General features: G+C 63.2%; 51 protein-coding genes and 1 rRNA gene. 13 read left to right on the top strand and 39 right to left on the bottom strand.

The genetic code is table 11. The features are described 5' to 3' along the window. Window positions 1-98 precede the first annotated feature (98 nt). From pseI to H7687_RS17235, 23 genes are all read right to left on the bottom strand, one after another. Entirely contained in the window at window positions 99-1,157 is a 1,059-nt protein-coding gene (gene pseI / locus H7687_RS17345; RefSeq protein WP_183349746.1) for a pseudaminic acid synthase, read from the bottom strand. Further along, window positions 1,154-1,714: a UDP-4-amino-4,6-dideoxy-N-acetyl-beta-L-altrosamine N-acetyltransferase gene (gene pseH, locus H7687_RS17340; protein WP_183349744.1), complete on the bottom strand. Its 561-nt coding sequence runs from the start codon at window positions 1,712-1,714 to the stop codon at window positions 1,154-1,156. Before pseH ends, pseI begins: the two co-directional genes overlap by 4 nt. Window positions 1,715-1,915: 201 nt before the next feature. Further along, window positions 1,916-2,611, bottom strand: coding sequence for a pseudaminic acid cytidylyltransferase (gene pseF / locus H7687_RS17335; RefSeq protein WP_183349743.1), 696 nt, complete (start codon window positions 2,609-2,611; stop codon window positions 1,916-1,918). Further along, entirely contained in the window at window positions 2,608-3,777 is a 1,170-nt protein-coding gene (gene pseC / locus H7687_RS17330; RefSeq protein WP_183349741.1) for a UDP-4-amino-4,6-dideoxy-N-acetyl-beta-L-altrosamine transaminase, read from the bottom strand. Before pseC ends, pseF begins: the two co-directional genes overlap by 4 nt. A 10-nt stretch (window positions 3,778-3,787) precedes the next feature. Continuing rightward, window positions 3,788-4,798, bottom strand: a complete 1,011-nt coding sequence (gene pseB / locus H7687_RS17325) for a UDP-N-acetylglucosamine 4,6-dehydratase (inverting) (RefSeq protein ID WP_183349739.1) — start codon at window positions 4,796-4,798, stop codon at window positions 3,788-3,790. A gap of 202 nt (window positions 4,799-5,000) precedes the next feature. After that, window positions 5,001-6,179 (bottom strand): SGNH/GDSL hydrolase family protein, encoded by a 1,179-nt coding sequence (locus tag H7687_RS17320; protein WP_183349735.1) that lies wholly within the window; start codon window positions 6,177-6,179, stop codon window positions 5,001-5,003. Between the two features lie 13 nt (window positions 6,180-6,192). After that, on the bottom strand, window positions 6,193-7,644 hold the full coding sequence (locus tag H7687_RS22145) for an MBOAT family O-acyltransferase (RefSeq protein ID WP_183349734.1): 1,452 nt from the start codon (window positions 7,642-7,644) through the stop codon (window positions 6,193-6,195). 5 nt (window positions 7,645-7,649) lie between these two features. Next, the gene (locus tag H7687_RS17310; protein WP_183349733.1) at window positions 7,650-7,883 is read right to left on the bottom strand and encodes an acyl carrier protein; all 234 of its coding nucleotides are present in this window, start codon (window positions 7,881-7,883) and stop codon (window positions 7,650-7,652) included. A gap of 230 nt (window positions 7,884-8,113) precedes the next feature. After that, window positions 8,114-9,169 (bottom strand): lipopolysaccharide heptosyltransferase I, encoded by a 1,056-nt coding sequence (gene waaC, locus H7687_RS17305; RefSeq protein WP_183349732.1) that lies wholly within the window; start codon window positions 9,167-9,169, stop codon window positions 8,114-8,116. A gap of 71 nt (window positions 9,170-9,240) precedes the next feature. Beyond that, entirely contained in the window at window positions 9,241-10,281 is a 1,041-nt protein-coding gene (gene lpxK, locus H7687_RS17300; RefSeq protein WP_308470293.1) for a tetraacyldisaccharide 4'-kinase, read from the bottom strand. Window positions 10,282-10,306: 25 nt separating this feature from the next. After that, entirely contained in the window at window positions 10,307-11,614 is a 1,308-nt protein-coding gene (locus tag H7687_RS17295; protein ID WP_183349728.1) for a 3-deoxy-D-manno-octulosonic acid transferase, read from the bottom strand. A gap of 136 nt (window positions 11,615-11,750) precedes the next feature. Next, window positions 11,751-12,677 carry a lysophospholipid acyltransferase family protein gene (locus tag H7687_RS17290; protein WP_183349725.1) on the bottom strand — a complete coding sequence of 309 codons (927 nt, stop codon included), beginning with the start codon at window positions 12,675-12,677 and terminating at the stop codon, window positions 11,751-11,753. Window positions 12,678-12,900: 223 nt separating this feature from the next. Next, complete coding sequence (msbA, locus tag H7687_RS17285; protein WP_183349723.1) at window positions 12,901-14,643, bottom strand: lipid A export permease/ATP-binding protein MsbA; 1,743 nt, start codon at window positions 14,641-14,643, stop codon at window positions 12,901-12,903. Then, the gene (gene lpxB, locus H7687_RS17280) at window positions 14,640-15,758 is read right to left on the bottom strand and encodes a lipid-A-disaccharide synthase (RefSeq protein WP_183349872.1); all 1,119 of its coding nucleotides are present in this window, start codon (window positions 15,756-15,758) and stop codon (window positions 14,640-14,642) included. The genes msbA and lpxB overlap by 4 nt, the downstream gene beginning before the upstream one ends. Before the next feature lie 121 nt (window positions 15,759-15,879). After that, window positions 15,880-16,656: an acyl-ACP--UDP-N-acetylglucosamine O-acyltransferase gene (gene lpxA, locus H7687_RS17275; protein ID WP_183349720.1), complete on the bottom strand. Its 777-nt coding sequence runs from the start codon at window positions 16,654-16,656 to the stop codon at window positions 15,880-15,882. A 15-nt stretch (window positions 16,657-16,671) separates the two neighbouring features. Next, window positions 16,672-17,103: a 3-hydroxyacyl-ACP dehydratase FabZ gene (gene fabZ / locus H7687_RS17270; protein WP_183349718.1), complete on the bottom strand. Its 432-nt coding sequence runs from the start codon at window positions 17,101-17,103 to the stop codon at window positions 16,672-16,674. A 61-nt stretch (window positions 17,104-17,164) separates the two neighbouring features. Next, window positions 17,165-18,208 carry a UDP-3-O-(3-hydroxymyristoyl)glucosamine N-acyltransferase gene (gene lpxD / locus H7687_RS17265; protein ID WP_183349716.1) on the bottom strand — a complete coding sequence of 348 codons (1,044 nt, stop codon included), beginning with the start codon at window positions 18,206-18,208 and terminating at the stop codon, window positions 17,165-17,167. A 219-nt stretch (window positions 18,209-18,427) separates the two neighbouring features. Then, window positions 18,428-18,943, bottom strand: a complete 516-nt coding sequence (locus H7687_RS17260) for an OmpH/Skp family outer membrane protein (protein WP_183349714.1) — start codon at window positions 18,941-18,943, stop codon at window positions 18,428-18,430. 26 nt (window positions 18,944-18,969) lie between these two features. Next, window positions 18,970-21,381, bottom strand: a complete 2,412-nt coding sequence (gene bamA / locus H7687_RS17255) for an outer membrane protein assembly factor BamA (protein ID WP_371877582.1) — start codon at window positions 21,379-21,381, stop codon at window positions 18,970-18,972. A 54-nt stretch (window positions 21,382-21,435) separates the two neighbouring features. Further along, window positions 21,436-22,116 (bottom strand): ABC transporter ATP-binding protein, encoded by a 681-nt coding sequence (locus H7687_RS17250; RefSeq protein ID WP_183349712.1) that lies wholly within the window; start codon window positions 22,114-22,116, stop codon window positions 21,436-21,438. Further along, window positions 22,109-23,359: a lipoprotein-releasing ABC transporter permease subunit gene (locus H7687_RS17245; RefSeq protein WP_183349710.1), complete on the bottom strand. Its 1,251-nt coding sequence runs from the start codon at window positions 23,357-23,359 to the stop codon at window positions 22,109-22,111. Before H7687_RS17245 ends, H7687_RS17250 begins: the two co-directional genes overlap by 8 nt. Then, entirely contained in the window at window positions 23,359-24,837 is a 1,479-nt protein-coding gene (gene lysS / locus H7687_RS17240) for a lysine--tRNA ligase (protein WP_183349708.1), read from the bottom strand. The genes H7687_RS17245 and lysS overlap by 1 nt, the downstream gene beginning before the upstream one ends. A gap of 143 nt (window positions 24,838-24,980) precedes the next feature. Beyond that, a complete protein-coding gene (locus H7687_RS17235) occupies window positions 24,981-26,327 on the bottom strand; it encodes an RCC1 domain-containing protein (RefSeq protein WP_183349706.1) in 1,347 nt (448 codons plus the stop codon). Between the two features lie 170 nt (window positions 26,328-26,497). Between H7687_RS17235 and ettA the strand changes: the two genes are divergently transcribed. Then, a complete protein-coding gene (gene ettA, locus H7687_RS17230) occupies window positions 26,498-28,183 on the top strand; it encodes an energy-dependent translational throttle protein EttA (RefSeq protein ID WP_183349704.1) in 1,686 nt (561 codons plus the stop codon). A 254-nt stretch (window positions 28,184-28,437) separates the two neighbouring features. Here ettA and H7687_RS17225 read toward each other — a convergent pair whose 3' ends face one another. From H7687_RS17225 to bioF, 3 genes are all read right to left on the bottom strand, one after another. Beyond that, window positions 28,438-29,256 carry a methyltransferase domain-containing protein gene (locus tag H7687_RS17225; protein WP_183349702.1) on the bottom strand — a complete coding sequence of 273 codons (819 nt, stop codon included), beginning with the start codon at window positions 29,254-29,256 and terminating at the stop codon, window positions 28,438-28,440. A gap of 205 nt (window positions 29,257-29,461) precedes the next feature. Next, the gene (locus H7687_RS17220; RefSeq protein WP_183349700.1) at window positions 29,462-30,241 is read right to left on the bottom strand and encodes an alpha/beta fold hydrolase; all 780 of its coding nucleotides are present in this window, start codon (window positions 30,239-30,241) and stop codon (window positions 29,462-29,464) included. A gap of 144 nt (window positions 30,242-30,385) precedes the next feature. Continuing rightward, window positions 30,386-31,555, bottom strand: coding sequence for an 8-amino-7-oxononanoate synthase (bioF, locus tag H7687_RS17215; protein ID WP_183349698.1), 1,170 nt, complete (start codon window positions 31,553-31,555; stop codon window positions 30,386-30,388). Window positions 31,556-31,829: 274 nt separating this feature from the next. Here bioF and H7687_RS17210 point away from each other — a divergent pair, with 274 nt between their 5' ends. The 3 genes from H7687_RS17210 to H7687_RS17200 all read left to right on the top strand — a co-directional run bounded on the left by H7687_RS17210 (window position 31,830) and on the right by H7687_RS17200 (window position 34,082). Then, complete coding sequence (locus H7687_RS17210) at window positions 31,830-33,137, top strand: 4Fe-4S dicluster domain-containing protein (protein ID WP_183349696.1); 1,308 nt, start codon at window positions 31,830-31,832, stop codon at window positions 33,135-33,137. An 83-nt stretch (window positions 33,138-33,220) separates the two neighbouring features. Further along, a complete protein-coding gene (locus H7687_RS17205) occupies window positions 33,221-33,733 on the top strand; it encodes a M48 metallopeptidase family protein (RefSeq protein ID WP_183349694.1) in 513 nt (170 codons plus the stop codon). Window positions 33,734-33,896: 163 nt separating this feature from the next. Then, window positions 33,897-34,082: a hypothetical protein gene (locus H7687_RS17200; protein WP_183349692.1), complete on the top strand. Its 186-nt coding sequence runs from the start codon at window positions 33,897-33,899 to the stop codon at window positions 34,080-34,082. A 77-nt stretch (window positions 34,083-34,159) separates the two neighbouring features. Here the strand turns inward: H7687_RS17200 and H7687_RS17195 are convergent, their stop codons facing one another. Together H7687_RS17195 and H7687_RS17190 are read right to left on the bottom strand one after the other, a co-directional pair. Further along, entirely contained in the window at window positions 34,160-35,029 is an 870-nt protein-coding gene (locus H7687_RS17195; RefSeq protein ID WP_183349690.1) for a sterol desaturase family protein, read from the bottom strand. A 51-nt stretch (window positions 35,030-35,080) separates the two neighbouring features. Continuing rightward, a complete protein-coding gene (locus tag H7687_RS17190; RefSeq protein ID WP_183349688.1) occupies window positions 35,081-35,596 on the bottom strand; it encodes a DUF1440 domain-containing protein in 516 nt (171 codons plus the stop codon). Between the two features lie 215 nt (window positions 35,597-35,811). Between H7687_RS17190 and H7687_RS17185 the strand changes: the two genes are divergently transcribed. Both H7687_RS17185 and H7687_RS17180 read left to right on the top strand, forming a co-directional pair. Beyond that, window positions 35,812-36,261 (top strand): AtaL-like protein, encoded by a 450-nt coding sequence (locus H7687_RS17185; RefSeq protein ID WP_183349686.1) that lies wholly within the window; start codon window positions 35,812-35,814, stop codon window positions 36,259-36,261. A 4-nt stretch (window positions 36,262-36,265) separates the two neighbouring features. After that, on the top strand, window positions 36,266-36,694 hold the full coding sequence (locus H7687_RS17180) for a hypothetical protein (RefSeq protein WP_183349684.1): 429 nt from the start codon (window positions 36,266-36,268) through the stop codon (window positions 36,692-36,694). A 6-nt stretch (window positions 36,695-36,700) separates the two neighbouring features. Here the strand turns inward: H7687_RS17180 and aroC are convergent, their stop codons facing one another. From aroC to H7687_RS17155, 5 genes are all read right to left on the bottom strand, one after another. Continuing rightward, window positions 36,701-37,783, bottom strand: a complete 1,083-nt coding sequence (aroC, locus tag H7687_RS17175; RefSeq protein ID WP_183349683.1) for a chorismate synthase — start codon at window positions 37,781-37,783, stop codon at window positions 36,701-36,703. Window positions 37,784-37,798: 15 nt separating this feature from the next. Then, window positions 37,799-39,931 (bottom strand): glycogen debranching protein GlgX, encoded by a 2,133-nt coding sequence (gene glgX / locus H7687_RS17170; protein WP_183349681.1) that lies wholly within the window; start codon window positions 39,929-39,931, stop codon window positions 37,799-37,801. Window positions 39,932-40,041: 110 nt separating this feature from the next. Next, window positions 40,042-41,586 (bottom strand): apolipoprotein N-acyltransferase, encoded by a 1,545-nt coding sequence (gene lnt / locus H7687_RS17165; RefSeq protein WP_183349679.1) that lies wholly within the window; start codon window positions 41,584-41,586, stop codon window positions 40,042-40,044. Between the two features lie 430 nt (window positions 41,587-42,016). Beyond that, window positions 42,017-42,544, bottom strand: a complete 528-nt coding sequence (locus H7687_RS17160) for a glycine zipper family protein (protein ID WP_183349677.1) — start codon at window positions 42,542-42,544, stop codon at window positions 42,017-42,019. 1 nt (window position 42,545) lies between these two features. Beyond that, window positions 42,546-43,085 carry a hypothetical protein gene (locus H7687_RS17155; protein WP_183349675.1) on the bottom strand — a complete coding sequence of 180 codons (540 nt, stop codon included), beginning with the start codon at window positions 43,083-43,085 and terminating at the stop codon, window positions 42,546-42,548. A gap of 254 nt (window positions 43,086-43,339) precedes the next feature. Here H7687_RS17155 and H7687_RS17150 point away from each other — a divergent pair, with 254 nt between their 5' ends. After that, on the top strand, window positions 43,340-44,878 hold the full coding sequence (locus H7687_RS17150) for a cytochrome B6 (protein WP_183349673.1): 1,539 nt from the start codon (window positions 43,340-43,342) through the stop codon (window positions 44,876-44,878). 73 nt (window positions 44,879-44,951) lie between these two features. After that, window positions 44,952-45,098, top strand: a complete 147-nt coding sequence (locus H7687_RS17145; RefSeq protein ID WP_183349671.1) for a hypothetical protein — start codon at window positions 44,952-44,954, stop codon at window positions 45,096-45,098. A gap of 71 nt (window positions 45,099-45,169) precedes the next feature. Here H7687_RS17145 and H7687_RS17140 read toward each other — a convergent pair whose 3' ends face one another. From H7687_RS17140 to H7687_RS17130, 3 genes are all read right to left on the bottom strand, one after another. Next, the gene (locus tag H7687_RS17140) at window positions 45,170-45,697 is read right to left on the bottom strand and encodes a DUF4142 domain-containing protein (protein ID WP_183349669.1); all 528 of its coding nucleotides are present in this window, start codon (window positions 45,695-45,697) and stop codon (window positions 45,170-45,172) included. Window positions 45,698-46,077: 380 nt separating this feature from the next. Continuing rightward, window positions 46,078-46,863 carry a DNA-formamidopyrimidine glycosylase family protein gene (locus H7687_RS17135; protein ID WP_183349667.1) on the bottom strand — a complete coding sequence of 262 codons (786 nt, stop codon included), beginning with the start codon at window positions 46,861-46,863 and terminating at the stop codon, window positions 46,078-46,080. A gap of 75 nt (window positions 46,864-46,938) precedes the next feature. Beyond that, window positions 46,939-47,865 (bottom strand): DMT family transporter, encoded by a 927-nt coding sequence (locus H7687_RS17130; RefSeq protein WP_183349665.1) that lies wholly within the window; start codon window positions 47,863-47,865, stop codon window positions 46,939-46,941. Window positions 47,866-48,088: 223 nt separating this feature from the next. Here H7687_RS17130 and H7687_RS17125 point away from each other — a divergent pair, with 223 nt between their 5' ends. Genes H7687_RS17125 through H7687_RS17115 form a run of 3 tightly spaced genes read left to right on the top strand, consistent with a single transcriptional unit; the run spans window position 48,089 to window position 51,441 of the window. After that, the gene (locus tag H7687_RS17125) at window positions 48,089-48,424 is read left to right on the top strand and encodes a hypothetical protein (RefSeq protein ID WP_246404976.1); all 336 of its coding nucleotides are present in this window, start codon (window positions 48,089-48,091) and stop codon (window positions 48,422-48,424) included. Further along, the gene (locus H7687_RS17120; RefSeq protein WP_183349661.1) at window positions 48,414-49,289 is read left to right on the top strand and encodes an HDOD domain-containing protein; all 876 of its coding nucleotides are present in this window, start codon (window positions 48,414-48,416) and stop codon (window positions 49,287-49,289) included. Before H7687_RS17125 ends, H7687_RS17120 begins: the two co-directional genes overlap by 11 nt. Beyond that, window positions 49,276-51,441: an ATP-binding protein gene (locus tag H7687_RS17115; RefSeq protein ID WP_183349659.1), complete on the top strand. Its 2,166-nt coding sequence runs from the start codon at window positions 49,276-49,278 to the stop codon at window positions 51,439-51,441. Before H7687_RS17120 ends, H7687_RS17115 begins: the two co-directional genes overlap by 14 nt. A 72-nt stretch (window positions 51,442-51,513) precedes the next feature. Here H7687_RS17115 and H7687_RS17110 read toward each other — a convergent pair whose 3' ends face one another. After that, window positions 51,514-51,816: a hypothetical protein gene (locus H7687_RS17110; RefSeq protein ID WP_183349657.1), complete on the bottom strand. Its 303-nt coding sequence runs from the start codon at window positions 51,814-51,816 to the stop codon at window positions 51,514-51,516. A 300-nt stretch (window positions 51,817-52,116) separates the two neighbouring features. Between H7687_RS17110 and H7687_RS17105 the strand changes: the two genes are divergently transcribed. Then, on the top strand, window positions 52,117-53,715 hold the full coding sequence (locus H7687_RS17105; protein WP_183349655.1) for a methyl-accepting chemotaxis protein: 1,599 nt from the start codon (window positions 52,117-52,119) through the stop codon (window positions 53,713-53,715). Between the two features lie 67 nt (window positions 53,716-53,782). Here the strand turns inward: H7687_RS17105 and ung are convergent, their stop codons facing one another. Next, a complete protein-coding gene (gene ung, locus H7687_RS17100) occupies window positions 53,783-54,475 on the bottom strand; it encodes a uracil-DNA glycosylase (RefSeq protein WP_183349653.1) in 693 nt (230 codons plus the stop codon). A gap of 241 nt (window positions 54,476-54,716) precedes the next feature. Between ung and H7687_RS17095 the strand changes: the two genes are divergently transcribed. Further along, complete coding sequence (locus H7687_RS17095) at window positions 54,717-56,243, top strand: radical SAM protein (RefSeq protein WP_183349651.1); 1,527 nt, start codon at window positions 54,717-54,719, stop codon at window positions 56,241-56,243. Window positions 56,244-56,434: 191 nt separating this feature from the next. Here the strand turns inward: H7687_RS17095 and rrf are convergent. Then, window positions 56,435-56,538, bottom strand: a 5S ribosomal RNA gene (gene rrf, locus H7687_RS17090); the annotation flags it as partial.

Raw genomic sequence — 56,538 nt, 5'->3', positions numbered from 1 at the left:
GTGGAGACGCACAGGAGCCTCATTGCCATAATCTCAAAACCCTTTCTGAAAGTTGCATCGTCCGCGACGCCGTGCCGCAGAGGTAAAAATGACCGGTGCTAGAGCCCGCCCAGGAGGTCGAAGGAGAGCGGCGTTCCCCTGCGGATATCGACCGCCGCCCGCTTGCCCAGGAAGGTCTCCAGGTACTTGGTGGGGAGACCGTTGCCGGGCCGTATGGCGCGGACGTTCTTGTCGGTGAACGGCTCGCCCGCCTTGACGTCCTCGACCACGTAGAGCGAGCGCCGGAACACCAGCGACTTCTTCTCCTTCTCGGTCGGGCCGTAGCTGATGGTTCCCAGCGACTGCCAGGCGCGCTCGGTCTCGACCACCAGGCTCTTCAGCTCTTCCGGCTCCAGCGAGAAGGTGGAATCGACCCCGCCGTCGGCGCGGCGCAGGGTAAAGTGCTTCTCGATCACGGTGGCGCCGAGGGCCACCGCCGCCACCGACACACCCACACCCATGGAATGGTCGGAGAGCCCGATCTCGCAGTCGAAAAGATCACGCAGGTGCGGGATGGTGCGCGCGTTGGTGTTCTCCGGGGTGCTCGGGTAGGTGCTGGTGCACTTCAAAAGCACCAGGTCGCGGCACCCCGCCTCGCGCGCCGCGCGCACCGTCTCGTCCAGCTCGGCGAGGCTCGCCATGCCGGTGGAGATGATGACCGGCTTCCCGGTCGCCGCCACCTTGCGGATCAGCGGCAGGTCGGTGTTCTCGAAGGAGGCGATCTTGTAGCAGGGTGCGTCCAACTCTTCCAGGAAATCGACGCTGGTGGCGTCGAAGGGGGTGCTGAAGCAGATGAGGCCCAGCTCGCGGCAGCGGTCGAAGATCGGCTTATGCCACTCCCACGGGGTGTGCGCCTCCTGGTACAGGTCGTACAGGGAGCGCCCCTTCCAGAGGCTCTTGGGGTCCTCGATGAAGAACTCCCCTTCCTTGATGTCGAGCGTCATGGTGTCGGCGGTGTAGGTCTGCAGCTTCAGGGCGTGCGCGCCGGACGCGGCCGCGGCCTCGACGATCTCCAGGGCCCGCTCCAGGGACTGGTTGTGGTTGCCCGACATCTCCGCGATGATGAACGGCGCGTGGTCGGGACCGATGGACCTGCCGCCGATCTGGATAGAACTCATTGTGCTGCGTCCTCCCGGAATATCTTTGCCGCCAACGCTTCCTTGTTGGCCAGCCAGTTTTCTTTGAACGTGCCGAAAACGACCACGTCCTCGTAGCGCCCGTTCTTCAGCACGTGCTGCACCAGGCGCCCCTCCTGCGCGAAACCCAGGCGGGTGTGGTACTTGATGCTCCCCTCGTTGAAGGCGAAGGCCTCGGCGCAGAGCTTCCTGAAGCCCTGCTGCTCGAAGATGTACTCCTGGGCGAGAAAGCCCATCACCGTGCCGCAGCCGCGCGGCAGCTCCACGTCCCCCAAGTAGAAGCCCCAGTGGCAGCGGTTGGAGTGGCGGTCGATCTGGTTGAAGCTCTTCAGCCCGACCGGCCGTCCCTGGTATTCGAAGATGAGGGTGGCGGGGAATTCCGCGTCGCGGGTCCGGGCGAACCAGGCCCGGTGCTCCTCGGGAGCGATCAGGTGGTCGGTGTACATGTAGGAGCGCACGCGCTCGGAGTTGCGCCAGGAGAGGACCAGGTCGAGGTCACGCTCTTCGATGGGGCGCAGGTTGAACTCTTCAGGGCGCATCTGTCACCTCGATGGTTTCTGGCTAGCGATGATCTTCCGCCAAGATGCCCATCCCCCTCTCCCTCCGGGAGAGGGCTGGGGTGAGGGCGCTGCAATAGGCAATTGATCCCGCTTCGTGGCACTTCCCTCACCCGCCCTTCGGGCACCCTCTCCCGGAGGGAGAGGGAATTAGCGGAAGATTCTCGCTAATCAGGATGGTTTTTACTTCGCCTCTTCGCGCCAGGCCCGGAACATCAGCTCCGCCCGGTGCCAGTCTTCCAGGGTGTCGATGTCCTGCACCTGGTGGCGCGGCAAAAGGACAGGGACCGCCTTTTCCGAAAAGATCTTCTCCTCGGCGATCCAGGCCTCCGCGCTTCCCCAGTAGAACTGCCCCGCGTCGTGGAAGGCCTCCTCGAGGTCCTGGGAGCGGGTGCCGAACTGAGCGGGGTCGAACATCCCGACGCGGCCGTTACCGTCGATCCTGATGGCGCGCTGGATCGGGAAGGGGTAGCTGGTCACCGAGAAGGCGTAGGAGCAGCCGGCCTTGGTGATCAGGTCGAGGCCGCGCCTCAGGTCGGCCGGGGTCACGAAGGGGGCGGTGGCGTAGATGCAGCAGGCATACTCGGGGCGCTCCCCCTCGTTGGCCACCCACTCGACGGCGTGCCGGATCACGGGAATGGTGCCGGTGTGGTCGTCGGAAAGCTCCGCGGGGCGCAGGAAAGGGACCTCCGCCCCGAACTTTTTGGCCACCTCGGCGATCTCGGCGTCGTCGGTGGAGACCAGCACCCGGCTGAAGCAGCCGCTTTCAAGCGCCGCTTCGATGGACCAGGCGATCATCGGCTTGCCGCAGAACTCCTTGATGTTCTTGCGGGGGATGCGCTTGCTGCCGCCCCGGGCCGGGATGATGGCGATGTTCACGACAGCGCCTCTTTGAGCGCCGCGACCACCCTATCCTGCTGCTCTTCGGAGAGGCTGGAGAACATGGGGAGGCTGATCGCCTCGGCGTAGTAGCGCTCGGACTCGGGGAAGTCGCCCGGCTGGAAGCCCAGGCGCCGGTAGTAGGGCTGGGAGTGCACCGGGATGTAGTGCAGGTTGACCAGGATCCCCTGCCCGCGCAGCGATTCGAACACCTCGCGGTGACTCTTGGAGATCTGGTCCAGCTTGAGCCGGATCACGTACAGGTGCAGGCCCGAATAGCTGTCGGCGTGCTGGTACGGCGTCACCACCGGGAACTGAGCCAGCAGTTCGTCGTAGCGCGCCGCCAGGCGGTGCCGCGCCGCCACGAACTCGTCCAGGCGGGTCATCTGGGAGAGTCCCAGCGCCGCCTGCAGGTCGGTGATGCGGTAGTTGAAGCCGAGCTCTATCTGCTGGTAGTACCAGGGGCCGTCGCTCTCCCATTCCATGAAGGCGGGGTCGCGGGTGATGCCGTGGCTTCTCAGGCGGATCAGGCGCTCGTAGAGGTCCTTGCGGTTGGTGAGCACCATGCCCCCTTCCGCCGTGGTGATGATCTTCACCGGGTGGAAGCTGAACACGGTCATGTCGGAGAAGCGGCAGCCGCCGATCGCCTCGCCTTTATACTTGCCGCCGATGGCGTGGGAGGCGTCCTCGATGACGGCGAAGCCGTACTCGCGGGAGAGCGCCGCGATCTTTTCCATCTCGCAGGGCTGCCCGGAGAAGTGCACCGGGATCACCACCTTGGGCAGTTTCCCGGCCGCCTTGGCCTGGACCAGCTTCTTTTCCAGCTCCGCCGCGGAGAGGTTGTAGGTGCGCGGGTCGATGTCGACGAAGTCGACGCCGGCGCCGCAGTACAGGCCGCAGTTGGCCGAGGCGACGAAGGTGTTGGGGGTGGTCCAGAGGGTGTCCCCCTCGCCCAGTTCGGCGGCGAGGCAGGCGATGTGCAGCGCGGAGGTGGCGCTGTTCACGGCCACCGCGTACTTCGCGCCGCAATACTGCGCTACCGCCTGTTCGAAGCGCTCGATGGACGGACCTTGCGTCAGCCAGTCGGAACGCAGGACGTCAACAACCGCCTGGATGTCGGCCTCGGAGATGGACTGCCGGCCGTAGGGGATCGGTGCCTGTTTCACGCCCAGCCTCCTAGTAGGTGAAATTCGGGTCGACGTGGGCCTTGATCAGCTCGCGCAGTTCCTCGACGTTGAGCCACTCGCTGTTGGTGCCGGAGTTGTAGCAGAACCCGTCCTGGCACAGCTTGCCGTTGAAGGCGGCGGCGAACTTGTCCACGTCCCAAAGCGGGATGGAGGGGAGGATGACGAAGTACTTCTCGAACTCGACCGTCGAGATGGCGTCGGTCATGGTGATCATCTCTTCGTGCAGCTTCTCGCCCGGGCGGATGCCGACGACCTCGCGCTTGCAGTTGGGGCCGATGGCCTCGGCGATGTCGTTGATGCGGTAGCTCGGGATCTTGGGCACGAAGATCTCGCCGCCCCACATGTTCTCCAGGGCGTAGAGCACCAGCTTGACGCCGTCCTCGAGGGTGATGTTGAAGCGGGTCATGCGCTCGTCGGTGATGGGGAGGACGCCGGTCTCCCTCTTGTTCATGAAGAAGGGAATGACCGAACCGCGGCTCCCCATGACGTTGCCGTAGCGAACCACGGAGAACTTGATGTCGTGCTTGCCCTTGAAGTTGTTGCCGGCGACGAACAGCTTGTCGGAGCAGAGCTTGGTGGCACCGTAGAGGTTGATCGGTGCGGCGGCCTTGTCGGTGGAAAGGGCGACCACCTGCTTCACGCCGCGCTCGATGGCTGCCTCGATGACGTTCTGCGCACCGTGGATGTTGGTCTTGATCGCCTCGAACGGGTTGTACTCGCAGGCCGGCACCTGCTTCAGAGCTGCGGCGTGGATGACGATGTCGATCCCTTCCATGGCCTTGGAGAGGCGCTCGCGGTCACGCACGTCGCCGATGAAGTAGCGGATCTGCTTGTACTTGTCGTGGGAAAACTGCTGCGACATCTCGAACTGCTTCAGCTCGTCGCGCGAGTACACCACCACCCGCTCGATCTCCGGGTATGCGGTGAGAATGGTTTCCACGAACTTCTTGCCAAACGACCCGGTGCCACCGGTAACCAGAATGCTGCGATTTTTTAACACGTTCGTCCCTCGCTTGATTATTTCGATTGATATCTTTCAGGCCGGGCGGCAGCGCCGTCCCGCCTACTACTTTTACCGTGCCCTTGCCCCTGACGGCAGGCTCCGGGCAAAACAACGCACAACATAGCAGAAACGCCACAAAAAAGCGAGTAAGGACAACATCCCCCTCGCCGTTTGTTAAGCATTCCCTACCAAGACGGTTTCAGTACATGTCGTAGACCAGGTACCTGTTCTTCTTGTGTGCGGCCGACTCGCGCAGAGCGTTGACGTCGCAGACGCCGTTCAGCGCCGACCCCGCCTCGAGCATCCTGATCAGCATGTTGAGATACACCGACTCGCTGCCGTGAAAGCCGTCCACCGCCTCCTGATCCGTGGAACCGGCACGGCTGACACTGCTGAAGTCGTAAAACTCGTAGCCGTACTCCCGGAAAACGGGCGCCAGGGCGGGCGCCAACTGGTCCAGGTACTGGAACTTGCCGCTGCCGATCATGGCGCGGTAGGCCGTGTCGGAGAACGGGGGCAGGAAGGCCACCACCTGGATGTTCCTCTTGCGGCAGAAATCCAGAAACGGCCTCAACTGGCGCACGGCCTCCGGATTGACCCGATCGCCGTGACTGAACTTGGTGTCGCCCTTTTCAATCTTTTTTAGGGTGTTCCTGAACTGGTAGTCGTCCGCGGACTTGGCGCCAGCCAGCAGCCTATCGATCTGTCCGCCATAGTGCATGCTGCCGTCGTTCAGGAAGCCGGTCTTGTTGACGCAGGCGTTGAAACCCACCGTGGTGAGCGGCGCCGCGCCGACACCCTTGCCGCACACGGCCGCGCCCGTCGTGCCAACCTCACCAAGACGCAGCGAGCCGTCGAAAACCTTCTTGTAGATCTTGTCCGAAGCGTTGCAGACGGAGACGAAATCCATCTGCTCGTACCCGGTGAAGTTGACCTTGGCGGAGGCCCGATCCAAGGAATCCGCTTTCTTGTTGAACATCCACTGGTCCAGCCCCACGATCAGCGTCTTCGGGAGCCTGTCCTCAGGTAGCGCGGAGACAAAGGCGAGAAAGTGTGGCACGGAGGTAATGGTATAGCCGGCGTTGTAAAAGGTGGCAGGCGCGAACATCTTGTCGCGGAACTGCAGCACGCGAGACGATCCCAGCGCCACCACGTCCCGGCGGGGCAGCGTGCTCAGGGTCCTCAACTTGAGACACTTGTAGGCCGACTCGTTGAAGCGGAAACCGAAGAGCTGCGGAGTCCCGTGCACCGCGCGGGCCACGATCTCGTCGACGTTGAAGCGCAGTTCGCCCGTACCGAGCAGCACCCAGAACGGGAGGGCCAGGTACAAGGCGTAGGGCGCTGCCAGCAGCGCTAATTTTGTGAGCAGCCGTTTCATCGAAGCCTTTGCCTTAGAAGTTGAAGTAGATGAAGGTCCCCTTGGATTTCACACCCAGGAAGATCAGCGCCAGCACCAGCCCGTTGTAGCACCCCCACCGCAGCAGCGCCGAACCGTTCCAGATGCCTTGCGCCCGCTGGTGACGCGCCAGCAATCCCCCCAACGCAACCAGCGCGCCGGCAGCAACGACCAGCCGCGCGTCGCCCCTGTCGAAGCCATGCACGAGAAGCGAAGCGCCCTGGCGCCCGGCGGAGAGGAATTTGAAGGTGCAGATGTACAGGGCGTCGCTCAGGCTGTTGACCCGGAAAAAGATCCAGGCTAAACAGACCAGGTGGAAGGTAACGAGCATCTGCCAGTACTTGAGGTACGGGCTCTTCTGGATGCCGAGCTTCTGGTAGATCTTTTTCTGGTACGGCTTGTAGAAGACCGAGCAGGCCATGTAGAGCCCGTGCAGGCCGCCCCAGATGACGAAGCCCCAACTCGCGCCGTGCCATATGCCGGAGACCAGGAAGGCGGCGACCAGGGCCAGGGCGGTGCCCCAGGTCCTCCAGTCGCGCCACTGCATCTGCAGCGGCTTGAAGATGTAATCCAGGATCCAGCGCGAGAAGCTGATGTGCCAGCGGCGCCAGAAGTCGGCCACCGAGGTGGCGAGGTAGGGGCTGTTGAAGTTCTGGGTCAGGTTGATATTGAAGAGCCGCGCCGTCCCCAGCGCCATGTCGGTGTAGCCGGAGAAGTCCATGAAGATCTGGAAGGCGTAGGCGTAGGTGCCGAGCACCAGTTGCATTGCGCTCGCGGCGTGGACGTCGTTGTACACGGCGTCGGCGTAGATGCCGAGCCGGTCCGCGAGGACCATCTTCTTGAACAGGCCCCAGGCGAAGAGCAGCATGCCGTAGCGCATGTTGTCGTAGTCGAAGCGGTACGGGGCCTTCAGTTGCGGCAGCAGGTCGCCGACCCGTTCGATGGGCCCCTGCAGCAGTTTCGGAAAGAAGGAGAGGTAAAGGGCGAAGTAGCCGAAATGCGGCTCGGGCTCCTCGATTTCGAAATAGATGTCGATGAGGTAGGAAATCGCCTGGAAGACGTAGTACGAGACGCCTATGGCCACCAGCGCACGGACCGCCGGGACCTGCATCTCCAGGGAGAAGAGCTGGGTGACTGCTCTCAGGTTCTCCGAGAGGAAGGGAAGGTACTTCATCGCCACCAGCACCAGGACGTTGGCCGCCACGCCGCCCCAAAGCAGGGCGCGCTTCGTCCCCGGCGCCTGGGCCCGGTGCAGCCAGATCCCGAAGCAGTAGGTGGTCACCGCCACCAGCGCCAGCACCGCCGGCAGATAAGGGACCTTCAGGGCGGCATAGAAGCCGAAGCTTGCCGCAAGCAGCACGCCCCAGCGCGCCCGATCACCCACCAGGTAGAAGACGAGGTAGACCGCCGGCAGGAAGAGAAAATAGTCCAGCGAGTTGAAAGGCATCCAGGTTACTGCACTTTCGCCGCGATGCAGTTCAGCAGGTCGCCGATGTTCTTGAAGGTGAGCACTTCTTTGTGGGTGAAGCGGATACCGAAGGTGGTTTCCACCGCCACGATGAGATTCACGTGGGACAGGGAATCCCAGCCGTCGATGTCATCGGCGGTCATCTGGGGGGCGATGCGGATGTCTTCATCGTCAAATACCTGGCAAAAAACCTCGTTCAGCCTCTCCTGCAGTTCCATTTCAAATCTCCATTTCAATATCTGATTAGCCAGAATCTTTTGCTAATTCCCTCTCCCTCCGGGAGAAGGTGCCCGAAGGGCGGGTGAGGGAGGTGCCACGAAGCAGGATCATTGCCTATTGCAGCGCCCTCACCCCGCCCTCTCCCGGAGGGAGAGGGCGGATGGGCATCTTGGCGGAAGATAGTCTCTAATCGGTTTTCATACATATGGCGGCTCGGGCCGCCGTTGGTCTAGTGGTTACCGGAGGGCGCCAGGAGACGCTGCACGGCGGAAAGCATCGCCTCCACCTTGATGCTGTCGCGGCACTTGGTGTCCTTGTCGCAGTGCGCCCGAAGACACCCGGCGCAGTGCATGGGCGACTGCAGGGCAACGTGGGCCTCGCCGCGCGGTGCGCTCCTCTTGGCGAGCGTACCGCGGTAGAACGAAACCGTCGGCGTGCCGAGAGTCGCGGCCATCTGCACCAGCCCGGCGTCCCCCCCGACCACCAGATCGACCTTCTTCAAGAGTGCGGCCATCCCCTTCAGGGACAGGCGGTCCAGCACCCGGCATCCCGGCCCGATGGCGGCGGCGATGGAGAAGGCCGCCTGGCGCTCCGCCTCGCTCTCCCAAGGGAGCAGGATGGTGGCGTCGTGGAACCGGTCCAGCACCTCCCGCCCCAACTCGGTCCACCCCTTTTCGCTCCAGGCCTCGGTCGGCTGTGCCGCGCCGTGGTGGAACACGAAAACCAGCCCGTCCGCCAGCGTGGCGAGGAGCGCCTCTGCGTTGGCCTCGTCCTCGGGAGAGCTGACCAGGTGGCCGGCAAGTTCCATGGTGCGGAAATCCTTGGCGAACGGGATGCTGGCCAGGCGCAGGCAGCGGTCGACGTTGTGGTACTCCTGCCGGCGCACCGGGATCAGGCGCGTGTTGCACCAGGTGTTCAACGGCTCGAGGACGGCATCACGCTCGAAGCCGAACCGGTCGGCGCAGCCGGAGTACCGGGAGATCACCCCGCTGATCAGGTCGCCCTGGAGGTCGAAGACGAGGTCATAGGCCCGCTCGCACAGGGTCTTGCGCAGGGCCGACACGCCGCGCCAGGTCTTGGCCGAGAAGCGCTGCTTGCGCCACTGGGCCGCCGGGACCGGGTGCACCTGGCTCAGCTGCGGATGCCCCGCCAGCAGCCCCTGGAGGCTTTCCTCGATCACCCAGTCGATTTCGACACCGGGCACTGCCTGATGCAGGAAATCAAGCACCGGCAGGGTCTGGATGACGTCTCCCAAGGAGGATGGTTTGATGATCAGTACGCGCATTTGCCTTTCACTCACACAAAGTGTTTCCCGAAGTGTTCCCTCTCCCAGAGGGAGAGGGAGATGAACAGGGTCTAAAGCAGCGCAGTCAGGGCAGCTTCTAACGGACGCGAGTCCTCGAACTCCAGCTCAAGTACGACAGCGAAGCAGCCGGCGAGCTTATCGGCGTGCGGCAGCAGCTTCACGGCATCCTTCTGGGTGGTGAGGAGCACCGTGGAACGCGAAGCGGTCTTCAGTCGAAGAATGGCCGCGATCTCGGGTTCGCCGTAGCTCACGTGATCCGGGAAGGAGAGCGTGGTCACCGGCCTCACTCCGACCGCTTCCAAACCATCAAAGAAGGCCGCGGGGTTGGCTATCCCGGAAAAGGCCATGACGCGTGGTCCCTGCGCCGCCTCGAAGCCGGTGGCGGGGCCGGCGCCGAGCGGGATCATGCCAGAAAGACGATGCTTTGTCCAGCAGGTCGGCTTGCCGGGAACGGGGGCCGTCCTCGCCTTCCCTTCGGTGGCCCGGGTGCAGATGACGAGGTCCGCCCGGCCCGCCGCCGCAGGCGCCTCGCGCAGGAAGCCACCCGGCAGGGTCAGGCCGTTGTCGAACGGCGTGGTCGCATCCAGCAGCAGGATGTTCAGGTCCCTTTTCAACTTCAGGTGCTGGTAGCCGTCGTCCAGGATGAAGACGTCCGGGTTCAGCTTTTCCAGGGCGTGCAGCCCGGCGCGATAGCGGTTGGAGCCGATCACCACCATGAGCCCCGGCAGCATCCCGGCCAACTGGCACGGCTCATCGCCGGCTTCTTCGGGCGTGACCAGCAGATTGTCGCCGTCGCAGACGATGCGGATCTCGCCCTCGGCGCTGCCGCCGTAACCGCGCGACAGCACGCAGACCCGCTTGCCCTGCTTCATCAGGTACGCCGCGAGCCAGGCCACCGTCGGCGTCTTGCCGGTGCCCCCCAGGACCAGGTTGCCGACCGAGATCACCGGGCGCGGCAGCCGGTGCGACGGGATGAGCCCGAGCCGGTAGCCGAGCGCACGCAGGCGCAGGATGGCCGCGTAGGGGCGGGACGAGAGCCGCAGCAGGCCGAGCAGGGCCTTGTCGCCCAAGCCGCTGCGCTTACCCGCCATCAGGTCGCGATAATAGGTTTCCAGGTCAGCCACGCGTTCCTCCTTGCCCCAGCAGGGAGGCCATCACGTTCAGGTGGCGATCAGTGGCGCCGGCGCTCTCCAGCAGGATCCCGGCGCCGCGACGCCCCAGCTCTTCCCGAAGTGCGGCGTCGGCGGAGAGCCGCAGCAGCTCGGCCTTGAGCCCAGTCAGGTCTGCCGGCTGCACCTCCGCGCCGCAGTGCTTGATGAAGAGCGCAGCGATCTCGCGGAAGTTCTCCATGTGCGGCCCGAACAGCACCGGCACCTGGCAGGCCGCCGGCTCCAGCGGGTTGTGACCGCCGGTCGCGACCAGGCTTCCCCCGACGAAGACAAGGTCGGAGGCGCGGTAGAGCCCGGCCAGTTCGCCCACCGTGTCCAGCAGCAGGATCCCCCCCGCCGGCAGCGGGCCGGAACCGTCCAGCGCGGAGCGGAACTGGAACGGGAAGCCCTCTTTTTTGATCAGTTCGGCAACCCCAGGAGCCCGCTCCGGGTGGCGCGGCGCCAGGATCAGGAAACTCTGCGGATCCCGCGCCAGCAGGTCGCGGTAGGCCGACAGGACTTGTGCTTCCTCACCCTCGTGGGTGCTCGCCGCCGTGAAAACGAAGCAGCCGGTCGGGACCTGGTATTTCGCCTTGATCTCGGCCACCTGCCCGGGCGTTGCCTTGACCACCGGGATGTCGTACTTCAGGTTGCCGCCGACGTGGACCGCCGCGGCCGGGGCCCCGATCGCCGCGATGCGCTCCGCGTCCACCGGCGTCTGCATGCAGAGTGCGGAGAGGCGCTGCAGCACCGGGCGGAAGAACCAGGACAGGCGCAGGTAGCGGCCGAAGGAGCGGTCCGAGATGCGGCCGTTGGCCAAAAGCACCGGGATGCCCATCTCGCGCGCCACGCCGATGAAGTTGGGCCAGATCTCGGTTTCCATGATCACCACGACCTCCGGCCGGATAGTTTCCAGCACGGAGCGGACGGCGAAGGGGAAGTCGAAGGGGAAGTAGATGCAGAGGTCGGCGGCCTTGCTTTTTTGGGCGACGCTGCGGCCGGTCTCAGTGACGTTGGAGATGACGATCTTCTTGCCGGGGAAGCGCTGGCGGATCCCCTTCAGGAGCGGCAGAGCGGCGTTGGTCTCGCCCACCGAAACGGCATGAACGAAGACCACGCCCCCGTCGCCGATCAGTTCGAGTTCCTCGGCCGGGATGCGGCCGAAGCGTTCCATGAAGGCGGTCCGGCGCCCGCGGGAGAGCGAGCGGTAAGCGTGGTAGGGAACAAGGAGTGGCAGGATGAGCCACAGGAGCAGGTTGTAGAAGATGTTGATCATAGCAGAAACATCCTTGGTCAAAACTCCTCCCCCCGGAGGGGGGAGGCTGGGAGGGGGGAAGCTGTTTGTATATGCCGCTACGCGCCCCCTCCCTGACCCTCCCCCTCCGGGGGAGGGAATGTTGCCCCAAAGGCGGCTAGTTGGTCTGGCTGGAGGCGGCCGGCGGCGCGTTCTTCCAGCGCTTGTGCACCCAGTACCACTGCTCGGGATGCTGCACCACGTACTCCTCGATATAGCGGTTCAGCCCGTTGGCGTCCTCGGCGGCGGCGACCTCCGGATCCTCGGCGTCCGAAAGCCGGTACTCGGGATGAATGGTGATGACGCTTTTGTTCCCCTCGCGGTGGATGAAGGCGGACAAAAGCGGCGCGCCGCTCTTTCTGGCAATGAGCGAGGGCATGCACATGGTCCAGGCGGGCCGGCCGAGAAAATCGGCGAGGATGCCCCACTCCGACTGTACCGCCTGATCGATCAGCAACCCGACCACCTCGCGCTTCTTGAGCGCGGAAAACATCGCCCGCAACGCCCCGTCCTTGTAGATGAGCCCGTTGCCGTAGCTCTTGCGGATGCGCTCGATCATCTCGTTCAGGTAGGGGTTGTCCTGACGCCTGGCCACCACGGAGAGCTCGTGCTTGCGCACCCCGAAGGCGAGCGCCAGAAGCTCCCAGTTGCCGCTGTGGGCCGTGATGAAGATGAGCCCCTTCCCCTTGGCGAAGGCGGCGTCGAAATGCTCGGCCCCGCGGATTTCGACCGTGTCGATCAGTTGCTGACCGCGTCCGCCGTAGATCTTGCAGACCTCGACGATGCAGCAGCCCAGGTTCTCGAAGACGCCGCGCGCAAGGTCCCGCGCGCTTCCCCCCTGCCAACCCGGCTGGCGCTCAAGGAACGGAAGGCTCGCCTCGAAGTTGGCGATGGCGATCTTGCGTCTCCTGCCCAGCAGGCGGAAGGCGATGCGCCCCAGGAACCGCCCCGCCGCCAGGGCGATGCTGTTGGGGAGCCGGGCGATCGTGGAGGAAATCACCACGAAAAACGCCATCTCCAAATACCAGCGCAGCTGTCGTAACATACAAAAACCTCAGAAGAAAACGGGGCAGCAAAGCCCCGTCCTGGTCTGCGTGGCGACACCCTCATCCGCCCCTGCGGGGCACCTTCTCCCGGGGGGAGAAGGGGTAACATCAACTCGTCCATCCCTCATCCACACACAGCCTCGTCCTCATCCACAGAGAACTCGTCCACCCCCTCGCCCTTTGGGAGAGGGTGGCCGAAGGCCGGGTGAGGGGTTTTATCCCCTACGCCCTGAACTGCATGCCGTGCAGGCGGCTGTAGATCCCTTCCGCCTGGAGCAGGTCGTCGTGGCTGCCCATCTCGGCCACCACGCCTTTCTCCAGCACCACGATCCGGTCGGCGTGGGTGATGGTGGAGAGACGGTGGGCAATGACGAAGGTGGTGCGGTTCTGCATCAGGTTGTTGAGGGCCTTCTGCACCATCTGCTCGCTCTCGGTGTCGAGCGCGCTGGTGGCCTCGTCCAGGATCAGGATGGGCGCGTCCTTGAGTATCGCGCGGGCGATGCACAACCTCTGGCGCTGTCCGCCGGAGAGGCGCACGCCGCGGTCGCCGATGTTGGTCAGATACCCCTCGGGAAGCTCCTGGATGAAGTCGTGGGCAAAGGCGGCGCGCGCCGCGGCCTCGACCTCGGCATCGGTCGCCGTCATCCTGCCGTAGCGGATGTTGTTGGCGATGGTGTCGTTGAACAGGATGGTTTCCTGGTCGACCAGCGCGATCTGCTCCAGGAGGCTCTTCATGGTGCGCTCGCGGATGTCCACGCCGTCCATGAGCACCTGTCCGCCGGTCGGGTCGTAGAAGCGGGTGATCAGCGAGACCAGGGTAGTCTTGCCGCCGCCGGAGGGGCCCACCAGGGCGATCACCTCGCCCCGCTTGGCGGTCAGGTTCACCCCCTGCAGCACGTAGTCGTCCTCGTACTTGAAGCGGACGTCGCGGAACTCCACCTCGCCGCGCGCCTTGCCGAGATCGCGGGCGTTGGGTGCGTCGACGATCTCCGGTTTCTCGTCCATGACCTCGAAGACCCGCTCCGCGGCGCCCATGGAGCGCTGCAGGTTGTTGAACGCGGTCAAAAGCCTCTTGATCGGGTTGAACACCAGCACCATGGCGGTGATGAAGGAGAAGAACTCCGAGGCGCTCTTGGTGCCGTGCATGACGTTGCTGCCGCCGACCCAGATCACCGCGGCGATGCCGAAGGAGGTGATGAACTCCATGATCGGGGTGGACAGCCCCTCGTACTTGATGTTCTTGCGAGTGAAGTGGTAGAAGTCGCGGTTGCGCGCGCGGAAGCGCTCGATCTCGCGGTTCTCCAGGCCAAACGCCTTGACCACCTTGATACCGGAATAGGTCTCCTGCAGGATGCTGGCGAGATCGCCCATCTTCTCCTGCCCTTGGCGCGCGACCCGCTTGATCCGCTTGCCGATCTTCCTGGCCGGGACCACGGTGAGCGGGATGACCACGAAGGAGATCAGCGCGAGCTGCCAGTCGCGGTAGAAGATGACCCCCAGGAGCGCCACGGCGGAGAGGCCGTCGCGGAACAGGCCGGTGATCACCTGCCCCACCCCTTCCTGCATCATGCTCACGTCGGAGAGGACGCGCGACATCAGCGTGCCGGTCTCGTGGCGGTGGAAGTAGCCGATGCTGAGGCTCATGTTCTTCGCGTACAGGTCGTTGCGCACGTCCTGGACCGCGAGTTGCCCGGCACTGCGGATGAAATAGTCGTTAGTATAGCGGCACAGGCCGCGCAGGGCGTAGAGGAAGACGATGCCCAGGGGGAGCAGGACGAAGATGGCCGTCTCCTTGCCGGAGAAGATCCTTCTCAGGACCGGCTCCACCAGGTAGGCCATGGCGCCGTCCATGCCGCCCACGCCGACCGAGCCGATAGCGGCCAGGGCGATGCGCCAGCCGTAGGGGCGGCTGTAGCCTAACAGGCGTTTAAATACGTTGGGTTTTACGGGTGCAGCACTGCTCATTTCATCATCTCCAAGGCGAGTCGGGCCACCCGGCCCAGGGCCCCGCCGTTACCAAGCTTCACTCTCATGGCCGCGAAATCCTCGCGCATCTGCGCCGCGTAACCCGGCCGGTTCAGCAGGGCGTCGATCTCGTCTGCAATCGGCACCGGCTCCGCCTCGTGCTGGAGCAGTTCCTGGACCATGCGTTTTTCCGCGACGATGTTGCTGATGCCGATGTGCGGCACGTTGATCACCCTCTTCCCTATCTCGTAGGTCAGGGTGGACATCTTATAGATGATCACGTGGGGAACCCCCACCAGGGCGAGTTCCATGACCACGGTCCCCGAGGCGGCGATGACCGCGTCGCAGCCGCTCATCACGTCGTGGTTTCTCCCGGCCACCACCTTCACCTCGAGCCGGGTGCCGGCAAGGTACGGGGCCAGGTCCTCGTCTTTCAGCGAGGTCGCCCGCGGCAGCACGAACTGCAAGTCCGGCATGCGCTCCTTGAGGATCTGTGCCGACTCCAGGATGATGGGGAGGAGTTTCTGCAGCTCCGAGCGGCGGCTCCCCGGGAAGAGCCCCACGCAGCGCCGCTGCGGGTCGAGCCCCAGCGAGGCGAGCGCCTCGTCCCGCTTCATGGTCGGCTTGACCAGGTCCAAAAGGGGGTGCCCCACGAAAGTGACGGGGACATTTGCCTTCTGGTAGAAGGGGACCTCGAACGGGAAGAGCACCGCCATCATGTCGACCACGCGGCCGATGCCGTGCACGCGGTGACTCCTCCAGGCCCAGACCTGCGGCGAGATGAAGTAGAGCACCTTGACGCCTGCCTTCTTGGCCACCTTGGCGAGCCGCAGGTTGAAGTCGGGGTAGTCGATCAGGATCAGCAGGTCGGGGGGATCGGCGTGGAGCTTTTTCTTCAGGGTGGTGAAGCCGCGCACGATGGTCGGGAGGTGGGCCACCACCTCGACCAGTCCCATCACGGCCATCACGTTGGCATCGACCAGGGTCTCCACCCCGGCCTCGCGCATGCAGTTACCCCCCATGCCGAAGAAGCGGATTTCGGGGGACAGCGCGCGGATGGCGTTCGCGATCTGCGCGCCGTACATCTCGCCGGAAGCCTCCCCGGCGACGATCATCACTGATTGTTTCTTCTCTTGCAAAAGAACCTCTTAAAGACAGATAGAGATAAAGATTAAGACTAAGAAGGAGTTTTAGACTCAATCTATGTCTTAATCTTAGTCTTAGTCTGCCTTTTTCTTACCTCGCTACCCCGCGCTTGGAGCTCTCGATGAACTCGATGAAGTGGTCCACCTCGGGGCACTTGGGCACGTCGGCCTTCATCTTCTCGACCGCCTCGGTGAGCTTCAGCCCCGACATGGAGAGGAGCTTGTACGCCTTCTTGAGGCTGGAGATGGTCTCATCGGAGAAGCCGCGGCGCTTCAGCCCGATCAGGTTCAGGCCGCGCAACCGGCTTTCGGAGCGGTCGCCGGTGATGATGGTGTAGGGAGGAACATCCATGGGGACCGAGGTCATGCCCCCCACCATGACGTGCGCGCCGACGCGCATGAACTGGAGCACGGCGCACAGGCCGCCCAGGATGGCGTAGTCCTCGATGGTGACGTGGCCGGCGAGGGTCGCGGAGTTGGCCATGATCACGTTGTTGCCGATGTGGCAGTCGTGCGCCACGTGCGAATAGGCCATGAACAGGTTGTTGTCCCCGACGGTGGTCTCGCCGTCGCCGGTGACGGTGCCGAGGTGCAGGCTGGCGAACTCGCGGATGGTGTTGCCGTTGCCGATTCTGAGCCAGGTCTTCTCGCCGCGGTACTTGAGGTCCTGGGGAACGGCGCCCACCGAGGCCATATGGAAGATGGTGTTCGCCTCGCCGATCTCGGTCCAGCCGTCGATGACCGCGTGCGGACCGATCTTGGTCCCCTTGCCAATGCTGACGTTTTCACCGATGACGGCGTACGGGCCGATTTCGACACCCTCGGCGATCTTGGCGCCCGGGTGGATTATTGCGGTGCTGTGAATCATAACGTTCTCCGTTTACTACTTGTCGCCCAGCGTTGCCTTCAGTTCCGCCTCGGTCATCAGGGTGTCGCCCACGTAGGCCTTGGCGGCGCAGCTCCAGATGCCGCGCTTGCTGAACAGGGTCTCCACCTCGATCCTCAGGGTGTCGCCCGGCTTGACCGGCTTCCGGAAGCGTGCGTTGTCGATGGCCATGAAGTAGCTGACCTTGTCCTTGGCGTCGGCCATGGCGGTGTAGGCCAGGATGGCTGCCGACTGCGCCATCGCCTCGATGATGAGGACCCCCGGCATGACCGGGAAGCCCGGGAAGTGCCCCTGGAAGAAGGGCTCGTTCATGGTGACGTTTTTCATTGCGACCACGCGCTTGCCCGGCTCGAGTTCGAGCACCTTGTCGATCAGGAGGAACGGGTAACGGTGGGGCAGGATTTCCATAATCTGTACTATGTCGAGCATGCTTATTTCTCTCCTCGCATCGGCCTCACGCCCGCTGGGCTTGAGCCGAAGTAATTGCATTCTAGTCGTTTTGGGTCTGCGCCAGTTTTTCCTCGAGCTCGGCCACCCGCTTCTCCAGAGCGGAGAGGGTCTTCCTGAACTCGGGGAGCTTGGGGACCAGGGTGGAGCTCTTCAGCCATTCGCGGTGCGGCATGACCGGGGTTCCGGAAAGGACCTGGTTCGGCTCCACGTTCCCCGGCACGCCGGACTGGGCGCCGATCATCACGTTGTCGCCGATCTTGATGTGGCCGGCGACGCCCACCTGGCCGCCCAGGATAACGTGCTTGCCGAGCTGGCTGCTGCCGGAGATGCCCACCTGGGACACGATCATGCAGTCCTCGCCGATGACGCAGTTGTGCCCGATCTGGACCAGGTTGTCGATCTTGGTGCCGCGCTTGATGCGGGTCACTTCCAGGGCGGCGCGATCGATGACGGTGTTCGAGCCGATCTCGACGTCGTCCTCGATGACCACGATGCCGATCTGGGGGATCTTGTACCAGGAGCTGCCGTCGGGCGCGTAGCCGAAGCCGTCCGAGCCGATCACGGTGCCGTCGTGGATGGTGACCCGGTTGCCGATGCGGCAGCGCTCGCGGACGCTGACGTTGGCGTAGAGGGTCACGTCGTCGCCCACGCTGGCGCCAGGATAGAGCACGACGCCGGGGTAGAGGGTGACGCGGTCGCCGACGGTGACGCCGGGGCCGACGCTGGCGCCGGGATAGATGGTGACGTCCGCCCCGATCTTGGCGCCGGGAGCCACGAAGGAACCGGGCAGCACGCCCAGCCGCGGCGGGGGTGCCGTGTAGAACAGGGTCAGCAGTTTGGCGAAGGCCAGGTAGGGGGTGGCGTGGAAGATGGCGTTCTTGCCGTGGGTGTTCCCCCCGGTGCCCATGAGCACCGCCGAAGCGTTGGTGGTGGCCACCTTGCCGGCGTACTTGGGGTTGGCGAGGAAGGTGAGCTGCCCCTCCCCTGCGTCATCCAGGGTGGCCAGCCCGCCGATCAGGATCTCGCCGTCCCCGGAGACGGTGCCTCCCAGGTACTCTGCGATCTCACGAAGTGTCTTTTTCATGCGAACCTCAAAAAAACGTTCAACGTTCAATGTTCAACGTTCGTAAAGTGGGTGCCGCTATACAGCGTTCAGTTCGACGTGTCGCCTCTCAAAAATGACAATTCCCCCGAGCTCGCGAGGGCAGGAGGACTGCGCCGCATCACTGCGCGGCTGCAGCCTCTGCCCCCCTTTGGCAAGGGGGGAGGGTCTTAACGTCGAACGTTGAACGTTGAACGGGTGTTATTTCTTTCTGCTCTCGTTGAATGCCTTCAGCACCTGGTCGGTGACGTCGGCGGACGGGTCGATGTAGACCATCATCTCCCTGCTGAAGATGGCGGTGTAGCCGCTCTTGCGACCGAACTCCTGCACCACCTTGCCGATCTCGTCCAGGATCTTGTTGGTGTACTCGCCGTTCTTCAGCTGCAGGTCGTCCTGGGCATCCTTCAGGAAACGCTGGTACTCCTTCATCCCCTTCTGGTAGTCGCGGTCCTTGGCGCTGCGGGCGGACTCGTTCAAGAGCGCCGTCCCCTGGCTCTCCAGTTCGCCCTTGAGCTTGAGCAGATCGGCTTCCTTGGCGGCCTTCTCAGCCTCGTACTTGGAGGCCTTCTGCATCAGTTGGTCCTTCGCCTCTTTTCCCGCGTCGGACTGCGACAGCACTTTCTGGATGTCCACGGAACCGATCTTGGAACCGTCGGCAGCCATTACCGAAAGAGGAAGTGCCAGAACCAGCGAAATTGCCACGATGAAACGTTTCATGACTTGCTCCTTGCCGTGCATGGATTTTAGAAAATGCTGCCGATCGAGAATTCGAGTTTGCCGCCCTTGTTGTCAATCCCCTCCCTGGGGTTGATGGGCACCCCGTATTCCAGTCTCAAGGGGCCGATCGGGGAGTACCACCTGATGCCGCCGCCGTAGCTGGTCAGCACGGTGCCGAAGGTCTTGTCGAAACTGTTGTCGCAGTTACCGGCGTCGAAGAAGACCACCCCTTTGAGCCCGGCTTCCTTCAACAGCGGGAAAGTCCATTCCACGTTGGCCACCGCCTCGACGGAACCGCCCAGGTAGACGCGGTTGTCCTTGGGCTTGCCTTCATAGCCGTTGCCGTCCTTGTCGAAGACCGTGGTGGTCTTGAAGGGGCTCACTGTCCTGGAGGAGAAGCCGCGCAGCGAACTGATGCCGCCCAGGTAGAACTTCTCGTCGATGGGGATCTCTTTGCCGCCGTAGGACTGGACGTAGCCCAGGGTGCCGCGCACGGAGCCCACGCCGTAGAACAGCGGCTGGAAGACGGTGTGCTCGGTGATGTACTTCACGTAACGGTTGCTGCCGCCCAGACCGGCGAACTCGACGGAGAGCGAGTTCAGCATACCCGTGGAGGGGTCGAGGCGGTAATCGGTGGTATTCCTGGAGATGCTGGCAATGATGGCGCTGGTGGTGGACTGCTTCTCCGGCTCCAGCACGGCGCCGTCGTTGATGCTCTTTCTCAGTTCCGGCGACTCGTCGAAGATGTCCTTGATCTCGTACTTGTAGAGCCAGAAGGTGCTCACCGTGTCGGAGAGGGGGTAGCCCGCCTTGATGTCGCCGCCGGTCGCCCTGCGGGTGTAATCGAGGTACTGCCGCTCGTTCCGGTAGATGTCGGCCCCCAGGGTCCACTTGGTGTCCATGAAGTAGGGATCGGTGAGACCGAGGTTGTAGGTCTGCGATTTGCTGCCGAGCGAGGCGGCGGCGGTCATCTTCAGGCCCAGGCCCAGGAAGTTCGCCTGCTGCACGGAACCCTGCCCGATGATGCCGTCCAGCGAGCTGTAACCGGCGCCGATGCTGAAGGTCCCGGTCGGCTTCTCCTTGACCTCGACGTTCAGGTCGAGCTTGTCGGGTGCGCTCCCCTTGGCGGTGGCCAGGTTGGCCTCCTCGAAGAACCCGGTGTTCATCAGGTTCTGCTTGCTCTTCTTGAGCGCGGTGGAGCTGTACTGGTCCCCTTCGTCGAGCCTCAGTTCGCGGCGCACCACCTTGTCGCGGGTCTTCACGTTGCCGGAGATGTTGATCCGGTCGATGCTCACCTTCTGCCCCTTCTCCATGTCGAAGGTGATGTCGATGGTGTGGCTCTCGGGGTTCAGCTTGGTGAGCGGGTTGGCGTTGGCGAAGGCGTAGCCCTTGTCGGCGTACAGGTCGGTCAGGCCGAAGACGTCGGTGCGCAGGTCGGCGCGGCTGAAGAGCTGGCCCGGCTTCTCCTTGAGCTTGCCGGTCAGCACGCTCTCCGTTTCCAGCAGTTCGCCCTTGAAACCAAGCTTGCCGATGCGGTACTGCTCGCCTTCGGTGATGCCGATCCTTACCTTGAGCCCCTTGCGGTCGGGGTCCAGTTCCACCTTGGGCTCGCCGATCTTCACGTTGACGTAGCCGTTGTTCATGTAGTGTTCGGTGAGGAGGTTGATGTCGTTCTTCAGCACCTCTTCCTTGTAGGTCCCCGCGCCGGTGAGCCAGGAAAGGAACCACTTCTCGCCGGTCTCCATGGTCTTCTTCAGCTTCTTGTCCGTGAAGGCGTGGTTCCCCTCGAACTCGATCTTCTGGATCAGGACCTTGTCCCCTTCCTTGATGCGGAAGATGACGTGGACCTCGGTTTCTGAGCGGATGCTCAGGTCGCCGGAGACCTCGGCGAGGTAGTACCCCTCGTCGGCGTAGAGCTTCTTCACCTTCTTGACGCTCTTTTGCAGGTCCTTTTGGGAGAAAACGGTGTTGGGCTTGATCTCGATGGCCTCGCGCACCTTGTCGGTGGAGAGTTCCTTGGCCCCCTCGATCTTCACCTCGCGCACGATCGGCTTTTCGGTGACCACGTACTCGAGGACGACGCCCCCGTCCCTGGTCTCGCTCTGCGCCTTGACGTCGGTGAAGTGGCCGAGCTTGTAGATGGCCCGGATGTCGGCGTCGACCTTGTCGGCGGTGGCGACGTCACCGGCCTTCAGGCGCACCGCAGGGAGGATGGCTGCCGTCTCGATGCGGTGGTTGCCGCTGATCCTGACCGCCACGACCTTGTCGCCGGCCGTCTGCTCGGTAGCCTTGTCGCCGGCAGCCTTGTCGGCCGCGGCCTTGTCCGCGGAAGTGGTATCGGTGGCCTTCCCGGCAGCAGCCTGCTGCGCCTGGGCGGAAACCGTGAGACAGAGCATCAGCTGTGCGGCAAGCAGGGTAGATAACGATTTACGCAGCAAAGGGTCCCCCGAAAAAGCCAAAGAAAATAATCATCAATGAAAAGACAGGCGCGCTCAGGCGGCCTCGACTACCTTGCCGTCCACCATCCGGACGGTGCGCGCCATGCCGGCCGCAAGTTGCTCGTTGTGGGTCACGATCACCAGCGAGATGCCGGTGTTGCGCTGGATCTCGTACAGGAGCGCATGCACCTCTTCGCTGGTCTTCATGTCCAGGTTGCCGGTCGGCTCGTCGGCCAAAAGGAGCTTCGGCTCGCGCACCAGGGCGCGCGCGATGGCCACCCTCTGCTGCTCGCCGCCGGAAAGCTCGCCCGGCCGGTGGGTGACCCGGTGGGAAAGCCCCACGTCCTTCAAAAGCTTGAGCGCCCGCCCTTCGCAGCGGGAGCGCTTCTCCCCGCCGATCAGAAGCGGCATCATCACGTTTTCCAGCGCCGAGAACTCCGGCAGCAGGTGGTGAAACTGGAACACGAAGCCGATGGAACGGTTGCGGAAGGCGGCCAGCGGCTGGTCGGCCAGGTTGAAGATCTTCTCGCCGTCGAAGAGCACGTCGCCGGAAGTGGGACGGTCGATGGTCCCCATCACGTGCAGAAGCGTGCTCTTGCCGGCGCCGGAGGGTCCCACCAGCGCGATGGTGTCGCCCGCCGCCACGGTAAGATCGATCCCCTTCAGGACCTCGACCCTCGCCTCGCCGGTCCCGTAGGACTTGAACAGGTTCTTTACCTCGAGCAGGCTACTCATAGCGCAGCGCCTCGGCGGGAGCCATGCGCGAGGCGGCCCAGGAGGGGTACAGCGTCGCGGCGAAGGAGATGAGCACGGCGGTGACGCTGATCAGCACCACGTCGGAGGTGACCACCTGGGACGGGAAGTGGTCCAGGTAGTAGATGTCCTTGCTGAAGAGCTCGAAACCGGTCAGCTTCTGGATCACCGAGACGATCGGCTCCAGGTTCAGGGCCACCAGCAGTCCCCCCAGGACGCCGATGATGGTGCCGAACACGCCGATGATGAGCCCCTCGAAGACGAAGATGCGCATGATGCTGCGGCTGGTCGCCCCCATGGACTTCAGTATCGCGATGTCGCGGGTCTTCTCCATGACCACCATGAACAGCGTGGAGGCGATGCCGAAGGCGGCCACCAGCACGATCAGGGTCAGGATGATGAACATGACGCTCTTCTCGGTCTTCAGCGCGAACAGGATGTTCTTGTTCATCTGCATCCAGTCGCGGGCATGGTACGGGGGGCCCAGTTCGCGGTCGATCTTGCGGGCCAACTCACCGGTCTTGTAGACGTCGCGCACCTTCAGCTGGATCCCGGTCACCACGTCCCCCAGCCCCAGGAACTGCTGCGCTTCCTGCAGGGAAACGTAGGCGAGGGTCGAGTCGTACTCGAACATGCCCGTGTTGAAGATGCCGGTGATGCGGAAGCGGTTCAGCTTGGGCATCATGCCCAGCGGCGTGATGTTGCCCATCGGGGAGATCACGTCCACCGTGTCCCCCTGGAAGAGCCCCAGGTTCTTGGCCAGTTCCTTGCCGATCACCACCCCGGGGGTCTTGCCCACCTCGCTTTCCAGCGATTTCAGGTCACCCTCCACCATCGACTTGTGCAGGTTGGTGACCTTGGCGTCGGTGGCGACGTCTATGCCGCGCAGGACCACCCCGGAGACGTTCTTGCCGGTGGAGAGCATGACCTGGTTGTAGATGAACGGCGTCGATGCGACGACGCCGTCAATGCTTTCGATTTTCTTCATCAGCTGCGGGTAGTCCTGCACCGCGCCCACGCTGTTCAGGACCACGATGTGCGCGTTGGTCCCCAGGATCTTGTCCTTGAGGTCCTCCTCGAAGCCGGTCATCACGGCCAGCACGATGATGAGGGCCATGACCCCCAGCGCCACCCCCGCGACCGAGATCAGCGTGATCAGCGAGATGAAGGTCGATTTGCGCTTGGCCTTCAGGTAACGCAGCCCTATGAAGAGCTCGAAGGGCATTATTTGCCCTCTTTGCGCAGCTGCGGGAACAGGATGACGTCGCGGATGGACGGCGAGTCGGTGAGAAGCATGACCAGGCGGTCGATGCCGATCCCCTCGCCCGCGGTCGGCGGCAGGCCGTACTCCAGGGCGCGGATGTAGTCCTCGTCCATGTAGTGCGCCTCTTCGTCACCCTTGTCCTTGGCGGCCACCTGGGCCAGGAAGCGCTCCTTCTGGTCGCGCGGGTCGTTGAGCTCGGAGAAGGCGTTGGCCATCTCGCGGCCGGCGCAGAAGAACTCGAAGCGGTCCACGTAGTCCGGGTCGTGGTCGTTCTTCCTGGACAGCGGCGACACCTCGGTCGGGTAGCTGGTGATGAAGGTCGGCTGGATCAGCTTGGTCTCGGCGACCTCCTCGAAGATCTCGGTGATCAGCTTGCCGTAGCCGATGTCCTCGGGGAGCTCCAGCCCGATCTTCTGGGCGTAGGCGTAGGCCAGGTCGCGGTCCTCGAGGCTCTTGGCGTCGATGTCGCCGTACTCGAGGATGGCTTCCTTCACGGTGAACCTCTTCCAGGGGCGCTGGAAGCTGATCGCCTCGCCGCCGTAGGTGAAGTCCAGCGTCCCCAAAAGTTCCTGGGCCACGTGGCAGAGCAGTTCCTCGGTGAAGTTCATCAGGTCCTCGAAGGTCGCGTAGGCCTGGTAGAACTCCATCATGGTGAACTCGGGGTTGTGGCGCACCGAGATACCTTCGTTACGGAAGTTGCGGTTGATCTCGAAGACGCGCTCGAAGCCGCCGACTACCAGGCGCTTCAGGTAGAGCTCCGGGGCGATGCGCAGGAACAGTTCCATGTCCAGCGCGTTGTGGTGGGTCACGAACGGTTTCGCGGTGGCGCCCCCCGGGATCGGGTGCATCATCGGGGTCTCGACCTCGAGGAAATCGTTTTTCGTCATGAACTCGCGGATGAGCTGCACGACCTTGGAGCGCTTGTAGAAGACCTCGCGCACCTCCGGGGAGACGATCAGGTCGACGTAGCGCTGGCGGTAGCGGGTCTCTACGTCGGTCAGACCGTGGAACTTCTCCGGCAGCGGCAGCAGCGACTTGGTCAAAAGGCGCACGGTGGAGACCGCCAGGGACAGCTCGCCGGTCTTGGTGCGGAACGGGGTGCCGGTGGCGCCGATGATGTCGCCGATGTCGTAGTTTTCAAACTCGGCGAAGAGCTCCTCGCCCAGGGTATCCTTCTTCAGGTAAAGCTGCATGCGCCCCTTGCGATCCTGCACCTGCACGAAGGCCGCCTTGCCGAAAGAGCGGCGCATGATGATGCGGCCGGCGACCACGAAGGTCTGCGGGTCGTCCTCGATCACTTCCTTGTCGCCGTAGGCGTCGCGCACGTCGGCCGAGGTATGCTGAGGCTTATAGTCGTTCGGGTACGGGTTGATCCCCGCCTCCCACAATGCATCTACCTTGCGTCTTCTCTGCAGCAGCAGTTCGCTCAACTCTTCCATGTTATCTGCAACCTTTCTTTACCGCTTTGGGCTGTGAAACAATCCGTCAAACTAAACTATTTGCGCCAACCAAGTCAAGGGAAAAGGGGTACGGCTCAGCCCGGTAATGCCAGGCTAAAGCCGTATCCCTCCTGACAAATGTGCTACTGGAACTTGACCGTGACCGGGAGTTGGAAGTATGTGATCGTGTCGGTGGCTATCCTGTTCCCGAGTTGTCCGTTGCCGTTGTCTCCCCAGGCATACCAGGTACCGTTGACGAGGGCGAAGGAACTGGTCCCGAAGGCGGCTATGTCGGTTACCCCGGTGAGATCGGTCCCCACCGACATCAGGGCATGGACAAACTCGAAACTGCTGAGCGAGGTGTCCTTGTTGGTCGTGCTCAGCCCGCGGTTGTTGCCCAGTTGGCCTTTGTCGTTGTAGCCCACGCCTTGGACGAAGTTGTCGGCTTCACTGTCGCGCCGTCCCATGAGGAGCAGCAGGTGGTTGATGCCGGTGGCGATCTTCTTGATGATGTAGGTGTCATTGGCGGCAATGGACAGCACCGCGACGGGGGTGGCAGTTTCCTGCAGCACCGCCGGGTCTTGTGCCAGCTCCCCACCGGAGGTCTTTTGGGGGTCAGTCGCATCCTTGTAGCCGTTGTAGCCCCAGCCCCAAAGCGTCTGGGCGCCGGAGATATTCTCTTCGAGGGCATAACTGGTCCTCGAAGAGGCGGCGATCCTGGTGATCGCCCCGCCGGCGGTTACCGGGATGGTTACCTTGCGCGGGCTGGAAATGGCGGTCGAGTAGGTGCCCAGCACAACGTGGCCGGACTGGCCTTTGCGGTTGTCCCCCCAGGCGTAGACCGACCCGTCGCCCATGAGGGCAAGCGAGTGCAGCCCGCTGGCGGCGACCTGGACCGTCTTCAGCGTCTTCAGGTCCTCATCCGCGTGCCCCCGCACGATCTCTGTGGGGACGGATTTGTTGATTATGGTGCTGTCGCCGAGTTGGCGGTTGGTGTTGTTGCCCCAGGCGTAGAGCACATCGTTGCCGACGGCGAGGGAGTGATACCCTCCTGCGGCGATATCGGTCACCGCGGTGACGGTGTTGGGGAGCGAAACCGCGTCCCCGGGCGTGGATTTGTACGCGTCCGGGTAGCTGGTCGAGACGCCGGCCCTGCCCAGCTGGCCGAAGAGGTTGTAGCCCCAGGCATAGACTTTAGTGCCGTCGGTGACCATGGTGTGGGCGACGCCGGCGACGGCCTTGGTCATGTTCACCATCCCCGGGACCGGAACGGCGATCTCACGGGTCTTTAGGGTCCCGTCGCCCAACTGGCCGAAACCGTTGTATCCCATGGTGTAGGTGGCACCGTCCTTCAACAGGACGCTGTGCTCGTAGAAGATGGAAACCGTAGAAGGGATGTGGTCGTTGGAGGAAGAACCACCGCAACCGGAAAGGGCGGCAGTGAGAAGCCCGGCGCAGATCAAAAGCCTGAAACGCCTGCAATTTTGCATATGAGAGACCCCTTGATGGTGAATTCGATCCGGCGGATTTAACTATACATAAAAGGGAATGTCAAGGACGGACTCCGGGGGATGGCAGTTGACATGCCGCGGTAGTTGCATGTAATAATGGCCCTTTTACAAAGCGATACAAAGGTTAATAAAACAATACGGAGGAAGTCATGGCTATCGAGCCGAACAAGGTCATCTACTCGATGATCGGTGTGAGCAAGTTTTACGACAAGAAACCGGTGCTGAAAGACATCTACCTCTCCTATTTCTACGGCGCCAAGATCGGCGTGCTCGGTCTGAACGGCTCCGGCAAAAGTTCGCTGCTGAAGATCCTTGCCGGGACCGACAAGGAGTTCAACGGCAAGACCATCCTCTCCCCGGGCTACACGGTCGGATTCCTGGAGCAGGAGCCTACCCTGGACCCCTCCAAGACGGTGCGCCAGTGCGTCGAGGAAGGCGTGCAGGAAGTGGTTGATCTGGTCAACGAGTTCAACGAGATAAACATGAAGTTCGGCGAGGAGATGACCGACGCCGAGATGGAGAAGCTGTGCGACCGCCAGGCCAAGGTGCAGGAGAAGCTGGACCACCTGGACGCGTGGGACCTGGACAGCCGCCTGGAGCTTGCCATGGACGCGCTGCGCTGCCCCCCGCCCGAGACCAACGTCGCCAACCTCTCCGGCGGTGAAAAGCGCCGCGTCGCCCTGTGCCGCCTGCTGCTGCAGAAGCCGGACATCCTGCTCCTGGACGAGCCGACCAACCACCTGGACGCCGAGAGCGTCGCCTGGCTGGAGCAGCACCTGCAGCGCTACGCCGGCACCGTCATCGCCGTCACCCATGACCGCTACTTCCTGGACAACGTGGCAGGCTGGATCCTGGAGCTCGACCGCGGCCAGGGGATCCCGTGGCAGGGGAACTACTCCTCGTGGCTGGAGCAGAAGGAAAAGCGCCTGGCCCAGGAGGAGAAGACCGAGAGCGAGCGCCAGAAGACCCTGAAGCGCGAGCTGGAGTGGATCAGGATGTCCCCGAAAGGGCGTCACGCCAAGGGTAAGGCGCGCATCAACTCCTACGAGGAGATGCTGAACACCGAGAGCGAGCAGCGCGCCAAGGACCTGGAGATCTTCATCCCGCCCGGGCCGCGTCTGGGTGGCGTGGTGGTCGAGGCGGACAACGTCAGCAAGGGGTACGGCGACAAGCTCCTCATCGAGGGGATGGAGTTCCGGCTCCCGCCGGGCGGCATCGTCGGCGTGATCGGCCCCAACGGCGCCGGCAAGACCACCCTGTTCCGCATGATCACCGGCGAAGAGAAGCCCGATTCCGGCACCTTCAAGACCGGCGAGACCGTCAAACTGGCCTACGTAGACCAGAGCAGGGACGCCCTCGACCCGGACAAGACCATCTGGGAAGTGATCTCCGAAGGGCAGGAGCAGTTGCAGCTCGGCAAGCAGCTGGTGAACTCCCGTGCCTACGTGGCCCGTTTCAACTTCTCCGGCGCCGATCAGCAGAAGAAGGTCGGCATGCTCTCCGGCGGCGAGCGTAACCGCGTGCACCTCGCCAAGATGCTCAAGGAAGGCGGCAACGTCATCCTGCTTGACGAGCCGACCAACGACCTCGATGTCAACACCATGCGTGCGCTGGAAGAAGCGCTGGAGAACTTCGCCGGCTGCGCCGTGGTCATCTCCCACGACCGTTGGTTCCTGGACAGGATCGCCACCCACATCCTCGCCTTCGAGGGGGACAGCAAGGTGGTCTGGTTCGAGGGGAACTACTCCGAGTACGAGGAAGACCGTCATGCCCGCCTGGGCACCGCGGCCGACCAGCCGCACCGCATCCGGTATCGCCAGCTCACCAGGGCGTAGGCGGCGCCAGCACAGTAAAACAGAGGGGGCGGCCGAAAAATCGGCCGCCCCCTTTTATTTTTTGGATTAGTGACAATCTCCCCCTAGTCCCTCTCCCTCTGGGAGAGGGTGCCCGAAGGGCGGGTGAGGGCTCTACCGGCTCAGATAATCTGCTCCGGGCAACACCCTCACCCTAGCCCTCTCCCGGAGGGAGAGGGGATGTAGAAGCATTTGGCGGAAGATCATGCCTAATCGGTTTTTTCTGACCGATCCGACTAGTCCGACTCCGACCGCCCTTTCTTCCGCGCCACCCCGTACACCACTTCGTAGGTTGCCGGCACGCCATCCTCCCTGCCGAACCTCTTGCGGTAGCTCGCCATCATCTCCAACATCACCCGCCGCTCGGAAAGCCCCTTGCCGCTGGCCGGCGCCGTGCTCCCCGCCCCGATCTTCTTCAAAGACCGCAACAACTCCGGCACGTCCGGGTGCATTTCCACCTCAAGCTCCGAGCTGACCCGCGGCCCGCAGAACCCCACCCGCTCCAGCGCAGCCGACACCTCGGCGGCGGCAAAGAAGCTGTGGGTGCGGTCGGCGCCCCCTTCCAGCACCGCCCGGTACGACTCCCGCAACTCGAACAGCGTGCGCTCCCCGAAGAGGGCAAAGCAGAACACCCCGCCCGGCTTGAGGACCCGCCGCGCCTCGGCAAAGGCCTGATCCAAGGTGGCCAGCCATTGATAGGTGGAGGTGGAGACCACCACGTCGAAGCTTTCCGCGTCGAAGGGAAGCGACTCGGCGTCGGCGTTCACCATCCGCACCCGCCTGCCGGCCAGGTTGCGGGCGGCGGCCTCGCACATTCCCGGCGCGAGATCCGCGCCGACGGCATCCATCTCCGGGTAAAGCCCGGTCAGCCGCGCCAGCAGCCTCCCGGTCCCGGCACCGATATCGAGCAGGGACGCAGGCGCCACCTGCTCCGCCTGCAACAGCGCGAGCACCTTGTCCACCACGCGCCCCTGCACCACGGCATGCCGGTCGTAATCGGTTGCCTGCCGGTGGAAGGACTCGCGCACCTTGTCTCTGTCTATCTCTGCCGCCATCTATACCTTCTCAATTAAAAATTAACCTAATTAGCCACAATCTTCCGCTAATGCCCTCTCCCTCCGGGAGAGGGTGCCCGCAGGGCGGGTGAGGGAGGTGCCACGAAACGGGACCATTGCCTATTGCAGCGCCCTCACCCCACCCCTCTCCCGGAGGGAGAGGGGGATGGGCATCTTGGCGGAAGATCATCGCTAATCAGGAAAATTAAAGCCCTGCGATGAACTCGCGCAGCACCGCGTTGAACCGCTGCGGCCTCGTCATGAAGGGCGCGTGACCGCACCCCTGGAATATCTCCAGCCGCGCCATCGGGAGGTGCTGCGCCAGGTATTCCGAGGCAGCAACGGTGCAGACGGTGTCCTGGTCGCCATGTATCACCAGCACCGGCCGGTCCACCTGCGGTAATTGCGCCCTCAGGTCCGCCGTGGAAAGGATGTTCAGCGACTGCATCACCGCCTCACGGTCGGCGGAACGCCCCCCGAGCACGATCTCGTGCACAATGCGCTGGTAGAGGTCGTGGTCCAGTTCCCCTTCCGCGAACATCCCCTTGAAGAAGTCGCCCATGGTCTTCTGGTGGTCGCGCCGCAGGCGCAGCCCCATCCCCTTCACCTCGACCGGCGCCTTGCCGTGAGGATAGTCGTCACAGCTGGCGTACCTGGCGTTGCCGCCGACCAGCACCATCCCGGCCAGGCGGGAGCGCAGCGCCGGGAATGCCTGCAGCGCCACCTGGACCCCCATCGACCACCCCACCAGCACCGCGTCCTGCAAGGCCAGCTCCTCGAAGAAGGCAGCGAGGTCCGAGGCGTAGTCGTCGATGGTGTAGGACGAGGCCGGCGCGGAATGGCCGTGGCCGCGCAGGTCGAGAAAGATGAGCCGTCCCGCGTCCTGCAACTCCTGCTGGAAACGCCAGGCCCGGCCCGACATGGCCCAGCCGTGGACGAAAACCACCGGCCGCCCGGCACCTATTTCCTGAAAGTGCAAAGTCATCTGAATGTTGTTCCTTAAAGACGAAAAGCAGTTTCGCAAAGAACACGAAGGATGCGCGAAGCACGCAATGAATTCCTGATCTGGGTTACCTTTGGGCTCTTTGCGACTACTCCGCGTTCTTTGCGTAACGGCTTTTGAATTACTTCAAACTACCCCAAGCGTCTTCCCCACCCGGGCGATGGTGTCGGCGGCTGCTTCGAGATCCGCTGGCTCGTGCGTCGCCATGATGGTGCAGCGCAGCCGGCAGCTTCCGGCGGGAACCGTGGGCGGCCGGATCCCCTGCACGAATATCCCCTCGTCCAAGAGCTCCTTGCTGAACTGCATGGTCGCCTCGGCCGGCCCCACGAAGATAGGGACGATCTGGGTCTCGCTCCCCATGGTGTCGAAGCCGGCAACCGCCAGCCTCCCCTTGAAGAGGGCCACGTTTGCCGAGAGCCGCTCCCGCAGTTCCTTCCCCTCACGGGAATCGACCAGGTCCAGCGCCGCGATGGACGGTGCCAGGACCGCCGGCGGCAGCGAGGTCGAAAAGATGAAGCTGCGCGCCTTGTTCACCAGGTACTCGCAGATCTCTGCCGAGGCGGCCGCATAAGCGCCGCAGCTCCCCAGCCCCTTGCCCAGCGTCCCCATGTGAATATCTACGCCGTCCATGACTCCCAAAAGCTCGGCCGTGCCGCGGCCGGTCGCCCCGAGGACGCCGGTACCGTGGGCATCGTCCACCATGAGCAGGGCATCGTACTGCCGGGCGAGCTGCACCATCTGCTGCAAGGGTGCGATGTCGCCGTCCATGCTGAAGACCCCGTCGGTGACGATCAGACGCCTTCCGCTGCCCGGCTTTTCCCGCAGCAGCCGCTCCAGGGCCGCCATGTCACGGTGCGGGTAACGGTGGAAGTCGGCCCGCGACAGCAGGGCGCCATCGACGATGCTGGCATGGTTCAACTTGTCCGAGTAAATGGCGTCGCCACGGCCGACCAGGGCGGAGATGATGCCGGTGTTGGCGGCATAGCCGGAGTTGAACACCAGCGCCTTTTCCGTCCCCTTGAAGCGGGCGATGCGCTCCTCCAGTTCCACGTGCAGCGCCATGGTGCCGGAAACCAGGCGCGAGGCGCCGCTACCTGTCCCCAAGGCCGCGCCGAAGACCGCGGCCCTGCGCAGTGCGGCATGATCAGCCAGCCCGAGATAGTTGTTGGAACAAAGCAGGAGCACCCGTCTACCATCCAGCTCGACGTGGCTTCCCTGCGCCCCATTTATTACCCTCATGCTGCGGTACAGCCCTTGGGCGCGCAACTGGTCCAGTTCTTCTGCGAATGTCTGCACAGCCTCTCCTTTCCATGCCGGGGTAACGGCGGAGCCCTTGTTATTAGCACAGGCGCTCCGGTTCGTCAACCTGACAACCAGCTACGGTTGACAAATACATACAGCTTACCCTATGCACCTGATCTGAAAAGAGAAACCTGCAAGGCCAACACCGGCAGCCAGGCCCGGCCCGAATTGCGCCCCTTACGAAGAGGGATATACTCTTAAAGTTTTTTCATCCAACTCCCTGCCTCAAACTGCTACTGGAACCCGCAGGACCATCAGGAGAGCCGCCATGCCGCATCTCCAAAACCGCAACGGATACAGCTCGTTAATGGAGCGCCTGGAAAGATTCCCGCAGGGAGCTCCCCCTTCTGAATTGTTCGCGAAGATACTCGCCCTGCTCTTCACCGAACAGGAGGCCAAGCTCGTGGGCCAGCTCCCCATGCACCCGTTCTCCCCGGCACGGGCGGCCCACGTCTGGGGTGTCAGGGAGGTGGAGGCCTACCGTACCCTGGAAGGGCTGACGGAGCGGGGCCTGCTGCTGGACACAGAGCACGAAGGAGAAAAGCTCTACATCCTGCCGCCTCCCATGGCGGGGTTCCTCGATTTCGTGCTGATGCGGGTCCGAAAGGATGTGGACCAACCCGCGCTCAGCAGGCTGCTCGACCAGTACCTGAACCAGGAAGAGGAGTACATCCGCGACCTTTACACCGACGGCAACACCGCCAGCACCAGGATCATGGTGGACGAGGACCAGGTCCCACCCTCGAACCTGGCACGCCTGTTCAACTACGAGCGCGCCTCCGAGGTGATCCAGGGGGCCAAGCGCATCGGCGTCGGCACCTGCAGCTGCCGCCACAAGATGAGGCACGTGGGCCGGGCGTGTTCGGCACCGCTGGAGACCTGCATGGTGTTCGACGACCTGGCGGATTCCCTGATCCGGCACGAGCACGCGCGGGAAATCAGCGCCGAGCAATGCCTGGAACTGCTGCAGCAGAGCAGGGAGCAGAACCTGGTCCAGGTGGCCGACAACGCCCAGTTCGGCGTCAGCTCCATTTGCAACTGCTGCAGCTGCTGCTGCGAAACGCTGATCCGGTCGCGCAAGTTCAGCGACCTGCAGCCGGTCTGCAGCACCAACTACCTCGCCGAGCTCAAGCCGCAGCGCTGCAGCGGTTGCGGCCGCTGCGTGGACGCCTGCCCCGCCGAAGCGATGCGGCTGGTCTCCGCCAACGATCCGCAGCACCCCTGGCAGCGCAGGTGCGTGCAGGACCAGGAGCGCTGCCTCGGCTGCGGCGTCTGCGTGAGGGTGTGCCGCACCAACTCACTGGCCCTCGTCCCTAAGGCGGAGCGTGTGGTCACCCCGGTGGACAATGCGCACCGGCTGGTGCTAATGGCTTTGGAGCACGGCAAGCTGCAACACCTGATCTGGGACAACCGGGCCATGTTCAATCATCGCGCCATGGCGGCCCTGGTCGGGGCCATCCTCAGGCTCCCGGCGGTGAAACAGAAGCTGGCCGCCAGCGAGCTCGGCTCGCGCTACCTGGGCGGCATCATGCAGCGGGTGGCGGAGCGCTCCAGCAGGATGCCCTTGCGGCTGTGACGCCCTGGTCTCACGGTTTGCACTTCCCGGGGGGATATGCTAGTTTCCCTGTTGCTCATACACAGGATCCCGGGAAAAAACAGATGCGCGGATTGAAATACCTGGCAGGATATTCCGAACAAGTCACGTCGAAGGTGGAGCGCCTCCTGGCGAACAACGAACTGGGGGGCGTTTTGCTTGCCAAGTACCCTACCCCACACCAGGTCCGGACCGACCGGGCGCTCTACGATTTCACCGTCAACCTGAAGAACGAATTCCTGCGCAAGTCCCAGCCGCTCAGCAAGGTGAGCTACGACCCGAAGATCAGCGTCATCAACCACGCCCTCGGCCTGCACTCCTTCGTGTCCCGGGTCCAGGGAGCGAAGCTGACCGCGAAGCACGAGATCCGGATCGCCACCGTCTTCAGGACCGCCCCGGTCGAGTTCCTGCGCATGATCGTGGTACACGAACTGGCTCACCTCAAGGAAAAGGAACATAACAAGGCTTTCTACCAGCTCTGCGAGTACATGGAGCCCGCCTACCACCAACTCGAATTCGACATGCGGTTGTACCTGACCCACCTGGACGCCTTCGGCCCGCTGTACCAGGAAGCCTGAACAGTCCCTTAGCGCCGCCCCTCACCGCACCTCAACGGTCCTCAACGGTCCCCCGCCATCCCTCCATTGACAACGGCAGCCCTACCGCTAGCATTTACCTTGTTCAAAAATTAACAAACACCAATCTTTCGCCACCCGTCCAACCTGGCACAAGGAGGATCCCATGTCGTTCGCGCTCTACATCATCGGGTTCATTCTGGTCATCTCCGGCATCGCCTGGGCCTTGGTCACGGCAGGTGTGGCCATGTTCAAGATCGCCATCGTCTCCATCATCCTGCTCGGCATCGGCATTCTCACCGGCGTGGTGCATACCCGACCCAAAGACCCGCCACGGGGGCCGCTCGCATAAGCCGACGCCCGGTTTACCGGACATAAAAAAGACCCGCCAGAGAATCTGGCGGGTCTTTTTCGTTGTGGCGGGGGGAGTCAGACCGCCAGCACGGTCGGCGGCACCGGCAGCGGTTCGCGCTTGGGGCCTTCCACTTCCTGCTGGGGGGTGAAGGGCATTGCCAGCACCCTGCCGAGGGTGAGCTGCTTGGGGTCCTGGCAACCGGCGACGCCGATATCCACCGCATCCTGCAGCACGTTCAGGCGAATGGTGCCGTGCAGGTAGTCGGGCCAGGAGAAGATGGTGGACCAGTTGGAGTCCCGCTCCTCCCGCACCACGGAATGATGGATGCCGTGCATGCGCGGGGTGACGATGATACGGCACAGACGCCGCTCGATACGGTGCGGAAGCCTCAGGTTGGAGTGATGAAACAGGATCTCCATCAGGGTGAGGGTCTGCCACAAGGCCAGGGCGAAGGGGGAGACTCCGATCAGGCGAACCTGGGCCGCGCGCCAGGGGACCGAAAGGATCAGTTCGCCGAAATGGAAGCGGAGCGCGGTGCTGGCATCGAGATCGAGATCGACGTGGTGCGGCCTGTGGAAGCGCCAGAGCAAGGGGACCTTGTGGGTCAGCACGTGCCAGATGAACAGCGTGTAGTCGAGAAGCAGGACCGACAGCGCGACCTCGGCCCAGGCGGGGAGGCCGAACAGCTTCAGAAGGCCCAGGCGCCTTGACTGCACCTGCAGCGCAAGCGGCCCCACCACCGGCTTCTCGGCGACCCCGACCGTGACGGCGGCCAAGGCCGCGAAAGCGACGTTACGCGTGTCGCGCCGCAGCTTGTCATCCCTGTCTTTCCTGAGCGGGCGCCTGAGCTCCATGGCCGCAACCACGGCAACGGTTCCGCAAATCAGTACCGCGTTCAGCCAGCTGGGGAGTTCCCCCTTGAGACGATCTCTGCGACCGGACATTTCTATTTCCCCCCTTGCACCGCCTGGCGCTACTGCCGTCGCCGGCATGCTTCACGATCTGTCCCCCGCCACCCGGTGCACCAGCTCGGCCGCCGCGGTCCAGGCGACATGGTTGCCCAGTTCCTTGGCGCTGGGCTGCCACGGAATACGACGCAGAGTCGGCGAGACCCCGAGGGCGGGCGCAATCAACCCGTCACAGGCGCAGAAAAAGGGGACGGCGAAGGGAAACCCGCCCCAGCGGGTAAGGCGCGGGAACCTCGCCGTTAGCCTGGCGTGGATGATACCCCACCCCAGTCCGTAGAGAATGCTGAAGGCGGTCCTGGCCCGTTTTTTCTCCACCGTGTTCAGCCTGCGCCCCAGCACCTTGGCAGCCAAATAGGGCCCCGCCATCTGGTGGGCCGGCGCCTCGCGCACCCGCCGGTCGCGACGCTTCTGCTTGTCGGTCACCAGCCGGTCCAGCACCCGGTCGCTGCCGGCCGCCGCCACACCGGCCACGAGGCCGGCCGCCATGGCCACCAGGAACGGGTGTCGCGACGCCTGAGACCGCAAATCGGCTTGCGTGAACATGACAGCCTCCTTCGAGCCTGCATCGATGTTTGATTTTGCCGCTGGCGCGGGCAATTTCCCCATTGTAGCCCCCGCAGTTCAGCTGTCAATTTTCCCCCAACAGGCGGCAACGCTGGGTTTTTACTTTGGTTCAGCCGCTTGACCACGTGATAGAGCGTTTTATAATTGCTCGGCCGATCCCCGGCAGTAGCGCAACCGAACATCAGGAGGCTCCCATGCTGGTCCGCACCCTGCAGGTGGTGGTACATTGCGAGCACAAGACGCTGTGGAACATGCTGATGGACAGGCTGCAGCACCCGGAGCGCTACATGCAGGGAGTGGCCGAGGCACGGGTCACCGAGGAAAGCCGCGATGTCTATATCTGCGAGATGACGCTCCATGGCGAACGGGTCAAGGAGCGGGTCCTGGCGCGCCCCTACGATGGGGAATTGCGCCACGAACTGATAGAGCACCCACAGTTCACCGGCTTTATCGTCAGGAAGATCGTCAAATCGGCGCGGCAGAGCCCCGTCGCCCCGCTCTACCTCGAGTATGACCTGGACCTCTTGCGCAAGTCGTTGAAGGTCCAGGGCGTGGTACGGGGGGAAGAGGAAATCCTCACCGACCTGGAAACGGAAATGCAGAAGGTGAAGATCCGGGCAGAGGAATCGGACTCGAGGGGGTGAGACGATGCGAGCGTTGTTTCTTGCGACAGTGTGCGCGGGGTCCCTTTTCGCGACCGCGGCCTGGTGCGCGACGCCGGACTGGTTCCTCCTGGACGAGAACCCGGAGTCGAGCTTCTTCTACGACCGAAGCGGCGGCAACAAGACGAGCGAAGGGGTGATCCAGGTCAGGACGCGTGTAATCTACAGCGAGGCGGGGAGGAAGGAGGCCGTCAAGGTGCTCAAGGGGCTGCCGCAACCGGCCATGCTGCATGAAACCCTGTACAGCTACGAGATCAACTGCGTGGAACGGGAGGGGCACCTGCTCGCCGCGACCCACCTGGACAACAACGGCAACATCTTGAAGTCGAGCGACCTCGCCGCCGCCACCCAATGGCAGTACCTTCCCCCCGACACGCGCATGGGGCTGGTCATCAAGCAGGCCTGCCAGCCTTAGCAGTTCCTACCTTTTCCGGTACTCCTGCCTCAACAACAGGTCCATCAGCACCAGCGCCGCCATCGACTCCACGACCGGCACCGCCCGCGGCACGATGCAGGGGTCGTGGCGCCCCTTGGCCTCCAGGACGGTCTCGCTGCCGTCGAAGCGCGCCGTTTTCTGGGGCAGGGCCACCGTCGCCGGCGGCTTGAAGGCCACCCGGAAGTAGACCGGCTCACCGTTGGAAATCCCCCCCTGCACGCCTCCCGAGTAGTTGGTCGCCGTCCCCAGCCGTCCCCCCTTGTCCACGAAGGGATCGTTGTGGGCGCTGCCCAGCATGCGGCTACCGCTGAATCCGGAACCGATCTCGAACCCCTTGCTGGCGGGAATGGAGAGCATGGCATGGGCAAGGAGGGCGTCCAGCTTGTCGAAGGCGGGCTCGCCGAGCCCGGCGGGAAGGTTGCGGCAGACGCAGCAGACGGTCCCCCCCACCGAATCGTCCCGGCTTTTCACTTGGGCGATCAGGTCGGCCATGGCTTGGCTCATGTCAGGGTTGCCGCTACGGACCGGGTGCCGGTCCACCAGCTCCCGCGTGATCCGCTCCAGGTCGACGCTCCCTGCGTCCAGCGCTCCGACGCTGTCCACCCAGGCAACGATCTCCACGCCGTGGCGCTCGGCCAGGAATTTCTCCGCGATGGCGCCGGCCGCGACCCGTGCAATGGTCTCGCGGGCGGAGGAGCGCCCGCCGCCGCTGGAGGCGCGCACCCCGTACTTGACCTGGTAGGTGTAGTCGGCATGCGAAGGGCGGGGGACCTGGGACATCTCCTGGTAATCGCCCGGGCGCTGGTCCTTGTTGTGGACCATGAGCCCGATGGGGGTGCCCAGGGTGATGCCGTCCTCCACGCCGGAGAGGATGGTGACCAGGTCCTCTTCCTCGCGCAGGGTGCTCAGCGCACTCTGGCCGGGACGGCGGCGGTCCAGTTGGGGCTGGATGTCCGACTCGGCTAGGCGCATCCCGGCCGGTGCACCGTCGACGATGGCGCCCACCGCCGGGCAGTGGCTCTCGCCGAAGGTGGAGACTCTGAACAAGGTGCCGAAAACGGAGGACATATCAGCTCCTTCCCCTCACGGGGCGGCCGGGGCAACCGGCCGGGAGGAATTTCTCGAGTGCCGCTTCGCCACCAGCACCACCAGGCTGCGCGGCGGCAGCCGGTAGCTGTCGGAGCCGAGCTCCGGCACGCTCTCCCAGGGGGAGATGTCGTCGGGGGACGCCAGCGAGGTGTCGATCCAGCGGTGCCAGGCACCACCGGGGAGCCTCCGTGGCGGCGGGAGCGTGAAGGTGAGCGGCTCCCAGTAGGCGTTGACCATGTAATGGAACACGAGGTGTTTGGAGGCGCTCCATACGGTGAGGGCGATACTGTGGGACTGGTAGCTCCAGTCCGGGGTGCCGAGGTGGACGCCGTGCCACTCCAGGCGCGCCTGCCCCAGGAGCTGGTTCAGCGTCAGCGTCTCCACCGGGGTATCGCTCTGCCGCAGGCGCGCCCTGATCAGCTCCCGCGTGAAGCGGTACACGTCCGGGTGCACGGCAAGCCGGTCCCAGTCGAACCACCCCAACTCGTTGTCCTGGCAGTAGGCGTTGTTGTTGCCGCGCTGGGTGCGGCGCATCTCGTCGCCCATGAGGATCATCGGGGTCCCCAGTGCGAGCAGGGTGACCGCCATGAAGTTCTTCACCTGGCGGTTGCGCAGCGCCTCGATGGCGGGATCCGAGGTCGCCCCCTCGACGCCGCAGTTCCAGCTCAGGTTGGCATCGGAGCCGTCGCGGTTGTTCTCCCCGTTGGCCTCGTTGTGCTTGTCGTTGTAGCTGACCAGGTCGTTCAAGGTGAAGCCGTCATGGCAGGTGACGAAGTTGATGCTCTGCTCCGGCTCGCGCTCCTGGTGTCCGTAGATGTCGGGGCTCGCCAGCATTCGGGCGGCGAAGCGGGATACCACCCCCTCGTCCCCCTTCAGGAAGCGGCGCACGTCGTCGCGGAACTCGCCGTTCCATTCCTTCCAGCTGTCGCCGATGAAGCTCCCCACCTGGTACAGCCCGCCGGCGTCCCAGGCCTCGGCGATCAGCTTGATGCCGGCCAGCGCGGGGTCGGACTCGATGTCCCAGAGGATGGGCGGGTTCTTGAGCGGGCGTCCCTGACCGTCGCGGGAAAGGATGGAGGCGAGATCGAAGCGGAAGCCGTCGACGTGCATCTCCTTGACCCAGTAATGCAGGGAGTCGATGATCAGCCGGCGCACCACGTGGTGGTTGGCGTTCAGCGTGTTGCCGCAGCCGGTGTGGTTGATGTAGCTGCCGTCGGCGTCGAGGGAGTAGTAGACGTCGTTGGCGAAGCCGCGGAAGCAGAAGGTGGGGCCGTTGTGGTCCCCCTCGGAGGTGTGGTTGTAGACCACGTCCAGAATCACCTCGATGCCCGCCTTGTGCAGCGCCTTGACCATGTCGCGGAACTCGTCCAGCGGCCCCAGCGGTCCCTTCCGGGAGCTGTAGGCGGCATGCGGCGCGAAGAAGGAGACCGGGCTGTACCCCCAGAAGTTGCGCAGCCCCAGGGGGGCGTCGAGCGGGTCGAACTGGAATATCGGCAGCAGTTCGACGGCGGTTATGCCCAGCTCCTTCAGGTACGGGATCTTCTCGACCAGACCGGCGTAGGTGCCGCGCTTTTCCTCGGCGACGCCGGAGGAGGGGTGCTTGGTAAAGCCGGCGACGTGCATCTCGTAGATGACCGTCTTCGAATAGGGGCGCTTGAGGGGGAGGTCGCCTTCCCAGTCGTAGCCGCGCGGGTCCGCCACCACGCTCTTCATGGCGCTTACCGCGTTGTCGCCGGGGAGGCAGGCGTCGCCGCGGCAGTACCCGTCGGGGACGGCGATGGCGCGGCCATAGGGGTCGATGAGGACCTTGCCGGGATCGAAGCGGCGCCCCCGCTGCGGCTCGAAGGGACCCGCGACGCGGTAGCCGTAGAGCTGGCCGGCGCCGATACCGGGTACGAAGATGTGCCAGTAGTGATAGGTGCGGTTGTGCTTGGGATCGAGCGTAATGACACGGGCGGGTGCGGTGTCGTCGGCGTGGTCGAAGAGGAGCAGCTCCACACCGGTACAATCCCTGGCGAAGACGCTGAAGTTGACCCCGCCCCGGGTCACGGTGGCGCCCAGCGGGGAGGTGTTTCCCCTGGGTAGTTCCCCGTTTTTCCTGCCTGCTCTTCCAGTCGATTTCGTCATTGTTTCCTTCCGACCGATTACATAGCCTGAACGCTTTCTCTGTGAGGGTGAGGCTGTTACTTAGCTTTTTACCCTGTGAGACTATAGATGATTATACTTTTCAGTCAAACTCAGGTGCGTGCTTTTTTAGAAAGAGTCACAGCGGCAAACCCGCACACCGAGATGGCGGCGCAGAGCCAGCCGATCCAGTCCCCGGCCGCGCCATACACCGTCCCCCCTTCCCAAAGCGGCACCCGGCCCACCAGGACTTCGCGGGTCCAGACCCCGGTGCGGCTGACGATGCGGCCGGCCGGGTCGACGAAGGCGGAAATGCCGGTGTTGGTGCCGCGCACCAGCGCACGGCGGTTCTCGATGGAGCGGAAGCTGGCCAGCGCCAGGTGCTCCATCGGCTCCACCGACTTGCCGTACCAGGAGTCGTTGGTGATGTTGACCATCACCTCGGGCCTGCGTCCCGTGCGCCCGTCGCGCATGAGCTTCCTGATGTGGGTGGGGAAGATGTCCTCGTAGCAGATGCTCACCGAGAGGAGGTGGTCCCCCAGCTTGAGCGGCTCCACGCTGCGCCCCGAGAAGAACTTGGCGCTGTAGGGAGACCAGGTGTAGAGCTGCGGGAAGATGTCGCCGAAGGGGATGTACTCGCCGAAGGGGACCAGCACTGTCTTGTCGTAGCTCCCCATGATGCGCCCGGAGGGGTCGGCCAACAGGGCGCTGTTGCAGAAGCGGGTCTCCCCCTCCTCCCTGATCTGCAGGCAGGTCCCGAAGAGCAGCGGAGTGCGCAGGTCACCCAGCGCCCAGGTGGGGAGGCTTCCCGTGCGGGAGTCGAGGGCGACACTCAACACCCCCTCGGGCCAGACCACCAGGTCGGGCTTGTGCGTGGCTACCAGTTGCTGCGACATCTCGCGATGTTCCTGTTGCATCAGGTCGACCGCCAGGTGGTTGTCGGCCGCCCCCCGGTTGGTCTGCACCAGCCCCACGGTCAGCGTCTGCGCCTTGGCGAGCTTTCGGTCCACCTCCCTGAGACGCAGCTCCCCGTACCCCGCCACCAGCACAAGCGTCACGGTGAGCGCCGCCACGGCCCGCCACGGCACCACCCTCTGCTCGCGCCAGCGCAGCGTCACCCAGTACAGGGTGGCGTTGATGTAGACCACCAGGAAGGAGACGCCGAGGATGCCGGCGAAGTCGGCGATCTGGGTCAGGTGCGAGATGCGATACTGGCTGGCGCCGATGTAGTTGGGGAAAACCTCCGGCCAGAGCTTCTCGATCGCCGTCCAGAGTACCGGTGCGGCCCAGAGCACGTACCATTGCCTCTCACGGGTGAGCAGCCGGGTCCCCAGGGCCCAGAGCGCCAGCACCATGCCGTTGGCGGCGGCCAGGAGGATGAGGCCGAAGACACCGGCGATCCACGGGGCGCCGGCGAACTGCTGGAACATCTGGATGATCCAGTAGAAACCGCCGCCGTGCCCGACGATGCCGGCCAGCCAGCCCAGCCAGAAGGCACGCGCCGGTCGCTGGTCCCGAAGCGCCCAGAGCAGGGGGACCAGGAAAAACCATTCCAGGTAGAAGTGATCGAAACCGGCGTAGCCCAGGAACATGAGCACGCCGCTCACCACGGCGGCACACCAGGGGAGCAGGGACTTGAAAGTTGCGGAGGTAGTCAAGGATGGACCTCTTGTCTGAATAACTGCAGCTGCGGGTGGACGCCCGCGCCTGCGCAGGGTGGCACGATAGCACAGCCGCTTAATAATCACAATCTAACAGGGGAGCAGATGGCGAGGGGACTGTCCCCTTTGATCTCGTTCCCAAGGTCCGCCTTGGGAACGCAAAGCCTCTCGGAAGCTCCAACTTCCCTCGGATGCAAAGCTGGAGCTTTGCGCCATATGGGGTTCCCAAGCTGGAGCTTGGGAACCAGGAAACAATCTAACAGGGGAGCAGACGGCGAGGGGACTGGCTCCGCCAGGTGCCTGTCCCCTTAGCAGTTGGGAGTTGGCTGAGCTGAAAAGGGCGTTCCGCTAGAGGGACAGGCACCTTGCGGAGCCTGTCCCTTCTACCAACAAAGAAAGGGCGCCTGGGAAGGCGCCCCTACTTCTTTCAACGCTCCGGATAGTAATCCGGCGGAACCGAGTACATGTCGGGCGGAGGGGGCGGGGTGTACGGCCGCGCCCGACGCACCTTGCGCACCGATCCCGGGATCTGGTTCCCCTTGGCGTACATGCACTGCACGTAGGTGTTGTCGTAACGGCGCTGCGCCTCGTAGCCGTAGACCCGGCCGGACTCGGAACCGCTCGCCGCGCCGAAGAGAAGGCCCGTGCCGCCGCCGATGGCCGCGCCGGCCCCCGCATTGCCGCCGGCCGCGCCCAACAGGGCACCGACGCCGGCCCCGACGGCGCCGCCGACGACCGCGCTGGTGGCGGTGTTCTGGTTTGCCGTGTCCTGCGGACTCATGCCCAGGCTCTGCTCGGCGTACCTGCGGCACAACCCGTCTTCAGCCATGAACTGCTCGAAGGATTTCCCCGGGGTCGGCAGCACCCTGACGCTTGGGCCCGTGGGCATGGTGGCGCAACCGCCAAGCACCAGGAAGGCTAGCAACGACCAAACTGTTATCCTGGTTGTTCTCATGTCAATCCTCCTTGTCTTCCTCTGACTGGGACGGTGGCGTGGTATCGGGTACGACCTTCATCCAGCCGCTCGGGCAGCGCTCCACGTATGGGTAATATCCTTCCGGCTTGCGGCAGTAATACCAGTACCCGGTTTGCTCCTCGCCGGTCCCGGTGTCCGGCGATATGTATTCCTGCGGTTCCTGAGGCACCACGACCGTCGGCGGAGTGTAGTAGTACGGATAGGCCGGGTAGCTGTAGTAGTAGGGGTAGAAGAAGGGATCCCATCCCCAGCCCCAACCCGGACCGATATAGACGCTGCCGGAGAAGTGGCTGCCGCCCCTGTGGCCGCCGTAGCTGTACCCGCCGCGGCTGTAGCCACGGGTGTACCCGCCACGCCCTGACGTGCGGGCCGCGACCTCACCGCCGCCTCGACCCGCAACGCGCGTGAAAGCTTCGCCGCGTGCTCCCGAATCCGCGTGGCTACTGGTAACGGAACCGGTCACTGACACAGCGATCAGGAACAACGGAAGTAAAAGGATGCTAATCCGGATCTTCTTCATGACCTGGCCCTCCTTTGAGGGATGTTTTACAGCGATTTCAGTATACTACCGGGCCGAAATATCTGCAAAAGCTAACCCGAGACAGCATACCTGGAGTGCCACCCCTGTCAATGTGAAGCCGGTACCGCAAAGGGGGTGGCTGATACAGCACCGGCCTTCGCCGACGCTACCTCCCCCTGAAGCAGTTTGACTTCCCTGCCGCCTATGCAAAAATTAGCTGGTTCAAATATTACCAGCATAAGAGGAGCTAACGTATGAGAAAAGATGCAACCATCGTCTCGTCCCTTTTTCTTGCAGCAGCTCTGATTCTTCCCGCCGTCAACTCGTGGACGGCCGAGGGACACCCCTCGCACAAGCCCCCACCGGACGCGGTCCAGGAGGTCCAGTCGCAGAGGGAGGTGGCAAGGACCCGCCCCGAGCAGCAAAAGAACCAACATGACAACTCACCGGTTTTCAAGGAATCCAATGCGGAACTTGCGTCGCAGGCTTTCAAGAACCAACCCGACGAGGGAAGGCACCTGGGATTCGAGTTCTACCGTGACCCGCTCAATGCGAAAAAGCCCTTCACGACCTTCGAGGAGATATATCAAAAGGATGTCGCCGCAAAGCCCAAGGTTGCCGAGATCCATCAGCGCCTGCTCGAGATGAGATATGACCTGAGGCCCAGACTATCTCCGGATGTGAAGATGACACGCGGCAAACCTATAGCAGTCGGCCCGACAGCAAGGCTGCCGCAGGGAACGACATGGGAAAAACTGAGTGCTATGTCTCCGGTGCAGATAAGGTCCGCCAACCTGTTCCCCTACCCCCCGCTTCCTCATCCGAACAACGCCAATGGAGGCCAAGTTTTTCCCCGGATGCAGATCGACATGTTCCCGCGGCTACAGCGCTTCGACATAGATTTCGACCTTCCCGAGGCGTTCCTGCCTGAATTCCCTCCGGCCATGTTCCTGCAGAACAGGCCGGAATTGGGCGATGTCTCACGGGGAGAGGTGGTGTCCATAAATAATTTTTACCGGCTCTTCAAGGACATACTGACGCCCGTCCAGTTGAACGGGCTCCAGTTCCTGCTTACGCCGCTTCCCCAGGAAGAGTTCAACCCCACCGACGACCGCAAAACTGCTCAGCCCGTCCTCGGCGTTGCCTGCCTCGATTGCCATATTAACGGCCACACCACGGGCCAGTTTCATCAAAGCCCCGACTTCCGCCCTTGGGAGCGGCGTTTCAGGCTGGACACCGTGAGCCTGCGCGGCATGTTCAACCAGCAGATCCATGGGTCCAAGCGAAGCCTACGCTCCGTCGAGGACTTCACCGAGTTCGAGTTCCGGACCGCCTACTTCAATGGCGACCCCATCCACGCCATGAAGAAGGGGTTCCCCATCATCGACCGCATCCACGTCTCGCACATGGCACAGATGCAGAATATGTTTGACTTCCCGCCGGCGCCCAAGCTTGATCCGTCCGGGCGGTTGGACCGCCGGCTGGCGACCCAGCAGGAGATCGCCGGGGAGGAGATCTTCAACGGCAAGGGACGGTGCGCGAGCTGCCATCCGGCCCCCTTCTACCTCGACCACATGATGCACGACCTGCAGTTGGAGCGTTTCACCAGGGAGCCCGGCGACGGCCCGATCAAAACCTTCACCCTGCGCGGCATCAAGGAGAGTCCGCCTTACATGCATGACGGCCGCTGCTTCACCCTCGAGGACACGGTCAAGTTCTTCGACCTCGTGCTGGGTCTAAGGCTCAACCAACAGGAGCAGGACAACCTGGTCGCCTTCCTGCGGGTGCTCTAGTCGTCACGGCATACATCATCTCGCTGCCCAAGCCCCACTTTCTACGAGGTGGGGCTTTTTTTACGGAGGAGATATGAAAAAGCGCTCCAGCGGGATCCTCGGCGTGATCACCGCCGAAGTGCGTGAGCAGATGCAGTGGCGGCTGCCACCGTCGTGCGACTTGGCCGACGTCGCCGGGCGGTTGGCCGACATGACGCTTCGGTACGGCAGGGCGCGTTGAAGCAAAGAGGGGCTTCGTCGTATGACGAAGCCCCTCATGGTCAGCACCGTGCGGCTCACGCCGCACTGTTGTTATTTCTCGGCTACGCCCATCTTGTGGGCGAGGTCCCTGGCATGCTGCAGGTGCTGCTCCAGCACCGGCAGGGTCTTGTCGATCCACCCCTTCAGCTGGGGGTCCTTCGCCTTCTTGCTTTCCTTCCTGAATTTCTCCACGTCCTTCTTGTGGTCCTTCAGCATGGCCTGGGCGTACTTCTTGTCGAACTCGTCGGCAGAGGCGTTGGCGAGCTTGTCCACCATCGCCTTGTGCTTGAGCTCCAGCTTGGTCGGCAGCTTCATCCGGTTGTCCACGAGGCTCTTCAGCTCGTCGTTGGCCTTGCCATGGTCGGTCACCATGCGCTGACCGAAGTCCTTCACCTCCTGCGACTTGCCCCTTTCCTTGGCCATCTGCCCCAGTTCGACCTCCATCATCCCCGCGCTGGCCGCTTCCTTTACGAATGATTTCTCGCCCATGGTCAGCTTGTCCGCCGCCAGTGCCGGGAGAACCAGGCTGCACACCGCAAACAGGGAAACCACCGCCATCCACACCAGTTTTCTCTTCATGTTGCCTCCTTTTTTTGTGGCCGAAGCCGACGATATGTCAGATTAGTAAAATCTAACCATCTAAAAGTAGCGGCCTTCATTCTCTTGTCAACCCGGGAGGAGGGCGGACGGCAGCCGCAGGCAACAAAAAAGCGCCCTTGCGGGCGCTTCGTGGAACTTAAATGGTGACCCGATTAGCGACAATCTTCCGCTAGTCCCTCTCCCTCTGAAAGAGGGTGCCCAACGGGCGGGTGAGGGCTCTGCCGGCTCAGATGATCCGCTCTGGGCAACGCCCTCACCCTAGCCCTCTCCCGGAGGGAGAGGGGATGTAGAGGCATTTGGCGGAAGATCATGACTAATCGGGGAATGGTGATGTCTTACGGGCACGTGGTGCAGCGCCGTTACTGGTACAGCTGCTGCTCGTCGGTGTAGTAGGTGCGCTTGGACTGCACGTTCTCCTTGATGATCCTGGCGCCGGTGGGCGAGGTCTTCAGCTCGGGACGGTGCACCTTCAAAAATTCCCGGTACTCGCCGGACACCATGTCCGGGTGCCGCTTCCTCAGTTCGGCGATGGCATCTGTGAGCACCTGCGGGATGGCGTCCGCCAGGGCCTGTACCGCTTCGGGGGGAAGCTTGCCTGCCGGGGACTTCGGGGAGATGCACGCGCTCCAGAGAATCTCGTCGGCGTAGGCGTTGCCGATACCGCCGATGAGCGCCTGGTCGAGCAGCAGCGGCTTGATCAGGGTCCTCGGTTTCTTCCGGCACAGCTGCTCCAACTGCTGGGCGGTGACGGTGAGGGCGTCGGGTGCGTCCTTCTCTTCGGCGGGGTTGAGCGCCACGCTGGCCCACCCCTTTTCATCGGTGACGGCAAGGACGGCATCGTCCTCGAAGGTGACGGTGAGCACCGGGTAGCGCAGGCGGTCGAGCTGCCGCGAGTCGGTGAGGACGAAGCCGCCGGTCAGCATCAGGTGCACCCGCACGACGTTGCCGTTGCCGAACCGGAAGGCGACCTGCTTGCCGGCTCTCTCGATGCCGGTCACTTGGGCGCCGGTCACCGCCTGGGCCAGTTCCCCCTCGGCGACGTTCAGTTTCCCCCGCTGGTGGTACGCCACCGTACGGACCTTCCTCCCGGTCAGGGCCTTGGCGAGATTTTCAGCGTAGACGGTGAGGTCGGGGAGTTCCGGCATGGTTCCTCCTTCACGGCGCAAGATAACTGGGTGAGCGTAGCCTGCAACGGCGCGATGTCAACGCCGGGGCAGAGGTCAGTCGGCGGCAGCTCCCTCGGCCCGGTAGTCGAGGCCGAGCTGCCGCTCGCGCAGGCGCTTCACGGACAGGGGAAGCACCACGGCGGCAAAGATCAGGGCACAGCCGGTCCACTCCTCCGTGGTCAGTCGCTCGCCCAAAAGCAGCGTCCCCCCCAGCATGCTCCAGACCGGGTCCATGGTGTAAATGAGCCCCGCCTTGGTCGGGGTGGTGTAGCGCTGGTAGGTGTTCTGCAGGGTGAAGCAGATCACGGTCGGGAAGATGGCGCAGTAGATGAGCGAGCCTATCGAGACCCAGGTGACCGACAGGGGGGGCGAAGGAAAGAGCAGGTCCAGCGTCCCCCCTACCACGGTCACGGTGGCGAACTGGACGAAACTGAGCAGGTAGATGTCCTCGTCACGCAGAAGCTTCGATACCGAGATGATGTGCAGCGCGATGAACAGCGCGCACAGGGTCGACAGCAGGTCCCCCTTGTTGAAGCCGTCCACGCCGCCGCGGGCCAGAAGCCACAGTCCCGCCAGGGCCAGCACCAGCCCGACCGCGCTCAGGCGGTCCAGCCGCTCGCGCCAGAAGGCGAAGCAAAGCAGCGGGATCAGGAGCACGAACAGGTTGTTCAGGAACCCGGCCCGGGAAACGCTGGTGCCGCTCACGCCGAGCACGAAGGAAAGGTTGGTGGCGGCAAGGGCAAGACCCACGATGAGCCCGGTCCTGAAGGTGCGCCGGTTGAAGCGTTTGAGCCGCGGCAGGCACAGTACCCCCATGAGCAGCGTCGCCAGGGCGAAGCGGTAAAACAGGAAGGTGACCGGGGGAATTTCGCGGAAGCCGATCTTGTTGAAGATGAAACTGCCGCCCCAAAAGACGGTGGTCAGTATCAGCCAGAAGGTTGCTTTGGATGAACGGTGATCGTGTTGAATGGAATTGTGCATCCGCATATTAAAGACAGGGGCGGCTGCAGATGTCAACTGTCGTGACGCAGGTGCGGCATCCACTTAGAGCATTTTAAGCAAACAAAAATGAACCGGCGTGGACAGTTGTCAGCACTGGAGGCTTCTTTATCTTCGCTAAAGTAATACCTGCCCCCTACCGATACAATCCAAACAGGCTCTGTTTGCAGCCCTCGCCAAAGAAACAGGAGGCTTTGCCTTGGCAGTGGTCCACATCGACAATCTCACCCCGGGTATGGTGCTTAGCCGCAACGTCTGCGACCGCAGCGGGCGCATGCTCCTTCCCGCCGGCGCCGAGCTTACCGACAAGCATTTTTCCATCTTCCGCATGTGGGGCGTCCTCGAGGTCGAGGTGGCCGGGGACGCCGTGGTCGAGGATGCCGAGACGCCGGCGCCGCTGAACCTGGAGATCGACCCGGAGCGCCTTGCCGAGGCCAGGGCGGAAATGGAGCGGCTCTTCATCTACAACGACCCCGAGCACCCCGCCATCAAGGAACTGATGCGCATCTGCACCGAGAGGAGGGCGACCCGTGCTGCGTAAGCCCCAACTCTCGGTGGAGCACATGGTGGAGGATGTCTCCACCATCCACTCCCTTCCCCTGTTCTATTCGCAGCTGTCGGAGGCGATCGACCATCCCCGCAGCTCCATCGGCGACATCGCCAAGATCATCGCCGAGGACCAGGGGCTCACCGCCCGCATCCTGAAGCTCGCCAACAGCCCGCTGTTCGGCTACTTCTCCAAGATCGACACCATCACCCAGGCGGTCACCATCATCGGGGTGCTCCAGGTGCGCGACCTGGCCCTCGCCCTCTCGGTCATGGACGTGTTCAAGGGGATCCCGCAAGACCTGGTGAACATGGAGCAGTTCTGGAAACACAGCATCGCCACCGGCCTGGCCTCGAGGCTTCTGGCCACCAGCCAGCGGGAGTCCAACCTGGAACGGTTCTTCGTGGCCGGCATCCTGCACGACGTGGGGAGGCTGGTGATGTACGTCAAGGTGCCCCAGATCTGCCTGGAACTGCTCGAGCAGTGCCGCGCCACCGGGACCCTGCTGCACCGCGCCGAGCGCGACAGGCTCGGCTTCGACCACGCCGAGGTGGGGAGCGCCCTGCTCAAGCGCTGGAAGATCCCGCCGCGGGTGGCCGAGCCCGTGGGTACCCACCACGACAGCAGCAAGGGTGACCAGTACCCGAGAGAGGGGGCCATCCTGCACTTCGCCGACCTGATCGCCCACGCCCTGCAGATAGGCAACAGCGGCGAGGTCTTCGTACCGGAGCTGGACCACGGCGTGTGGGACCGGCTGCAGATCTCCAGCTTCTACCTCCCGACGCTGGTGAAGCAGGTCGATGCCACCTACGAGCAGACCGTCTCCGCACTCTTCGGGGGTGACGATGCCGCCCGATGACCCCCGCGACATCCAGATCCGCAAGCTTCAGGAAAGGGTGAGCTTTCTCGAAGAGAGCAACCTCAACTACCTGAAGACTCTCGACGTCCTCACCGCCTGCAGCGACTTCCAGTCCGACATCTACCGCCTCAAGGAATCCTCCTTCGTGATCAAGGCGGTCTTCGGGCAGCTCAGGCGCCTGATTCCGTTCGCCACCCTCTCCATGTTCGGCATCGACGAGGACTCCTCGTTCCACCTCACGGTGTGCGAGCCGGATAAGGCCAGGGCGGCGGTCCGCAAAGAGGTGGAGGCGCGGGTGCAGGACGGCACCTTCGCCTGGGCGCTGAACCAGAACCACCCGGTCGTCGTCCCCACCATCTCGGGCGCCGAGACCTTAGTGCTGCACGTGCTGGCCACCAACAGCCGCATCAGGGGGATGTTCGCCGGCATCATGCCCGGTAACCACCTGAACACCGAGGTTTCCACGCTGAACGCCCTGAGCAGCATCCTGATCAACACCGCGTACGCCGTGGAGAACTCCGAGCTGTACGACATGCTCCAGGAACACATGCAGAACCTCGAGCAGAAGGTGCAGCAGCGCACCACGGAACTCGAGCACGCCCTGGTGCAGGCGGAGGCGGCCACGGCCGCCAAGAGCATCTTCCTGGCCAACATGAGCCACGAGATCCGCACCCCGATGAACGGCGTCATCGGGCTGGCCCGGCTGCTCATGGATACGCCCCTGGAACAGGTGCAGCGGGACTACCTGGGATCGCTGTCGGACTGCGCCGAGAGCCTGCTCACCATCATCAACGAGATCCTGGACATATCCAAGGTGGAAGCCGGCATGATCACGCTGGAGCGGATCGTCTTCGATCTGCACCGCTTCCTGACCCGTTCCCTGCAGCCATTCATATTGCGCGGGCAGGAAAAGGGCGTGCAGGTCCAGCTGGAGATGGGACAGGGGCTGCCGCAGCTGATCGAGGGGGACCAGGTGCGCATCGGGCAGGTGCTCGGGAACCTGGTGGGCAACGCGCTCAAGTTCACCCACAAAGGGACCATCACGGTGAGCTGCCGCCTCTTGGAACACACGGCGGGAGGGGTGCTGCTGAAGTTCGCCGTCGCGGACACCGGCATCGGCATCGCCCCCCAGGCCCTCGATGTCATCTTCGAGAAGTTCTCCCAGGCCGACAGTTCCACCACCCGTCTTTACGGCGGCACCGGCCTCGGGCTTTCCATCAGCAGAAGCCTGGTCGAACTGATGGGAGGCTCCCTCGGGGTCGAGAGCCGGCTCGGCGAGGGGAGCGTGTTCAGCTTCACCCTGCAGGCGCGACTGCCGCTTCCCGGCGAGATGCCCGCCGAAGACGCGGAAGATCAGGGGGGCGCGTCCCTGAGCCCGCTGCGCATACTCCTGGTGGACGACGTGCCGATCAACCAGCTCATCTCCCTGAAGCTCATCGCCAAGACCGGCAGCCACCAGGTCGACTGCGCCGCCAACGGGGAGGAGGCGCTGGAGCAGTGGGAGCAGTGGCCTTACGACCTCATTTTCATGGACGTGCAGATGCCGCTCATGGACGGGCTGGAGGCGACCAGGATCATCCGCTGCCGCGAGAGGGGAACCGGCCACAGGGTCCATATCTGCGCCATGACGGCCAACGCGATGAAGGAGGACGTGGAGATCTGCCGCCAGGCCGGGATGGACAGCCACATCTCCAAGCCGGTGCGGGAAAAGGAGTTGAACGCCGTCATCAGGAAGATCAGTGCCGAGGCGGCGCGCGCCCCACACCCCCCCGCAGCCCCCGTTGTACCGGAGCCGCCCCCCCAGGAGCCCGCCGCAGAACCGGACTTCGACCTGGGGGACCTCGTGGAGCGTCTGGATGGCGACGAGGCCTTGGTGGGCTTATTCGTGACCAAGTTCGTGGAGGCGGTAACCGAGCACCTGCGCCTGTTGCAAGAGGCGCTACAACGCGGTGACCACGAGACCTGCTATTTCAAGGCCCACACCATTGCGGGAACGGCGGCCAACATGGGTGCCAGGCGGGTGCGCACGATAGCGGCGCAGATGGAACTGGTTGCCAAGAGCGGTGAAATCCCCCCCCTGGCCGACCTTCTGGAGCAGTTGCAGCAGGCATTTGCGGCATTCGTAGCGGTCGCCGCCCCCCAGCAGAAGTGAAAGGCAACAAAAATGGAGGCTTGAACTGCAGCCCCCATTCTCGTGCGTTGCGTTTTTTTAAGTGAGGCGCCGCTATGCGCCCCCCCTGGTCAGAACCTCCATGCTCTGAATGGCGTCCTGAAGCTTGAACTCCAGGCTCCTCAGCTCTTCCTTCGTGTACACGCTGGTACCTTTACCGATCTCACGCTCGAGCCTGTCTATCCTTTGCTGCAGTGAGTCAACGCTGTCCCGGCAGGTCTGTGCTACCAGCAGGCACTGGTCTTTCTGGATGTTATCTCCCCCGCTCATCCCCATGCCTGTTTCAGCAGCAACCGGGAGGGCGGATATGATAGTTACCGTGGCAAGGAAACCCAGTTTCCTGACAACACCTTTCATGACGAACCTCCTTTTTCAGTGACAATTCAGGATATTATGAGTATAGGGAACGCGATTTGTCTTTGCAAGTGATTTTCTTTATCGGCAAACGATCTGAAATCCTATCGCCTGTAACTCCCATCGGACTTTCCCTGTCTCTTCTATGACAGTCCCCGCGTGTCGATCTGCCAGTGCGCGACTTTCGGCATACTGTATACAAAAATATCGTCAATTTCCCTAAATATTCCAGCGGCTAAGCCGAAAAGTATTACAAAACGACGGAAGCATCACGTCCACCATCAGCGCAAGAGGTGTGCATTAATGAACATCAGCAAAAAGATTTTCATCGCCAACGTGGCCATCGTCCTGATCGCCACCATCACTACATCGGCAGTCACGCTCTACGTTATCAAGAAGGAGATCACCCGGCAGGTCACGGTGGGCCTCACGGCGCGGAGCAAGGCTTTCCGCGAACTGGTCGCCCCCAACGGCTCCGGGTTCGCGATGGTGGACGGGAAACTGCAGGCAAACGGGACAGTGCTGGACGGCCGCAATGATCTGACCGACAAGATGAAGGAAATCTTCGGAGGCGAGGCCACCATCTTCCGGGGCGACGTCCGCGTTGCCACCACCATCAAGAAGGACGACGGCAGCCGGGCCGTAGGCACGTCGCTGCAGGGCGCCGCGCGGGAAGCGGTCATGGACCGGGCAGCCACCTACGTGGGCGAGGCCAAAATCCTGGGCACCCCCCACTTCGCCTCATACCTGCCGCTTCTGGACAACCAGGGCAAGGTCATCGGCGCCCTCTTCGTCGGCGAAAAGAAGTCGCAGTTTCTCGCCGTCTTCGACGACCTGAAATACCTGAGCCTGGGCATTTCGGTACTGCTGGCGGGGCTTTTGGCGCTGGTCGCTTTCCTGGTGATGCACCGCGCGCTCGAGCCGATGCGGGCACTGATCGCTACGCTCAAGCACGTCGCCGAGGGTGACGGCGACCTCACCCGCCGCCTGGCGGAGTCCGACGATGAAATCGGGACCGCGAGCCGCTACTTCAACCTTTTCATTGAGCGGGTGCACGCCATCGTCCAGACCGTCGCCGACAACGCCAATTCGGTCACCGAGGCAAGCTCGGAACTGCATAAGAGCACCGAACAACTGGCGCGCACCACCGAAGAAGTGGCGGGGCAGACCGAAACCGTCTCCACCGCCGGAGAGGAAATGGCGGCGACCTCAGCCGACATCTCCAGGAACTGCCTGCAGGCGGTCGAGAGCGCGCAACGCGCCTGCGACATGGCCACCATCGGCTCCGCCGACGTGGAGCGGAGCATCCGCGGCATGCAGCTCATCAACGAGAAGGTGCGCCTTACCTCCGAAAGCGTCAGCAGCCTGGGCGCCATGTCCCAGCAGATCGGGGAGATCATCAACACCATCCAGGACATCGCCGACCAGACCAACCTGCTGGCCCTCAATGCGGCCATCGAGGCGGCCCGCGCCGGCGAGCAGGGGCGCGGCTTTGCCGTCGTCGCCGACGAGGTGCGCAGCCTGGCGGAGCGGACCACCCACGCCACCAAGGAGATCGAGAGCAACATCCGGTCGATCCAGGACGAGACCACGCGTGCGGTGCAGGTGATGCAGGAAAGCGCCAGGGAAGCGGCCAAGGGGGCCGAGGATTCGGTGAAATCAGGGCAGAGCCTGGAAGGGATCCTGAAGCAGATCAACGAGGTGACCCTGCAGATCGGCCAGATTGCTACCGCCGCCGAGGAGCAGAGCGCCACCAGCCGTGAGATCAGCAACAACGTGCACCAGATTACCGGGATCATCCAGGGGACGGCGCGGGCCAACCGCGAGTCCATGGCCACGGCCGACAAGCTCAACTCGCTGTCGGCGAACCTCAAGGGGCAGATCAGCCGGTTCAGCTATTAGTAGAAAAGGAAAACCGGATACGAGGACGGCCCGGCGTGATGCCCGGGCCGTTTTTTTATGGGTGGGTTCAGGGCAGGCGCCAGTCGATGGGGGGCAGGCCGTGCCGGGCCAGGTAGGCGTTGGCCTGCGAGAAATGGCGGCACCCCAGGAAGCCCCGATGCGCCGAAAGCGGAGACGGGTGCGGGGCGCGCAGTACCAGGTGCCGGCTCTCGTCGATGACGGCCCCTTTTTTTTGCGCGTAGGCACCCCACAGCATGAAGACCACGTGCTCCTTCTTCTCGTTCAACAGGGCGATGACCCGGTCCGTGAAAACCTCCCACCCCTTCCCCTGGTGCGAAGCCGCCCTGCCCGCCTCCACCGTCAGCACGCTGTTGAGCAGCAACACGCCCTGATCCGCCCATGCCCCCAGGTGGCCGTGCCTGAAGTCGGCCGGCGCCAGTCCCAGGTCGCTCTGAATTTCCTTGAATATGTTCACCAGCGAAGGTGGAGCATCGATCCCGTGCTGCACGGAGAAGCACAGTCCGTGGGCCTGGTCCGGCCCGTGGTAGGGATCCTGCCCCAGGATGACCACCCTGACCCGGTCGAAGGAGGTCGAATTCAAGGCATTGAAGTATTCACTCCCCTTGGGATAGATCACCTTCCGCCTGGACATCTCCTGGCGCAGGAACTCTCTGAGGTCCCGCATGTAGGGCTTCTCGAACTCGTCCAGGAGGTGGTTTTTCCAGCTCGTTTCCAGACGTACCTGTGATTCAGTCGACATCGTGGCAGCTCCGCATGCCTCATCCATGGAATAGGCTGAAATTACCATACCCTCCCCGGGCCGCCAAGCCGAATCTACACCCTCCAGTCTCAGCATCAGCACATCGTCGCGCTGTCAGTAGGTGCCAAGAGCAACGTTTGTTGCAGGTAAACGCATGAAGGCAACGTACATTGACAGTTTTTAATGCCGAAGTAGACTGTTGGAGTTGAAAAAGAGGCGTAATCCGAAGGAGGAGGAGACCATGCCACTAGAATGTTCCGTTTTGGGCAAGGACATAGCTATCACCGAAACCACAGTTCCCGTTATATCTCCTTACTGGCGCCTGAAACGAAATGGTCACTGGGCCCTGCTGTGCCGTTACGAGCAGGAGCAGGTTCGTTACTCGATGCTGTCCCCCAAGATGGGGGCTACGCTGGCACTGATGGACGGCAGACTGACCTTACGCCATCTGTCCATGATCGCGCAGTACGCCTTCGACCTGGAATCACAGGAGGTGTCGCAGGGGTTTGTCACCGATGTGATCATGGCGGCAAACAGGGAGGATGACGCCGTGGTCAGCATGACCCCGGAGCTCGAACCTTACGTCAAGCGCATCGACCCTTTCGAGTTCGCCGTCAAGGCATCCAAATGGAAGGCTCAAGAGCGGCCTGCTGTGCCGCTCGCGTTGAACCTCATGTTTTCCAACGACTGCCACACCAATTGCTCGTACTGCTTCGCCAAAGGGCACTGCGTTCCCGAAAGCAAGCTGTTGTCGACCGAGCGCTGGAAAGAGCTGCTGCGCGAAGCGAAATCGCTGGGGATCGAGCAGGTCTCGCTCTCCGGCGGGGATCCCCTGTTCCGAAAGGACGCCTTGAAGTTGATCGAGGAATTGATCGACCTCGAGATGCTCTTCACTCTTTCCACCAAGTGCTACATCACCGAAGAAATAGCAGACCGGCTGGTCTCCATCGGCATGACGCAGCCGGTCAACCAGTACGTGCGCGAGATCCAGCTGAACATGGACCCCAACGAGCCGACGGCGGACAACCTCGCCGGAAGCCCGGGGTACTACCACAGGGCGGTGCATAGCATCAGGAACCTGCTGAAAAGAGGGTTCAACGTAAGGGTGAAGGCCGTGGTGACGGCACTTACCGTGCGTCATATCTACGACTGGGTCGAAGAGTTGCAGGACATGGGGGTGCGCCAGATCTCGGTGGCGGCCTATAACAGAAGCCTCGACGGCAAAAACGAGAGTTTGTTCCTGAGCAAGAAAGACAGGGCGTCCATCATCGACCAGTGTCGCCGAGCCAGGATCGACTTCCCCGAGATCGACTTGAGAACCATAGGATGCGAGCCGGTCCAGGACCGCGTTGCGGTACAGCGACGGTTGGCTGAACCTGTGACGGCCCTCCCGTGTGAGGATTCGGAAATCCACGAGAAGATCAGGCATTGGAGGGAAGGGGATCACTCATTCGGCGCGCAAAGCAGCATGACCATCACCCCGGACGGCAAGGTTATGCTCTACGACACCGTCCCGCATGACGAAGCGTTGTTCGTAGGCGACGTGTCGACCAATTCGATCCTGGAAGTCTGGAACAGCGAGCCGCTGCTGAACTACCCGTTCCCGAAGACGGAACAGTTCAAGGGTGCCGTGTGCTACGACTGTAAGAACCTGGCGAAGTGTCACAGCAAGGCAGGATACTGTTTCCGCGACGCCTATTTCCACTCGGGAAGCGTGTTGGTGCCGCCGGCACAGTGTCCCATGGTGCAAGGAGAGACCGCGCTGTGATGATAATGTGATCCCCCTCTCCCCCTGGGCTTGCCGACCGAAGGGCTGCGACCCGAAGGTGGGAGAGGGGCAGGGGTGAGGGCGCCGGCAGCAGCGGGAGGAAAGGACCGCAGCAACGAGCCGCAAACAAGCTAGCAGCCAGAACGCGAAAAAGCCCCGCCTGTAATCAGACGGGGCTTTCTCTATTAAATTCCCTGCGGCGACCTACTCTCCCACATCGTTTCCAATGCAGTACCATCGGCCCAGAGAGGCTTAACTTCCGTGTTCGGGATGGGAACGGGTGTGACCCTCTCGG

The sequence above is a fragment of the Geomonas paludis genome, assembly GCF_014193585.1.
Lineage (GTDB): Bacteria > Desulfobacterota > Desulfuromonadia > Geobacterales > Geobacteraceae > Geomonas > Geomonas paludis.
Note: the sequence above shows the minus strand (reverse complement) of the source record. Positions and strands in the feature narration are given on the sequence as shown.

What these genes read in the sequence shown, in the direction of transcription:
- H7687_RS22145 (WP_183349734.1), bottom strand. Translation starts at nt 7,644, where the DNA reads ATGCCTTTCAACTCGCTGGACTATTTTCTCTTCCTGCCGGCGGTCTAC.
- msbA (WP_183349723.1), bottom strand. Translation starts at nt 14,643, where the DNA reads ATGAGCAGTGCTGCACCCGTAAAACCCAACGTATTTAAACGCCTGTTA.
- H7687_RS17195 (WP_183349690.1), bottom strand. Translation starts at nt 35,029, where the DNA reads ATGTCCGGTCGCAGAGATCGTCTCAAGGGGGAACTCCCCAGCTGGCTG.
- H7687_RS17150 (WP_183349673.1), top strand. Translation starts at nt 43,340, where the DNA reads ATGAGAAAAGATGCAACCATCGTCTCGTCCCTTTTTCTTGCAGCAGCT.
- H7687_RS17110 (WP_183349657.1), bottom strand. Translation starts at nt 51,816, where the DNA reads ATGAAAGGTGTTGTCAGGAAACTGGGTTTCCTTGCCACGGTAACTATC.
- pseH (WP_183349744.1), bottom strand. Translation starts at nt 1,714, where the DNA reads ATGCGCCCTGAAGAGTTCAACCTGCGCCCCATCGAAGAGCGTGACCTC.
- H7687_RS17135 (WP_183349667.1), bottom strand. Translation starts at nt 46,863, where the DNA reads ATGCCGGAACTCCCCGACCTCACCGTCTACGCTGAAAATCTCGCCAAG.
- H7687_RS17160 (WP_183349677.1), bottom strand. Translation starts at nt 42,544, where the DNA reads ATGAGAACAACCAGGATAACAGTTTGGTCGTTGCTAGCCTTCCTGGTG.
- waaC (WP_183349732.1), bottom strand. Translation starts at nt 9,169, where the DNA reads ATGCGCGTACTGATCATCAAACCATCCTCCTTGGGAGACGTCATCCAG.
- lpxA (WP_183349720.1), bottom strand. Translation starts at nt 16,656, where the DNA reads ATGATTCACAGCACCGCAATAATCCACCCGGGCGCCAAGATCGCCGAG.
- H7687_RS17105 (WP_183349655.1), top strand. Translation starts at nt 52,117, where the DNA reads ATGAACATCAGCAAAAAGATTTTCATCGCCAACGTGGCCATCGTCCTG.
- ettA (WP_183349704.1), top strand. Translation starts at nt 26,498, where the DNA reads ATGGCTATCGAGCCGAACAAGGTCATCTACTCGATGATCGGTGTGAGC.
- aroC (WP_183349683.1), bottom strand. Translation starts at nt 37,783, where the DNA reads ATGTCCTCCGTTTTCGGCACCTTGTTCAGAGTCTCCACCTTCGGCGAG.
- H7687_RS17220 (WP_183349700.1), bottom strand. Translation starts at nt 30,241, where the DNA reads ATGACTTTGCACTTTCAGGAAATAGGTGCCGGGCGGCCGGTGGTTTTC.
- H7687_RS17225 (WP_183349702.1), bottom strand. Translation starts at nt 29,256, where the DNA reads ATGGCGGCAGAGATAGACAGAGACAAGGTGCGCGAGTCCTTCCACCGG.
- lpxB (WP_183349872.1), bottom strand. Translation starts at nt 15,758, where the DNA reads ATGATCGTCGCCGGGGAGGCTTCCGGCGAGATGTACGGCGCGCAGATC.
- lpxK (WP_308470293.1), bottom strand. Translation starts at nt 10,281, where the DNA reads ATGGCGGGTAAGCGCAGCGGCTTGGGCGACAAGGCCCTGCTCGGCCTG.
- H7687_RS17185 (WP_183349686.1), top strand. Translation starts at nt 35,812, where the DNA reads ATGCTGGTCCGCACCCTGCAGGTGGTGGTACATTGCGAGCACAAGACG.
- H7687_RS17130 (WP_183349665.1), bottom strand. Translation starts at nt 47,865, where the DNA reads ATGCACAATTCCATTCAACACGATCACCGTTCATCCAAAGCAACCTTC.
- H7687_RS17290 (WP_183349725.1), bottom strand. Translation starts at nt 12,677, where the DNA reads ATGTTACGACAGCTGCGCTGGTATTTGGAGATGGCGTTTTTCGTGGTG.
- H7687_RS17295 (WP_183349728.1), bottom strand. Translation starts at nt 11,614, where the DNA reads ATGATCAACATCTTCTACAACCTGCTCCTGTGGCTCATCCTGCCACTC.
- H7687_RS17140 (WP_183349669.1), bottom strand. Translation starts at nt 45,697, where the DNA reads ATGAAGAGAAAACTGGTGTGGATGGCGGTGGTTTCCCTGTTTGCGGTG.
- H7687_RS17155 (WP_183349675.1), bottom strand. Translation starts at nt 43,085, where the DNA reads ATGAAGAAGATCCGGATTAGCATCCTTTTACTTCCGTTGTTCCTGATC.
- H7687_RS17095 (WP_183349651.1), top strand. Translation starts at nt 54,717, where the DNA reads ATGCCACTAGAATGTTCCGTTTTGGGCAAGGACATAGCTATCACCGAA.
- H7687_RS17210 (WP_183349696.1), top strand. Translation starts at nt 31,830, where the DNA reads ATGCCGCATCTCCAAAACCGCAACGGATACAGCTCGTTAATGGAGCGC.
- H7687_RS17180 (WP_183349684.1), top strand. Translation starts at nt 36,266, where the DNA reads ATGCGAGCGTTGTTTCTTGCGACAGTGTGCGCGGGGTCCCTTTTCGCG.
- lpxD (WP_183349716.1), bottom strand. Translation starts at nt 18,208, where the DNA reads ATGAAAAAGACACTTCGTGAGATCGCAGAGTACCTGGGAGGCACCGTC.
- lysS (WP_183349708.1), bottom strand. Translation starts at nt 24,837, where the DNA reads ATGGAAGAGTTGAGCGAACTGCTGCTGCAGAGAAGACGCAAGGTAGAT.
- H7687_RS17145 (WP_183349671.1), top strand. Translation starts at nt 44,952, where the DNA reads ATGAAAAAGCGCTCCAGCGGGATCCTCGGCGTGATCACCGCCGAAGTG.
- ung (WP_183349653.1), bottom strand. Translation starts at nt 54,475, where the DNA reads ATGTCGACTGAATCACAGGTACGTCTGGAAACGAGCTGGAAAAACCAC.
- H7687_RS17190 (WP_183349688.1), bottom strand. Translation starts at nt 35,596, where the DNA reads ATGTTCACGCAAGCCGATTTGCGGTCTCAGGCGTCGCGACACCCGTTC.
- fabZ (WP_183349718.1), bottom strand. Translation starts at nt 17,103, where the DNA reads ATGCTCGACATAGTACAGATTATGGAAATCCTGCCCCACCGTTACCCG.
- H7687_RS17250 (WP_183349712.1), bottom strand. Translation starts at nt 22,116, where the DNA reads ATGAGTAGCCTGCTCGAGGTAAAGAACCTGTTCAAGTCCTACGGGACC.
- H7687_RS17235 (WP_183349706.1), bottom strand. Translation starts at nt 26,327, where the DNA reads ATGCAAAATTGCAGGCGTTTCAGGCTTTTGATCTGCGCCGGGCTTCTC.
- glgX (WP_183349681.1), bottom strand. Translation starts at nt 39,931, where the DNA reads ATGACGAAATCGACTGGAAGAGCAGGCAGGAAAAACGGGGAACTACCC.
- H7687_RS17115 (WP_183349659.1), top strand. Translation starts at nt 49,276, where the DNA reads ATGCCGCCCGATGACCCCCGCGACATCCAGATCCGCAAGCTTCAGGAA.
- H7687_RS17320 (WP_183349735.1), bottom strand. Translation starts at nt 6,179, where the DNA reads ATGAAACGGCTGCTCACAAAATTAGCGCTGCTGGCAGCGCCCTACGCC.
- H7687_RS17310 (WP_183349733.1), bottom strand. Translation starts at nt 7,883, where the DNA reads ATGGAACTGCAGGAGAGGCTGAACGAGGTTTTTTGCCAGGTATTTGAC.
- H7687_RS17205 (WP_183349694.1), top strand. Translation starts at nt 33,221, where the DNA reads ATGCGCGGATTGAAATACCTGGCAGGATATTCCGAACAAGTCACGTCG.
- pseI (WP_183349746.1), bottom strand. Translation starts at nt 1,157, where the DNA reads ATGAGTTCTATCCAGATCGGCGGCAGGTCCATCGGTCCCGACCACGCG.
- H7687_RS17260 (WP_183349714.1), bottom strand. Translation starts at nt 18,943, where the DNA reads ATGAAACGTTTCATCGTGGCAATTTCGCTGGTTCTGGCACTTCCTCTT.
- H7687_RS17245 (WP_183349710.1), bottom strand. Translation starts at nt 23,359, where the DNA reads ATGCCCTTCGAGCTCTTCATAGGGCTGCGTTACCTGAAGGCCAAGCGC.
- H7687_RS17200 (WP_183349692.1), top strand. Translation starts at nt 33,897, where the DNA reads ATGTCGTTCGCGCTCTACATCATCGGGTTCATTCTGGTCATCTCCGGC.